General features: G+C 57.1%; 55 protein-coding genes, 1 tRNA gene, 1 other RNA gene and 4 pseudogenes (2 of these 61 only partly in view). 30 read left to right on the forward strand and 31 right to left on the reverse strand.

The genetic code is table 11. From position 1 onward, the window contains the following. The 3 genes in view from JK176_RS02465 to mraZ are tightly spaced (each overlapping or abutting the next) and all read right to left on the reverse strand, a layout consistent with a single transcriptional unit that may run on beyond the window. A protein-coding gene (locus tag JK176_RS02465; RefSeq protein ID WP_211586257.1) for a hypothetical protein crosses the window boundary here: on the reverse strand, nt 1-658 show its 5' portion. 140 nt of this gene lie to the left of the window's left edge; the window shows 658 of its 798 coding nt (coding positions 1-658); it begins with the start codon at nt 656-658; its stop codon lies off the left edge, out of view. After that, nucleotides 655-1,611, reverse strand: a complete 957-nt coding sequence (gene rsmH / locus JK176_RS02470; RefSeq protein WP_211586258.1) for a 16S rRNA (cytosine(1402)-N(4))-methyltransferase RsmH — start codon at nt 1,609-1,611, stop codon at nt 655-657. Before rsmH ends, JK176_RS02465 begins: the two co-directional genes overlap by 4 nt. Next, nucleotides 1,608-2,102 carry a division/cell wall cluster transcriptional repressor MraZ gene (mraZ, locus tag JK176_RS02475; RefSeq protein ID WP_211586259.1) on the reverse strand — a complete coding sequence of 165 codons (495 nt, stop codon included), beginning with the start codon at nt 2,100-2,102 and terminating at the stop codon, nt 1,608-1,610. Before mraZ ends, rsmH begins: the two co-directional genes overlap by 4 nt. Here mraZ and JK176_RS02480 point away from each other — a divergent pair. Then, the gene (locus JK176_RS02480; protein ID WP_167383443.1) at nt 2,101-2,253 is read left to right on the forward strand and encodes a hypothetical protein; all 153 of its coding nucleotides are present in this window, start codon (nt 2,101-2,103) and stop codon (nt 2,251-2,253) included. The genes mraZ and JK176_RS02480 overlap by 2 nt on opposite strands. A gap of 138 nt (nt 2,254-2,391) precedes the next feature. Here JK176_RS02480 and rnpB read toward each other — a convergent pair. Further along, an RNA gene (gene rnpB, locus JK176_RS02485) (RNase P RNA component class A) lies at nt 2,392-2,811 on the reverse strand. Nucleotides 2,812-2,886: 75 nt separating this feature from the next. Between rnpB and JK176_RS02490 the strand changes: the two genes are divergently transcribed. Further along, nucleotides 2,887-3,882, forward strand: coding sequence for an alpha/beta hydrolase (locus JK176_RS02490; protein ID WP_211586260.1), 996 nt, complete (start codon nt 2,887-2,889; stop codon nt 3,880-3,882). A gap of 23 nt (nt 3,883-3,905) precedes the next feature. Here the strand turns inward: JK176_RS02490 and JK176_RS02495 are convergent, their stop codons facing one another. Then, nucleotides 3,906-4,376, reverse strand: coding sequence for a hypothetical protein (locus tag JK176_RS02495; RefSeq protein ID WP_174694494.1), 471 nt, complete (start codon nt 4,374-4,376; stop codon nt 3,906-3,908). A 6-nt stretch (nt 4,377-4,382) separates the two neighbouring features. Further along, nucleotides 4,383-5,852, reverse strand: a complete 1,470-nt coding sequence (gene zwf, locus JK176_RS02500) for a glucose-6-phosphate dehydrogenase (RefSeq protein WP_211586261.1) — start codon at nt 5,850-5,852, stop codon at nt 4,383-4,385. 276 nt (nt 5,853-6,128) lie between these two features. On the opposite strand from zwf, the gene JK176_RS02505 reads away from it, so the two are divergent. Both JK176_RS02505 and JK176_RS02510 read left to right on the forward strand, forming a co-directional pair. Further along, nucleotides 6,129-6,395 (forward strand): DUF2312 domain-containing protein, encoded by a 267-nt coding sequence (locus JK176_RS02505; protein ID WP_099286501.1) that lies wholly within the window; start codon nt 6,129-6,131, stop codon nt 6,393-6,395. A gap of 54 nt (nt 6,396-6,449) precedes the next feature. Continuing rightward, nucleotides 6,450-7,064 carry a hypothetical protein gene (locus JK176_RS02510; protein WP_211586262.1) on the forward strand — a complete coding sequence of 205 codons (615 nt, stop codon included), beginning with the start codon at nt 6,450-6,452 and terminating at the stop codon, nt 7,062-7,064. A gap of 18 nt (nt 7,065-7,082) precedes the next feature. Here the strand turns inward: JK176_RS02510 and proB are convergent, their stop codons facing one another. The 4 genes from proB to rplU all read right to left on the reverse strand — a co-directional run bounded on the left by proB (nt 7,083) and on the right by rplU (nt 9,941). After that, entirely contained in the window at nt 7,083-8,219 is a 1,137-nt protein-coding gene (gene proB, locus JK176_RS02515; RefSeq protein WP_211586264.1) for a glutamate 5-kinase, read from the reverse strand. After that, nucleotides 8,216-9,226, reverse strand: a complete 1,011-nt coding sequence (gene obgE, locus JK176_RS02520) for a GTPase ObgE (protein WP_099286498.1) — start codon at nt 9,224-9,226, stop codon at nt 8,216-8,218. The genes proB and obgE overlap by 4 nt, the downstream gene beginning before the upstream one ends. Before the next feature lie 100 nt (nt 9,227-9,326). Beyond that, a complete protein-coding gene (rpmA, locus tag JK176_RS02525; protein ID WP_062027139.1) occupies nt 9,327-9,593 on the reverse strand; it encodes a 50S ribosomal protein L27 in 267 nt (88 codons plus the stop codon). A gap of 33 nt (nt 9,594-9,626) precedes the next feature. Next, nucleotides 9,627-9,941, reverse strand: a complete 315-nt coding sequence (rplU, locus tag JK176_RS02530; RefSeq protein ID WP_211586265.1) for a 50S ribosomal protein L21 — start codon at nt 9,939-9,941, stop codon at nt 9,627-9,629. Nucleotides 9,942-10,232: 291 nt separating this feature from the next. Between rplU and JK176_RS02535 the strand changes: the two genes are divergently transcribed. The 3 genes from JK176_RS02535 to JK176_RS15155 all read left to right on the forward strand — a co-directional run bounded on the left by JK176_RS02535 (nt 10,233) and on the right by JK176_RS15155 (nt 13,279). Next, a tRNA-Ser gene (locus JK176_RS02535) sits at nt 10,233-10,322 on the forward strand. Nucleotides 10,323-11,039: 717 nt separating this feature from the next. Further along, nucleotides 11,040-11,726: a hypothetical protein gene (locus JK176_RS02540; protein ID WP_211586266.1), complete on the forward strand. Its 687-nt coding sequence runs from the start codon at nt 11,040-11,042 to the stop codon at nt 11,724-11,726. A gap of 437 nt (nt 11,727-12,163) precedes the next feature. Further along, nucleotides 12,164-13,279, forward strand: a complete 1,116-nt coding sequence (locus JK176_RS15155) for a Shedu immune nuclease family protein (RefSeq protein ID WP_211586267.1) — start codon at nt 12,164-12,166, stop codon at nt 13,277-13,279. A 396-nt stretch (nt 13,280-13,675) separates the two neighbouring features. On the opposite strand, the pseudogene JK176_RS02550 reads toward JK176_RS15155, so the two are convergent. Next, nucleotides 13,676-14,469 (reverse strand): annotated as a pseudogene (locus JK176_RS02550) (IS5 family transposase). Between the two features lie 119 nt (nt 14,470-14,588). Between JK176_RS02550 and JK176_RS02555 the strand changes: the two are divergent. Further along, nucleotides 14,589-14,960 (forward strand): hypothetical protein, encoded by a 372-nt coding sequence (locus JK176_RS02555; protein ID WP_211586268.1) that lies wholly within the window; start codon nt 14,589-14,591, stop codon nt 14,958-14,960. A 61-nt stretch (nt 14,961-15,021) separates the two neighbouring features. Here JK176_RS02555 and JK176_RS02560 read toward each other — a convergent pair. Beyond that, nucleotides 15,022-15,174: pseudogene (locus tag JK176_RS02560) on the reverse strand (IS5/IS1182 family transposase); the annotation flags it as partial. 549 nt (nt 15,175-15,723) lie between these two features. Between JK176_RS02560 and JK176_RS02565 the strand changes: the two are divergent. After that, a complete protein-coding gene (locus tag JK176_RS02565) occupies nt 15,724-16,143 on the forward strand; it encodes a hypothetical protein (RefSeq protein WP_211586270.1) in 420 nt (139 codons plus the stop codon). Next, the gene (locus JK176_RS02570) at nt 16,131-17,348 is read left to right on the forward strand and encodes a hypothetical protein (RefSeq protein WP_211586271.1); all 1,218 of its coding nucleotides are present in this window, start codon (nt 16,131-16,133) and stop codon (nt 17,346-17,348) included. Before JK176_RS02565 ends, JK176_RS02570 begins: the two co-directional genes overlap by 13 nt. Before the next feature lie 79 nt (nt 17,349-17,427). Here JK176_RS02570 and JK176_RS02575 read toward each other — a convergent pair. The 3 genes and pseudogenes from JK176_RS02575 to JK176_RS02585 all read right to left on the reverse strand — a co-directional run bounded on the left by JK176_RS02575 (nt 17,428) and on the right by JK176_RS02585 (nt 19,688). Then, a pseudogene (locus JK176_RS02575) lies at nt 17,428-18,187 on the reverse strand (IS5 family transposase). A 319-nt stretch (nt 18,188-18,506) separates the two neighbouring features. Then, on the reverse strand, nt 18,507-19,355 hold the full coding sequence (locus tag JK176_RS02580) for an FkbM family methyltransferase (protein ID WP_211586272.1): 849 nt from the start codon (nt 19,353-19,355) through the stop codon (nt 18,507-18,509). A gap of 90 nt (nt 19,356-19,445) precedes the next feature. Further along, the gene (locus JK176_RS02585; RefSeq protein WP_007284186.1) at nt 19,446-19,688 is read right to left on the reverse strand and encodes a hypothetical protein; all 243 of its coding nucleotides are present in this window, start codon (nt 19,686-19,688) and stop codon (nt 19,446-19,448) included. A gap of 191 nt (nt 19,689-19,879) precedes the next feature. Here JK176_RS02585 and JK176_RS02590 point away from each other — a divergent pair, with 191 nt between their 5' ends. The 4 genes from JK176_RS02590 to JK176_RS02605 all read left to right on the forward strand — a co-directional run bounded on the left by JK176_RS02590 (nt 19,880) and on the right by JK176_RS02605 (nt 21,699). After that, nucleotides 19,880-20,518, forward strand: a complete 639-nt coding sequence (locus JK176_RS02590; RefSeq protein WP_211586273.1) for a LexA family transcriptional regulator — start codon at nt 19,880-19,882, stop codon at nt 20,516-20,518. Between the two features lie 214 nt (nt 20,519-20,732). Continuing rightward, nucleotides 20,733-20,909 carry a hypothetical protein gene (locus JK176_RS02595; protein ID WP_224777768.1) on the forward strand — a complete coding sequence of 59 codons (177 nt, stop codon included), beginning with the start codon at nt 20,733-20,735 and terminating at the stop codon, nt 20,907-20,909. Between the two features lie 6 nt (nt 20,910-20,915). Beyond that, nucleotides 20,916-21,212, forward strand: coding sequence for a hypothetical protein (locus JK176_RS02600; RefSeq protein ID WP_211586274.1), 297 nt, complete (start codon nt 20,916-20,918; stop codon nt 21,210-21,212). Between the two features lie 88 nt (nt 21,213-21,300). Then, the gene (locus tag JK176_RS02605) at nt 21,301-21,699 is read left to right on the forward strand and encodes an outer membrane protein assembly factor BamE (protein ID WP_211586275.1); all 399 of its coding nucleotides are present in this window, start codon (nt 21,301-21,303) and stop codon (nt 21,697-21,699) included. Between the two features lie 64 nt (nt 21,700-21,763). Here the strand turns inward: JK176_RS02605 and JK176_RS02610 are convergent, their stop codons facing one another. The 10 genes and pseudogenes from JK176_RS02610 to JK176_RS02655 all read right to left on the reverse strand — a co-directional run bounded on the left by JK176_RS02610 (nt 21,764) and on the right by JK176_RS02655 (nt 33,580). Next, nucleotides 21,764-22,426, reverse strand: coding sequence for a hypothetical protein (locus JK176_RS02610; RefSeq protein WP_211586276.1), 663 nt, complete (start codon nt 22,424-22,426; stop codon nt 21,764-21,766). Beyond that, entirely contained in the window at nt 22,423-23,070 is a 648-nt protein-coding gene (locus JK176_RS02615; RefSeq protein ID WP_211586278.1) for a hypothetical protein, read from the reverse strand. Before JK176_RS02615 ends, JK176_RS02610 begins: the two co-directional genes overlap by 4 nt. Nucleotides 23,071-23,142: 72 nt before the next feature. Further along, on the reverse strand, nt 23,143-23,733 hold the full coding sequence (locus JK176_RS02620) for a hypothetical protein (RefSeq protein ID WP_211586279.1): 591 nt from the start codon (nt 23,731-23,733) through the stop codon (nt 23,143-23,145). Continuing rightward, complete coding sequence (locus tag JK176_RS02625) at nt 23,730-23,936, reverse strand: hypothetical protein (RefSeq protein WP_211586280.1); 207 nt, start codon at nt 23,934-23,936, stop codon at nt 23,730-23,732. Before JK176_RS02625 ends, JK176_RS02620 begins: the two co-directional genes overlap by 4 nt. A gap of 712 nt (nt 23,937-24,648) precedes the next feature. Next, nucleotides 24,649-25,941, reverse strand: a pseudogene (locus JK176_RS02630) (tyrosine-type recombinase/integrase). 299 nt (nt 25,942-26,240) lie between these two features. After that, the gene (locus JK176_RS02635; protein WP_211586281.1) at nt 26,241-27,173 is read right to left on the reverse strand and encodes a TauD/TfdA family dioxygenase; all 933 of its coding nucleotides are present in this window, start codon (nt 27,171-27,173) and stop codon (nt 26,241-26,243) included. Then, nucleotides 27,170-28,468 (reverse strand): MFS transporter, encoded by a 1,299-nt coding sequence (locus tag JK176_RS02640; RefSeq protein WP_211586282.1) that lies wholly within the window; start codon nt 28,466-28,468, stop codon nt 27,170-27,172. The genes JK176_RS02635 and JK176_RS02640 overlap by 4 nt, the downstream gene beginning before the upstream one ends. A gap of 1 nt (nt 28,469) precedes the next feature. Then, nucleotides 28,470-30,932, reverse strand: coding sequence for a TonB-dependent receptor (locus JK176_RS02645; protein ID WP_211586283.1), 2,463 nt, complete (start codon nt 30,930-30,932; stop codon nt 28,470-28,472). Between the two features lie 51 nt (nt 30,933-30,983). Next, entirely contained in the window at nt 30,984-32,351 is a 1,368-nt protein-coding gene (locus JK176_RS02650) for an LLM class flavin-dependent oxidoreductase (protein ID WP_211586284.1), read from the reverse strand. After that, a complete protein-coding gene (locus JK176_RS02655; protein WP_211586286.1) occupies nt 32,351-33,580 on the reverse strand; it encodes an acyl-CoA dehydrogenase family protein in 1,230 nt (409 codons plus the stop codon). Before JK176_RS02655 ends, JK176_RS02650 begins: the two co-directional genes overlap by 1 nt. A 492-nt stretch (nt 33,581-34,072) precedes the next feature. On the opposite strand from JK176_RS02655, the gene glsA reads away from it, so the two are divergent. After that, nucleotides 34,073-35,143 carry a glutaminase A gene (gene glsA / locus JK176_RS02660; RefSeq protein ID WP_211586287.1) on the forward strand — a complete coding sequence of 357 codons (1,071 nt, stop codon included), beginning with the start codon at nt 34,073-34,075 and terminating at the stop codon, nt 35,141-35,143. Between the two features lie 47 nt (nt 35,144-35,190). Here the strand turns inward: glsA and JK176_RS02665 are convergent, their stop codons facing one another. After that, entirely contained in the window at nt 35,191-37,434 is a 2,244-nt protein-coding gene (locus tag JK176_RS02665; RefSeq protein WP_211586289.1) for an FUSC family protein, read from the reverse strand. A 27-nt stretch (nt 37,435-37,461) separates the two neighbouring features. Beyond that, nucleotides 37,462-38,727 carry a UdgX family uracil-DNA binding protein gene (locus JK176_RS02670; protein ID WP_211586291.1) on the reverse strand — a complete coding sequence of 422 codons (1,266 nt, stop codon included), beginning with the start codon at nt 38,725-38,727 and terminating at the stop codon, nt 37,462-37,464. 199 nt (nt 38,728-38,926) lie between these two features. Here JK176_RS02670 and JK176_RS02675 point away from each other — a divergent pair, with 199 nt between their 5' ends. The 3 genes from JK176_RS02675 to JK176_RS02685 are packed head-to-tail and all read left to right on the forward strand — an operon-like array spanning nt 38,927 to nt 40,728. Beyond that, a complete protein-coding gene (locus tag JK176_RS02675) occupies nt 38,927-39,394 on the forward strand; it encodes a MucR family transcriptional regulator (RefSeq protein WP_194262122.1) in 468 nt (155 codons plus the stop codon). Between the two features lie 43 nt (nt 39,395-39,437). Beyond that, nucleotides 39,438-40,382 carry a signal peptide peptidase SppA gene (sppA, locus tag JK176_RS02680; RefSeq protein WP_211586292.1) on the forward strand — a complete coding sequence of 315 codons (945 nt, stop codon included), beginning with the start codon at nt 39,438-39,440 and terminating at the stop codon, nt 40,380-40,382. Between the two features lie 40 nt (nt 40,383-40,422). Beyond that, the gene (locus JK176_RS02685; protein WP_211586293.1) at nt 40,423-40,728 is read left to right on the forward strand and encodes an integration host factor subunit beta; all 306 of its coding nucleotides are present in this window, start codon (nt 40,423-40,425) and stop codon (nt 40,726-40,728) included. Between the two features lie 448 nt (nt 40,729-41,176). Here the strand turns inward: JK176_RS02685 and JK176_RS02690 are convergent, their stop codons facing one another. Both JK176_RS02690 and trxB read right to left on the reverse strand, forming a co-directional pair. Beyond that, a complete protein-coding gene (locus JK176_RS02690; RefSeq protein WP_099286563.1) occupies nt 41,177-42,082 on the reverse strand; it encodes a LysR family transcriptional regulator in 906 nt (301 codons plus the stop codon). 118 nt (nt 42,083-42,200) lie between these two features. Then, nucleotides 42,201-43,175 carry a thioredoxin-disulfide reductase gene (trxB, locus tag JK176_RS02695; protein WP_211586294.1) on the reverse strand — a complete coding sequence of 325 codons (975 nt, stop codon included), beginning with the start codon at nt 43,173-43,175 and terminating at the stop codon, nt 42,201-42,203. Nucleotides 43,176-43,274: 99 nt separating this feature from the next. Between trxB and JK176_RS02700 the strand changes: the two genes are divergently transcribed. Genes JK176_RS02700 through JK176_RS02725 form a run of 6 tightly spaced genes read left to right on the forward strand, consistent with a single transcriptional unit; the run spans nt 43,275 to nt 50,345 of the window. Next, the gene (locus JK176_RS02700) at nt 43,275-43,757 is read left to right on the forward strand and encodes an Lrp/AsnC family transcriptional regulator (RefSeq protein ID WP_099286487.1); all 483 of its coding nucleotides are present in this window, start codon (nt 43,275-43,277) and stop codon (nt 43,755-43,757) included. A 12-nt stretch (nt 43,758-43,769) separates the two neighbouring features. Next, a complete protein-coding gene (locus JK176_RS02705; protein WP_211586295.1) occupies nt 43,770-44,876 on the forward strand; it encodes a glycosyltransferase family 2 protein in 1,107 nt (368 codons plus the stop codon). Nucleotides 44,877-44,880: 4 nt separating this feature from the next. After that, complete coding sequence (locus tag JK176_RS02710) at nt 44,881-46,281, forward strand: glycosyltransferase family 39 protein (RefSeq protein ID WP_349291892.1); 1,401 nt, start codon at nt 44,881-44,883, stop codon at nt 46,279-46,281. Nucleotides 46,282-46,331: 50 nt separating this feature from the next. Beyond that, a complete protein-coding gene (locus JK176_RS02715; protein WP_211586298.1) occupies nt 46,332-47,282 on the forward strand; it encodes a flagellar motor protein MotB in 951 nt (316 codons plus the stop codon). Between the two features lie 26 nt (nt 47,283-47,308). Next, nucleotides 47,309-48,175, forward strand: a complete 867-nt coding sequence (gene motA, locus JK176_RS02720; protein ID WP_062027286.1) for a flagellar motor stator protein MotA — start codon at nt 47,309-47,311, stop codon at nt 48,173-48,175. Between the two features lie 52 nt (nt 48,176-48,227). Beyond that, complete coding sequence (locus JK176_RS02725) at nt 48,228-50,345, forward strand: prolyl oligopeptidase family protein (RefSeq protein WP_211586299.1); 2,118 nt, start codon at nt 48,228-48,230, stop codon at nt 50,343-50,345. 116 nt (nt 50,346-50,461) lie between these two features. Here the strand turns inward: JK176_RS02725 and rpsU are convergent, their stop codons facing one another. Beyond that, complete coding sequence (gene rpsU / locus JK176_RS02730; protein ID WP_011251722.1) at nt 50,462-50,665, reverse strand: 30S ribosomal protein S21; 204 nt, start codon at nt 50,663-50,665, stop codon at nt 50,462-50,464. A gap of 201 nt (nt 50,666-50,866) precedes the next feature. On the opposite strand from rpsU, the gene def reads away from it, so the two are divergent. From def to JK176_RS02750, 4 genes are read left to right on the forward strand one after another with little or no spacing between them, the layout of a single operon-like run. Beyond that, nucleotides 50,867-51,379 carry a peptide deformylase gene (def, locus tag JK176_RS02735; protein ID WP_211586394.1) on the forward strand — a complete coding sequence of 171 codons (513 nt, stop codon included), beginning with the start codon at nt 50,867-50,869 and terminating at the stop codon, nt 51,377-51,379. After that, nucleotides 51,376-51,864, forward strand: a complete 489-nt coding sequence (locus JK176_RS02740; protein WP_194267780.1) for a MarR family winged helix-turn-helix transcriptional regulator — start codon at nt 51,376-51,378, stop codon at nt 51,862-51,864. Before def ends, JK176_RS02740 begins: the two co-directional genes overlap by 4 nt. Further along, nucleotides 51,861-52,559, forward strand: coding sequence for a response regulator (locus tag JK176_RS02745; RefSeq protein ID WP_194267779.1), 699 nt, complete (start codon nt 51,861-51,863; stop codon nt 52,557-52,559). Before JK176_RS02740 ends, JK176_RS02745 begins: the two co-directional genes overlap by 4 nt. Then, on the forward strand, nt 52,537-53,931 hold the full coding sequence (locus JK176_RS02750; protein ID WP_211586300.1) for an ATP-binding protein: 1,395 nt from the start codon (nt 52,537-52,539) through the stop codon (nt 53,929-53,931). The genes JK176_RS02745 and JK176_RS02750 overlap by 23 nt, the downstream gene beginning before the upstream one ends. A gap of 16 nt (nt 53,932-53,947) precedes the next feature. Here the strand turns inward: JK176_RS02750 and JK176_RS02755 are convergent, their stop codons facing one another. Beyond that, nucleotides 53,948-54,520: an outer membrane protein assembly factor BamE gene (locus JK176_RS02755; RefSeq protein WP_211586301.1), complete on the reverse strand. Its 573-nt coding sequence runs from the start codon at nt 54,518-54,520 to the stop codon at nt 53,948-53,950. A 107-nt stretch (nt 54,521-54,627) separates the two neighbouring features. Here JK176_RS02755 and JK176_RS02760 point away from each other — a divergent pair, with 107 nt between their 5' ends. Beyond that, nucleotides 54,628-55,209 (forward strand): DUF177 domain-containing protein, encoded by a 582-nt coding sequence (locus JK176_RS02760; RefSeq protein ID WP_211586302.1) that lies wholly within the window; start codon nt 54,628-54,630, stop codon nt 55,207-55,209. Between the two features lie 153 nt (nt 55,210-55,362). Further along, nucleotides 55,363-55,398 carry the 5' end (the start) of a 50S ribosomal protein L32 gene (gene rpmF / locus JK176_RS02765; RefSeq protein ID WP_062026921.1) on the forward strand. 177 nt of this gene lie beyond the right edge of the window, so 36 of the gene's 213 nt are visible here — the first part of the coding sequence; it begins with the start codon at nt 55,363-55,365; its stop codon lies beyond the right edge, outside the window.

The raw sequence follows: 55,398 nt of genomic DNA on the forward strand, positions 1-55,398 counted from the left end.
GCCAGGCGGCCACCATCAGCGGAGTAGGGTGGCTCTCACGATAGCTGATGAGATGCACGTTCGGCGCCGTGTCCGCATGGCTGTGAACGGACACTGTAGTCGGATGCGGAGCTGTAGACGCGAGTTGGACGTCCGCAGTATGGGCATGGGAAGAGTGTGCCGGAATCGCAGCAGGTTTGCCGACGACCGGGGCAGGATGATTTGCCATGGCTATGACCACAGGTCGGGGTGCTGGTGCACTCTGGGCAGGAGGCTGTGTATGCACAACAGGCTGCTGCGGGGCGGGCAGGGGCAGATGTGCGGCTTCTGCGGCCCTGTTGACGACTTCATGCAGTCCTTCGCGAGGATCTGCCGCCTGCGCTTTCGAGCCGGGGGCTGGAAGATGCGCTTCAAGAGACGTCATGCGGATGAACTGGTCCGGCTCCATCGGATGCAGTGCCGGGACGAAACGGGCGGCGAGCGTGTTGAGGCGGTCCGGCTGGTTCAGAAGGGCCCATTCCGTCCGCAGCATGGCGGTCTGGCTCCGCACACGCTGTGTGTCCTGCACGATTTTCGTGATCTGCTGGTCCAGAACCGTAGTCTCATGCTTCTTCGTATAGAGAAACAGGCCGGATCCTGCGGCAAGGACGGCACAGGCGACGGTGAAGGGCCGGATCATGAGGAGATTCCTGAGGCGGGATTACGGACCAGTGCACGCAGACGGGCGCTGCGCGCGCGCGGATTTTCCCGGGATTCCTCGTCCGTAGCGGAGAGGGGGCGGGAATGGAGGAGGGAAAAAGCCGGCGCGTTCTGGCGAAGCGGAGCCGGTTCGTAGCGGGAAGGATTTCCCGTCCGTCCTGCGAGAACAGCCATGGCACGTTTCGCCAGACGGTCTTCGAGGGAATGGAAGGTGACGACCACGAAAATACCGCCCGGCGCCAGAAGGCGCGGCGCTGCTTCCAGAGCCCGCTCCAGTTCGCCAAGCTCGTCGTTCACAGCAATCCGCAACCCCTGAAAGCTGCGAGTTGCGGGGTCGATATTGGCGCGGTCACGGGGAACGCAGCAGCGGATGATATGGGCAAGCTGGCCAGTCGTGGTGATCGGAGCTTCAGCACGGGCCGCCACAACGGCGCGTGCGATGCGGCGGGAGAGTTTTTCTTCGCCGTATCGGTAAAGAATGTCCGCAAGGTCCGCTTCCTTGAGGTCATTGACCAGATCGGCAGCGGAAGGGCCGTCCGAACCCATGCGCATGTCCAGTGGGCCATCGTTCCGGAATGAAAAGCCGCGCTCGGCCTGATCGATCTGAAAGGACGAGACGCCCAGATCCAGCACGATGCCGTCAAACGGGCCTTCTGCACCGACCAGAGCTTCCATGTCACCGAACGTGCCCTGATGCATCCGCAGCCGTCCGTTGGCCTGTACGGCCATGGCGTTTCCGCGTTCGATGGCTGCCGGATCACGGTCGATGCCGTCGAGGGTGCAGTCAGCAGCGTTCAGAATGGCACGGGCATAGCCGCCGCCGCCGAACGTACCGTCCAGATACCGGCCACCAGCGCGGGGTGCTAGGGCTTCGAGCACCTCGTGCAGCATGACCGGGACGTGGCCCGAGTGAACCAGAGTGATCGCGTTCATTCGGCTGCTCCCGCAGTGTTTGTAGCGGCGGGCGCGCTGATGGGGCGACGGCTCGTTGCAAGCGTTTTTGCACGGCTGCGGGCGGCCTGACGACGCTCTTCGGCAGCGGCGGGATGCCAGATCTGGAATGTCCGTCCCAACCCCATGAAAGAGACTTCATCCGTCAACGCTGCGTGGTTGCGCAGGGTTTCGGGAAGAATGATGCGGCCTTCCTTGTCGCTATCCAGCGGATAGGCATCCGCGTAGAGGCTGGCGGCCAGATCTTCGTGGTCTTCCGAAAACGGGTCGTATTCGTCAAGCGGAGTGGCAAGGGAGGCGAAAGCGCCAGCCGTCCAACCCTCAATGCATGGGTGGAGATGGGACGGGCGGAGAATAACCAGCGGGTCGCCCGGCTGGGCCTGAGATTTCAGAGCAGCACGGAAAGGTGCAGGAATAGAGACGCGTCCCTTGGCATCGAAACGGTTCTGATGCGTGCCGAGGAACATGCTCATGAACGATGTGCCTCCTTCCTGCATTCAGAAACCGGGTATTCGGCTGCTGATTATTTGGCTTGGTCTTTATTGGGATATCATGGGATTTCATGGGACGTCAAACACATATCGCCAAAAAACCGCAGAAAACTGCGGCATTTTCAAAAGTTGAAATGTGACAAAAATTTTTGCTGTTTGTTAGGGTTTATCAGGGATAATCGCGGAGGCGGATCTATACCTGCCGTTATTTGTTCTGTTTTTGTTCTTCTTTGGGGGAGGGGACAATTACTGGAAGAACAGATTTTCAGAGGGTGCCAGACGGCCTGTAAGCCGGGTTCTGTCCGCCCGAAAGCGGGACGATCATTCCTCTGGGACCTGCATTGCTGCAGGCCTCACGCAACCAACCCGAACGACGGGGCGAGAAGCCCCCGGCTTCCTTGCGGAAACCTGCCGTTCCTATTCGGTCTTGCTCCCGGTAGGGTTTACCGTGACCATCGCCGTTGCCGGAGATGCGGTGCGCTCTTGCCGCACCGTTTCGCCCTTACCCGCAACGTATTTTCCCCGCGATAAATCGCTGAAAAAACAGTCCGGCGGGCGGTCTGTTTTCTGTGGCACTGTCCCTAGGGTCGCCCCCGCCGGCAATTAACCGGTACCGTTTTCCCGTGGAGCCCGGACTTTCCTCCCTGTATGCGATCCTCATCGCACACACAGCGATCGTCCAGCCGTCTGGCGGGGCAGACACTGCTCCGGGACGCCTGCGGGGTCAAGGGCAGACTTTTACTGATGACCGGAGCATAAGGGATAAATGCGCCCGACCCTGACATTGCGGATCTTCCTGTTCTGGCTGGCCCGACAGAGCCGCAGACGTGGTGTTGCACCGCGAACAGTCGCTCTTGACGAAATTCCGCCCATCCCTGCCCCACAGCCTTCTGTGGACGTCCTGCGACAGATCCGCCGTGTGACGGGACGGCCAAGTTTTCCGGTCAGTCTTTCGTCGCTGCGGATCCGGCGGTGGCGTGAGATCCGTGTTCCCGGAGCGGAGGGAGAGCGGAATGCCCGTCTGTACCGGCCACGGGGGAAAGTCAGAGGTATTGTGTTGTTTCTTCACGGCGGTGGATTCGTGCATTGCGACCTCGTCTCGCACCATGGAATCTGCTGCCGCCTTGCAGCGTCTTCAGGGGCGATGGTGCTGTCGCTGGATTATCGTCTTGCGCCCGAGCACCGTTTCCCGGCTGCTCTGGATGACACCAAAGCCGCGCTGGAGTGGATTTTCGCGACTGTGCCGACTGATGTGCCTGTGGCTGTGGCGGGTGACAGTGCGGGGGGCAATCTTTCCGCCGCGCTCACGCAATGGGTGCGGGCGCGGGGATCACGCCCGCTCAGCGCCCAGCTTTTGTATTATCCCGCCCTGAGCGGTCCGTTTGTTCCACCGTCCCGTCAGTCTTATGCGGACGGGTACATGCTGAGTGTGGAGCTTCTGTACTGGTATTGCGGCCAGACGCTGGCGAGTCCGGAGCAGCTTTTCGATCCGGAATTTTCGCCATTGCTGGCTGACGATTTCGAGACTCTGCCACCCGCTATGATCGTCACTGCGGGGTTCGATCCACTCAGGGGCGAGGGCGAACTTTATGCCCGTCGCCTGAATGAGGCCGGGGTGCCGGTTGTGCTGAAAAACTTCCCGCGCATGATTCATGGTTTCCTGAACGGCTATGCGCTGTTCCGGGATGGGCGGCGGGCGTTGAGAGAAGGGGGACTGTTTCTGCGCGAGGCTTTTGCGCAGGAGAAAAACAGAGCGTCCTAGGGCGCTCCGTTTTTTAGAACACCTCAGAGAGGCAGATCGTGGAAGGAGCCGGGCGTTCCCGCATCGGTCTGTACCGTCCGGTCAGCCCGGTTGATCTTCAGGCTGAACAGTTTGTCGGCTGATGGCTTCTCGCCGGGGCAGCCATTACCGTGGCGTCCGAGAACGTCCATCGTCGGTGTATTGTCGGACGCGCTGCCGTTAACGACGAAGACGAGGCAGTTGCGTGGCAGATCCGTCAGATTGTCCTTCACCACTGCAAGACGGAGATGTTCCACCAGAGCGGTGTTATCGAACCAGCTCAGCTTGCTGAACGTGATCTTGTCATAAGACATGTCCAGCAGTCCGCTCCGGACTGCGATGAACATGAGCAGAAAAGCCGGGATGACCACCAGAAGCCGCCGCAGCAGAAGCTGTTTGAAGCTGCGGGGCTGGCGGCGTGTATTTTTGCCAGGCGCGCGGCCCAGACGGGGCGTTGCGCTTTTATCATCACTCAAATGTGGTCACTCCGAGGCTTCGTGCCAGGTGTCGCCATGCTCGGCAAGCAGACGGGTCGCCTGCTCCGGACCGTAGGAACCGGCGCTGTAGGTCTGCATGGGTACCTTATTATGCTTCCACGCATCAAGGACCGGTTCAGCCCAGCGCCACGCCGCTTCGACTTCGTCGCGACGGATGAAGAGGACCGGATCGCCCCGAACCGCGTCAAGCAGCAGCCGCTCGTAGGAGTCGGGGAAGGGCATGCCACCTTCCATGCGGATGGAGGTGTCCAGATCCGCCGTGTGGAGGTTGAACACGTCCAGCGCGGGGTTCTTGACGTTCAGGCGCAGTTCCACACCCTCATTGGGCTGGATACGCAGCACGAGGCGGTTGCTGGCGGGAGTGGCACCGAACATCGTGGTCGCAGCCGGGCGGAACGTCACGACGATTTCGCTGACCTTGCGGGCCGAACGCTTGGCCGTACGGATATAGAACGGTACGTTCTTCCAGCGGGGCGTATCCACCCAGGTCCGGACTGCGGCAAAGGTTTCCGTGGAGCTGGGGGTGCCCAGTTCTTCAAGATAGCCCGGAACATTCTCGCCGCCGATCACGCCAGCCGTGTACTGCGCACGCACGGTCTCGCTCGCTGCGCTAGCTTCGGTGATCGGGCGCAACGCATTCAGAACCGCCAGCTTGGCGTTGCGGACGGCATCGGCCTCAAGGGAATCCGGCGCTTCCATGGCGACCAGACACAGCACCTGAAGCAGATGGTTCTGGATCATGTCGCGCAGTGCGCCTGACGTGTCGTAATAGGCGGCGCGACCTTCAACGCCGACCGTCTCGGCAGCGGTGATCTGCACGCTCTCGATATGCTCTGCTGACCATGCCGCATTGATGAGCGGGTTGGCAAAACGCAGCGCAAGAACGTTCTGGACCGTCTCTTTCCCGAGATAGTGATCGATCCGGTAGATCTGCTTTTCCGGGAAATACTGGCCCACACCGTCATTGATGGCGGTTGCGGTCGCCATATCCGTTCCGATGGGCTTCTCAAGCACCACGCGCGAGTTGGCCGTGATCAGCCCATACCGGTGCAGATTTTCGCAGATGCTGCCGTAAAGCTGCGGCGCGGTTGCGAAATAAAAGACCCGTACCCGGTCAGGCTGCGCCTTGGCGAACAGGGACGTCAGGCTGTCCCATTGCTCGCTCTGGCGGCTGCTGTCGAGGGTCACATAGTCCAGACGGGCCAGAAAACGGTCCACCAGTCCGGGGCTCAGGACATCCGAAGGAAGGAAACGCTCGAGCGCCTCACGGGCACGCGCGACATAGGCCTCACGGCTCAGCTCTGTCCGGGCGGCTCCGATGATGCGGGCATCATCCGGAATCTGCCCCAGCCGGAGGCGGTTATAGAGCGCGGGCAGCAGCTTGCGCATCGTGAGATCGCCAGTGGCGCCGAAGATGACATAGTCGAAAGGTTCGACCTGCTGAAAATGTTCCATGGGAGACTCTCTGACCTCTCGAACCCGCAGACCGGGAAAAAAGGGTTAAGGTTCAGGCCGTTTCAGGCACCGTCTAGTTCCCTGTCGGGGGGCTTTCTGTCAAGGGATGAGCCGTGCACGACATCGGGAGAAAAGCTTCGTCATGTTCACGCGTTCATGAAACGTGCGCATAATTCCGTTGACCGTCCGACCCTCATCACGATAAGCCGCGCGGCGGATGCTGTGTTTGCGCAGCGTCGGCAAAACATAGCCCAGACGACATAAGGAAACCGGACCATGGATGCAGAAATCAAGAACGAAGGCGCTGCCACGGGCGGGATCGCTGCGGACCGTCTGCGCTCCATCATCGAGCGTGTCGAGCGTCTGGAAGAGGAGCGCAAGGCTCTGGCTGGCGATATCAAGGACATTTTTTCCGAAGCCAAATCGGCCGGATTTGACGTAAAAGTCATCAAGCAGATCATCCGTCTGCGCAAACAGGAGCCTGCGGAAATCGAGGAACAGGAAACCCTGCTCGACATTTACCGTCGCGCCCTTGGAATGTAATTCCGGCCGCCGGACAATCGAACACGCCACTTTCAGACGGGACCGGGCCTCCTCATGATGTCTGATTTTTCATGGCTGCCAGGCTGGGCCTTCGGGTGCCTGGTCGTGGTGGCCGCACTGTTTGGGCTGGCACTGTTGTGCATGCCGTTCGCTGTGTTCGGCACCAAGCCCCGGCTGCAGGATCTGGAGTTTCAGATCGCCGAGATGCGCGCTGAACTCCGGGCCCTGAACCTGCGCCTGGCTGTTTCGAGCCGTCCCGACAGTCCTTCTGCTGAACCAATGGCACAGGCCGTCACAGCATCTCAGGAGCGCATGACGCGGATAGATGAAGACTATCTGATGCCCGCACATACCCTGCGTCCTGATCTGCCGTCCTATGAGGATGGTCCTGGGCAGAGTGGCTCGGGGCAGGGCATTACGGGACGGGCAGACCCTGAGACCCTGCCGCGCCGGGGTTTTAAGGCGGCATCCACTCCAGCGAGAGACGACCTGCCTAGTGCGCCCGAGCGGGTCTGGTCGCGCGCGCCATGGGAGCAGGGCGCAACAGAGACTGCGCGCCAGCCTCTGAGTCGCGCCATTGACAAGAAGCAGTCCGCAAAAACAGTTGCGGAGAGTGACGCTTACCAGCCCCGTTCCGAACCCAAGCTGCGCTGGCCCCCAAGGGGCTGAACAGCAGGGCAGGGCGTGTCAGGGATGATCGAGAGCCAGATCATCCCGATGAATTAACGCATCCCGGCCGCGATATCCCAAAAGCTGTTCCATTTCACCGGAGCGGTGTCCGATCAGCTTCTGACTCTCATCCGAGTCATAGCCAATCAGGCCACGCCCGATCACATTGCCTTCAGCGTCGCGGATGGCGACAAGATCGCCGCGTCCGAACATGCCCTCAAGGCTGGTTACGCCTGCGGGAAGGAGGGAGGCGCCCTCCTGAAGAGCGCGGCATGCGCCTGCGTCAATTGTCAGTGAGCCTTTGGGGTGGAGGCTCCCGCCAATCCAGCGCTTGCGGGCTGAGCCTGCATCGGTCTGAGCCAGGAACCATGTGCAGAGGCCTCCATTTTGCAGTCTGCGCAGCGGATGGTGTTCCTGTCCGGCTGCGATGACCATGTTCGCACCGGCGCGCGTTGCAATCTTTGCAGCCAGAAGTTTTGTTCGCATTCCGCCTGACGAATAGCCGGGTGGCGGCTCGCCCCCCATGGCCATGATGTCGTCGCTCATCTGTTCGACCACGGGAATATGGCGTGCAGACGGGTCCTGTCGGGGGTCGGCCGTATAGAGTCCGTCAATATCGGACAGCAGTACCAGACAATCCGCACCCGTCATCTGGGCAACACGCGCGCCCAGACGATCATTGTCGCCGAAGCGGATTTCGCTGGTGGCGATGGCATCATTTTCATTGATGACCGGCACGCAGCCCAGATCGAGCAGTGTCTGGAGCGTGGCGCGGGCGTTGAGGTGGCGCTCACGGTTTTCCGTATCGTCCGGCGTCAGGAGAAGCTGTGCCGCGACCAGATTGTGGTCCGCCAGCGCTGCACTCCAGCCCTGTGCCAGTCCGATCTGCCCGACACTGGCCATCGCCTGTTTTTCGTCCAGACGTAGTTTGCGGGACGTAAGGCCAAGACGATGCCGGGCAAGAGAGATTGCGCCTGACGAGACCACAATAACCTCAGCGCCCTGCGCGCGCAGGTCAGAGATGTCGGCGCAAACACTCTGCAGCCATTGCTGGCGCAGGGTCGCGTTTGCTGAATCGACCAGAAGCGCGCTTCCGATCTTAATGACGATCCGGCGGGCCTGCGCCAGATGAGGAGCACAAGCCGCAGCGGTCATCCCTGCCGATCCTGTTTGGCGGCCGTGACACGATCCTGAAGCATCCGGAGCAGTTCGGGCAGGCCTTCCTGCGTCGCGCCAGACAGCATCAGTACTTCGGCTCCGGATGCCTTCGCCAGTGCCCGCTTTTTGGCGGAACGCTGCGTGGGCGTCAGGGAGTCGCATTTGTTCAGAACGATGATCTCGGGCTTGGCTGCAAGCTCCGGATCGTAGGCCTCAAGTTCTTTGCGGATCAGGCGCCAGTGCTTGACGACCTGACTTTCCGTCCCGTCGATCAGGTGCAGGAGCGTCGCGCAGCGCTCCACATGCCCCAGGAATCGGTCCCCAAGGCCCGCGCCTTCGCTGGCACCTTCGATCAGGCCGGGGATGTCGGCGATCACGAATTCTTCGGTGTTGTTCAGGCGAACTACGCCGAGCTGGGGGTGCAGGGTCGTGAACGGGTAATCGGCAATTTTGGGGCGTGCACGGGACGCGACGGAAAGAAGCGTGGATTTGCCCGCGTTTGGAAGGCCCACAAGGCCGATATCGGCAATCAGCTTGAGGCGCAGCCACACCCAGCGCTCTTCACCTGGCCAGCCTTTATCGGCCCGGCGTGGCGCACGGTTGGTGCTGCTTTTGAAGTGGGTATTGCCAAGGCCGCCATCACCGCCGCGGCACAGAAGGACTTCCTTACCCTCGGCGTCGAGATCGGCCAGCAGGGTTTCGCGATCCTCGTCGAAAATCTGCGTTCCAACCGGGACATTGATAGTAACATTTGCAGCGGCAGCACCAGTCCGGTTGGAACCTGCACCATTGCCGCCCTTACGGGCCTTGAAGTGCTGCGTGTAGCGGAAATCGATCAGGGTATTCAGGCCGGGGACCGCGCGGAAAAGGATATCGCCACCACGCCCACCATCACCGCCGTCCGGACCGCCATATTCGATGTATTTCTCGCGCCGGAATGCGATCACGCCGTCACCGCCGTCACCGGAACGCACATAGATCTTGGCCTGGTCGAGAAACTTCATCGTATTGTCCGAAAGAATAAGGTGAGGGGCGCTTTATACGCAAAAAGGCCGGTCCCGAACAGGACCGGCCCTTTCTGCTCGCGCTGGAACAGCGGGCTGCTTATTCAGCGGCTTCCGGCAGTGCCACGGAAACGTGGACGCGGCCTTCTGCGCGGCGCTGGAACTGCACATGGCCGTCCACCAGAGCGAACAACGTGTGGTCGCGACCGATGCCGACATTGGCGCCAGCCTTCATCTTCGTGCCGCGCTGACGGACGATGATGTTGCCTGCGATGACGCTTTCGCCACCGAATTTCTTCACACCCAGACGACGACCTGCACTGTCGCGTCCGTTACGGCTCGAGCCGCCTGCCTTTTTTTGTGCCATGACTGTTTGTCCTTACCTAAAGTGTCTGGCCAATCAGGCCGCGTTGATCGCGTTGATACGCAGGACGGTCACCGGCTGACGGTGTCCATTCTTGCGGCGGCTGTTCTGACGGCGACGCTTCTTGAAGATGATCACCTTCGGCAGACGATCCTGAGCGACGATGGTTGCCGTCACGGTTGCGCCAGCAACCAGCGGTGCGCCAACGGTCACGGTGCCTTCGCCGCCAACCATCAGGACGTCGGTGAAGGTGATGGTGCTGCCGGCTTCGGCTTCGAGCTTCTCGACCTTGAGGATGCTCTCGGGAGCAACGCGATACTGCTTACCGCCGGTGCGGATGACTGCGTACATTCTGGAAACTCTCTCTGTTCCGATCTCGTGGTCGCTGCTGCCGAGTGGTCCCGGTCTGGCGCGACCCAGTCGCTTTTTGTCGTTGGCTCCAAGGCGACCACTGCAATGCGGTCGTATGGAACAGCCGCGGTCGATACAGATATGAAGGCTTTCAGTCAATCAGAAACGACTAAAAAACCGCGCTGCAACCATATTTCTCGCAGGAAGGCGTTTCTACCCTCTTGCAATATCGGATAAAGCCCGTCATAAGCCCCTCCGTCGATCAGGTTCAGCGCAACAGCAGAGCCGTACGGAGAGGTGCCAGAGTGGTCGATCGGGGCGGTCTCGAAAACCGTTGTGCCTTCGCGGGTACCGTGGGTTCGAATCCCACCCTCTCCGCCAGATAAATCAAAAATTCCCAGATTTTTCAGAGAGTTATCTGATTTATCGAAATCCATCCCACCTTGGGTCCCATCTTAAAAAATGCGTCATCATGCGGCGCTCGGACGCGATATGCGTCGTCCTGTAAATTTATCGACGCGACCTGCTGACTGAAATCCTGTCCTTCCCAGAGGCATCAAGATAATCTGAGGCAGCAACCGAAGTAGCAATCCGCGAAACCTTGCTCAGAAATATCTTGAAATCGTCGCCCGTGTTCAGCTAACGTTCTCTTGTTGGTTGACACTAAAGTATAGAAGACTTCTTACAGGGGAAGTGCACTACCTGCTTCTGATCGAAGCAGCAATTTTGCAGAATCCTGAACGCCCAAAAAACCAAACGAACCACGGTGTCATCGTTAGTTCCGCAAGGGACATGTTTGGACGGGCGTATCATGGAATCTATATTGGCGAGTCGTCTTTCGGATGACTTTTTTATAAGCCGTCGCGAAGCCGCGACACGGCTCTGTGTCTCTCTCTCAACAATTGATCGGTATGTCGCCGCTGGGGTTCTGCAGCGCTACAAGATCGGACCGCGTCGGACGCTCTTTCGGCTACGCGACGTCGAGCATCTCGTCCGTCGCGACGATGTCGGCTTTCAGGCACCTGCGCCAGTGCGCTTGAGGCCGGATTTCTAGTCATCTCGCCCCTTTAGGGCCAGATCCCCGCAAATCCCGCTTCAATGCTGAAAGTCGCCCCGATGTTTGATGTCGTTGAAACAGAATTTTCTTGGGAAGCTCCCTGGAGCTCTCTTGAAGTCAAAAATGTTGCCCAGGATTTTTTCTACTGGCTTCTCACGAATGTCTTCAGAGGCCCCACGGATGGAACTTATACCGATCCTGATCACCCGCAGGCCAGTTGGTCACTGTTGGACATTTCCAAAGCCATCGAGCGCTCTTTGCCGCGTAATATCGGCGCAAGGTGGTCCCGCGTTTATTTTGAAAGCCCAAATTTCTCGGACAGAAAAATAGATGAAATCATAGAGAGGCTGACACTGCGACAGCCCCATTCGATAACTAGGGGCCCGCACTTTTGGGCACAGATAGATGCGCTCATGGAATTGCTGTTCGCCCGGACATCCTTCTGGTCTGATGCATTGACACTGGATGACCTTCTTCCGCAGCTGACATCAGGCCGAATGATCCAAGTTTATGACGAATACCGGAAGGCAGGTCTGCCACTCAATGTGATTGCAGAACACGTTCTCTTTTATAAAAGACCAATCCGATCCGATGAGCAGCGCGATGTTGCTCGCGCTTTGAGGGATCTTGGTTGGACACAGCATCGCACGGCTAAGGCCCGGCTTTGGATAGCGCCCCCTGATTTTCCATCGCGAGACCGAAACAAGCCCCGATGGCATCACAGGTGAAGCTCCTTTGAGGCGCAGTGGAGAGCAGCAAGCTGGCGGCCGCCGTAGAAGCAAATCTGACACCCCTAAGTTGTCAGGTATTTGGGGGGGGGGGGGAGAACGGAAGGTCTGGTTTGAAATGTAATAACATTGAAGCGGACATTTCTCACTCATGTTGCCCGAGTAAAAGGAGGCTCTTCCGCTATCTTGCTACCCCATTATGTCGCTATCCGGCACATACTGTTCTCCAAGCATAATGATGAACTAGAATTATCTGGCTCTGTAAGGCACTGGCAGCCTTCAGGCTATTTCACTATCATGATCGGAAAATACTATCGGAGTACGAGATGCTTAATTTCAGAATTACGAGCAAGTGTGTTACACTTGAGTATAAATCAGGTGTATTAAATAATAATAACTGGGCCTGGAGTGAACTATCCAAATCCGGATCTGTTACGGTGTCGAATACTTTTCATTTCCTTCTAGCCGATCTTATTACTTCCCCCACGCCAAAACAAAATTTCGACCTGTATACATATGAGTTCTCATTGGGAACTCTACACGGGACTTACATCATAATCCCCGGAAGAAAAATAAATATCAAACAGGATCTATGGATCGACCAAAGTATAAATCTAAAGAGATCGATTTTTACGGCAGAGCGTAATGTATCAATATTTGGTCGACTTTCGGGTCTTATTGATCATAATGGGCCCATCGTAATAGGAGGAATAAACACTAACGCCATTCCGCAAGATGTATTTGAAGAATTACTTAAAAAATTTCCCAATACCTATGAGCTCAATCGATATGCCGAAGCGCGAGTACACACAATTCTATCGCAATATCTGGACGGAATGAAGGATGCACAAGGGCGCTACGAGACATATCTCAATAAGAAGTCAGCACTCACACACACCACAAAGATTGACTTAGATGAAATAAAAAAGCTGGAGATTGAAAAGTATATATTAATTCGTGATCTGATAAGTGATGCTCTTTCTACCAAGCAAGACTGGCCTGAAGGAGATTGGCAGAAACTTATGTCATCTTTCTTGCTTCTCCTGTTTCCAAAATATATTAAAGTTCTAGAAAATGTGACTATTTACGACTACTATAGCAACCCTCCAAATAAAACTGATCGCTATCTTGACATCGCTCTTGTTGATTCCAATGGTAATCTTGATGTGATCGAGATAAAAAAACCTTTTGAAAACAAAATTCTTCGCAAAAGTCTTTATCGTAGTAACAGTATACCAACCTCTGAACTGAGTGGTAGCATAATGCAGGCAGAGAAATATCTTTTCCACCTATCAAAATGGGGTGTCAAAGGGGAAGAGATACTCACTAAAAAATACGCTCCGGAGCTTCCATCTGGTATGAAAATCAAAATATCCAATCCTAAGGCCATAATCATCGTTGGCCGCGACCAAATTAAGGGCAGCAATATGACTGGTAGTCAATTGCTAGATTTCGAGATAATTAAGCGGAAATATGCGAACATGATGGATATCATCACATATGATGATCTGCTACGCCGGCTCAATAACACCATTGCCGCGCTTGGAATGTAAATGATGCAAAGCTATGGGGCGAATTTATATTTACCCGTTATTATCAGTCTTTCACCAAAATAAGCGGCTTTCCTCGAACATAATCCGATTAATCTGACTCATATCCCGTAGTGACGAAGCAGGCATGCGACATGCCTGTGACAAACATCATCAATTGCGCCGCACACCGCGTCCCGGAGTGTGTCATGGGTTCGGGACGCTGCTCGTCTGATCCACGCCTTCATCTGGGCGAAGATGTTCTCGATAAGGTTGAAGTCGGGCCCAGAGGGCCAACAGCAGAGCCATCAGAATGGCGGCATAACGACAACCGGGTATAGCTTATTCAAACCCAAAAACTGTCCGAACAGACGGGACCACCTCTCTATATTCCATATTTCTGAGAGCCTGTTTGGAAAATCACGAGTGAACATTTCTGCGCATGAGATTGGCGCCCATGGCGACGAAGATCATGGTCTGTGACACGTCGACGCGGCGCTCGTAATCACGTACGAACCGCTGCTAGCGGGTCATCCAGCCGAAAGTCCTCTCGACCACCCAGCGTCGCGGCAGTACCTCGAAACCCTTTGTTCCGTCGCGGCGGCGGATGATCTCGACGATGAAATCCAGATAAATCGCCTTGTCCATCAACTTCAGGCGGTCATAGGCGCCATCAGCGAACAGATGCTTCACCCAAGGCCAACGCTTGTGGATCGCATCCAGGACCATCCGCCGCCGCGACTGTCGGAGATATCGGTCGGGGTCAGATTGACCATCAGGAGGCGCCCGTCCGTATCAACGGCAATGTGGCGCTTGCGTCCGACGATCTTCTTGCCTGCATCGTAATCCTTTTGTCTTTGCATGAGGCGCCTTGATGCTCTGGTGGTCGATCACCAGAGCTGTCGGACTGGCCTCGCGGTCTGCCTGCTCTCGGTCGAGCATCAGTTCAACGTCATGGATGGTCTGGAACAGGAACCGTCGCGCCAGTTCCCGAAGTGAATCGGCAGCCTGCGCCAACCGCACCCTGGACGAACAAGATAGCGCAACGCGTTGAACACCTCACGGAATTCGACCTCTCGTGGGCGGCCACGACGCCCAGGGCTTGGCGTCAATTGCGCGATCCGCTCCCATTCCTCGCCCGTCATGTCAGACGGGTAGCGTTTCGTCTTGCGGGTGATCCTGGCCATCCGGCCCCTCTGCTCTGGCGTCCACATCCAGAGCTTGAATCACATCAGACCGTTTTTCCAAACAGGCTCTGAAAGGAATTGCATTCCGTTCCATGTTCTATAATTGTCATAGATCAAGTATATTTTGAGTTTTCTAGGAGAAAAATATGAGCGATAATTCTAAAGTTTTACTCGCAAAAGCCCATGATGTTGTGGACTGCGCATTGACGAAATATGAGAATGGTCAGCCGATTCAACACTCAGAAGAAACAACGAAACGAATTAGTTATTTTATGGATGAACTCAAAAAAATACTAGATGAAAAAATATCAGATATTAATGAATCTGACGAGCCTACATTCAATCAAAAAATTAAGGATGCGTGTAGGGCTTTGAGTCCACAAATTGTCAAAATAAGAGTTCCATTTTTGGACAAATGGGTACCGCCTACGATTTTTGCACAAGTGTCTGATACGTCACGAGAGGAATATGCCACAGCTAAAATGGATTACGTTCGCAAAGTTTTTAACGCGCTATAATATTCATATAATGAAATAAATCCTGCTATCTAATTGATTGTGGGTTTCTCCAGAGCCTAAATCAGAAACCTGTTTGATTGATTTTCTGCAGCACCCTCCGGATATGGGCAATCATCAACCACGCGTGGGATAATAAGATTGTTGCCTCGACAGCCTTCGTGAGGCGACGGCAGCGTCCGATCCATGAGCGTTTCGGCAGGCCGACGAAGCTTTTACCAAAATGAGAACTATAGCAGGCATTAGGCGGCTATGGCGTAAGCATGATGCCCATCTTCATCGGGCCCGGCACGCTTGGCGACATTTGAACTTCGACTGAGCAGAATGCGTGCGCCAGTCCGCCCCCCCCCGCCTTTGCCGACAGAGCGGGGATGATTTATATCGGCTTCTGGGAAAACTCTCCCATCGCCTGTATGACCGAGATGAGGCGTAAGCGGACCTGCTGTTTTCGCCTACATCTAAGACATGCAGCTGCCCGGATCGCTCTCTGCATAGCGGACATGATAAGTGTATAGTCGTGCCGCCCACTTGTGCTTAGGGCATCGCAATCAAAACAGTAAACGTTTTCGACCGAAGTGGCGGTCGTGTCGGTTTTCGCACAATCTAGGCAATCTACCCCGTTATTTATGCCGAAGACTTGCATCTCTCATTTTCGAAATTTTTATCAATTAACGCGAAGACAAAATTTCACAGATATACTAAACTAAAAAAGATTGAATGGTGCCATCTGCCTTTAAATTATTGCGGTGTCTTTGGGGTTTGATTGATGACAATTTATAAAATTTGTTGGAACATTGGTGAGAAAGAAATCTCTACAAATTATAAACCCAAATCCGATCACCGCGACAATACGCACGGCAAGTCACAGTGGACAATCTCTCTTCCCGAGGAAGTAAAAATTTTCACTTTAGCGATGGGAAATAAATGGATTTCAGATAAATGGGGTTGGGGAATTTACACCAATGCAGGACAGGTCGCAGTTCTTGGTGTCGACAAAGATCATAAGACCACTCTTTTTCTCTCACGTTTTGATGAAAATGCAGGAGAATGGCATGGGTATCCGGTAAATTACAAGGAAAAGCAACAAAAACCACCGAGTATTATATTACTTGACTGGGTGGATCAAAATATCATCACGAAGGTGCAAATGCGTAGGATTGTGAGAAGCCAGCCATGCAGAATCTGAAACTAACCATTGAGGGTGAATGGTGGGATTCTCTCCTTTATAAGGGGCGCCTCCATCTTTTCGGTATGGATGGCTCGTTTCAGAGCTTTAATTGGGAAGAATTGATAAAGGATTTAGGATGCGAGATTGGGGTTGGTGCTCAAGATGCTTTCCGTTTTGCTTTCAGCGAAAGTAATGCTCTATATCGCGATGCATTGAATAAATCTAATTTAGGAGAGGCGTTTTCAAAACTTAAAATAAACGATTTTTCGATTTCAAAAAATCGTCTTCTTAAATATCTAGTCACACGTGGAAATTCTTGCTTTCCATTCCCCCATGCTACAAGTTCTTTTTATTATGATAGATTGATTATTGCTTCGCCTGAAGGTATTCACGGCGCATTGTATGACATTGGCAATGAGAAATTACTGAAACCTAGTCAACTCACCGATTTGCCATCTGATCAAGCCTCACCCTCACATTATGCTATTGCAATTGCTGGCGGCGAAGAAGGTTTATTTGAGATAGATCTTGGCCCCAATAAAGACGAGTGGCTTACCAAAAAAAAATTAACGACAGTATCCACACGAACGACAGAAGCATGTGACTGGATGTTTGGGAGTATTGTCGCGACTTCGATCGACAGTGGTAGCTACTTTGCACGTTATGAGCAGATGACGATCGAGGATCTACACGTGGTATCTAAAGGCAATCAGGATTCTAGAGAAAATGATAAAGTAACCACTGTCCGTAAGTTAAATAATATTGAAGATCTTGGTAAGTTACTCTCGCCTCGGAATGAAGGACGAAGAGAAACGAGCAAAAAATCCTTTATATGGGGTAGTCAAGACAAGTTTTATAGAGTCGAAGCCAACTCAATCACTGCTTATCGGTTTTTGAAAGACGGACGGATTATACGGGCTGGCACACCAATTCAAATATCACACACCGTTGATACCCTCGTGTCAGTACAAACCTCCTTGTTTGGCGTCGTTTTGGAATTTGATGACGGGCTTCTTGTCATGACGAGCGATGAGAAAATCTATGAAGTTCCAGGTGCGCCTGTCAACTGGCGCACTTTTCCACGTTCGAAGCGTTATGAGAATCATTTACATGTCATCAATGACGACGAAATATCGATCTACTCTTTCAACCAAGATTACGAGATAGATCAGTTTAGAAAGCGGATTGGTTCGCGTTATTACGAGGGTATTTCCGACAATTGAAGTTTGATGACTGGCGAAATTCAACGGAGGACAGCTCCAAGATTTATTTGTTGCATGTGCGCGTAGCCGTTAGGGTCTGTTAGGTCTTGAGATAATCTGCGGGTGCTGCGATGCAGATGATGGCCATGAAGGAAGCGGCGGTTCTCTTATCTTGTAGCAACCGCCCTCCATTCCTTAAGACGAGCCCAGAAGTTTTCGACGAGATGTCGGTGCCGATAGGCCCATTTGGGGCAGGCGACCGGAGCCTCGTTGCGTTTCGGCGGGATGACCGGGCGCGAGCCTCTGTCCCATAAAGCTTCTCGAAGCTGGTTCGAGGCGTATCCACGGTCGCAAACGACATAGCGTGAGGCGTGCGGCAATGCGTTAAGGAGCGCCATCGCTGACGGCAATTCATGTGTCTGACCTGGCGTCAGGGTAAACGATAGGGCTTTTCCGCGTCCGTCTACAGCGACACAGACCTTGATGCCAAAGCCTCCACGTGCGCAACCAAGTGCTTCACGCTGCCTCTGAGTTCCCCTTATTTAGCGGCTCCCGCCGCCTTGTGATGCGCCCGAATGTTTGCGCCGTCGAGAAAGACCATGCCGAGGGACGGGTCACCGTCTTTCAATCGCTCGAAAAGAGCCTGCCATACCCCGAGCTTTGTCCAGGGAAGGAGGAGCTGTGCTGCGGTCCACCATGGGCCGAGGTCCGACGGGGGCGGAGCGCCATTTCGATCCATTCTGGTGGCGCCAGAATATGGCCGAGATGGTCCGACGAAGGTCACGCGGCGGCATCTTGCCTTTCGGGCGAACGGCCTCGATCAGGGGCTCCCAGACTTGCCACGCATCATCGGAAATCACAGACTGCATCGTGCTCATCACACAAAGCTATGCACGGCCGCCAGTCTTTCAAGACCTAACAGGCCCTATTTTATCGAAGAATGGCTGGACACAATACGTGCTTACTCTGGACTGCTGGGACGCAGCAGCGGCAATTCGTGTACGAGTACTGTTTGATCAGCACCGAGTTATCGAACGTGACATTGTTTCGAGCGAAGCAGGGATGGTGACTGAACGCACCTATTACAAGGACATGAGCGGCGCTTTCAAGTAACAAGAGATAAAAGCAGACATTCCGCTTTCCCCCCAAAGCTGACAAACTTCTCCTCCCCAGCATCCCTCAAAACCTGGAGAGCAGGATATTCCCCCGGCTGCGGGAGCGGCGTTCATATCCACAGCGCCGCAGCACCGGAAAGATGTCCTGGGCCCACCGGCCATGCTCGGTGTCTTCCATGATGAGATGATCGGGCCACAACGTCGCCGGCGCCTCGCGGAAAAACGGCAGCAGCGCCCGGTCTTCATAGCCTTCGATATCGATCTTCAGCACATGCACGGCCGTCACATCACAGGCCTTCAGAATGTCCAGAAGCGGACGGATCCGCACCGCAGCACCGTGTCCCGCACCGATCCGACCTCCACCAAAATCCCCGTTCACCTGCAAGAGCTGACCAGAGCCCTCCTGATCGCCCACGGCGACACGCAAGAGATCCGCCCGCATCTCGTTCAGCCTCATATTGGTCGCCAGCCGCTCGAACAGGACCGGGTTCGGTTCAACGGCGATGACACGGGCTTCTCTCTGGGTCGCATAGAGCGAAAAGAACCCCATATTCGCACCGACATCCACAAACGTCCCACCCTTCGGCAGATGACGCCGCAGCCATTTCAGCTCGCGATGATTGTAGCACGCGCCACACACCGCCGATTTTGAATCTGTCTGGTTGTCCTGCGGGTAAAACCGTACTTTCAGCCCGAACAGGGTCGCATCGACAGGACCTGAGGCGCAGTCTCGTTTGAACCGTTCCATGAACGACCGTCGCAGACGGCTGTATCCCAAGGGCGTGTTGAAGAAGGCCTTCCGGATCTTCTTCTGCACGTCCGTCAGCGGATAGGCGCCAAAAGGAAGCGCCCGCGTAAGGCAGTGTCCGTCCAGCACGATGTGCTCAGAAGACGGGTCTGAGTGTTCTGACATAAGAGATGATGACCGTATGGAAGGGAGCAACGGGGCTTCGATGAAGCAAACGGCAGGGTCAGGACGCGCTGTGTCCGACGGACCGTTCCGTCACAGCTTCCCGACCTCGCGGCAAAGCTGTAGAAGACCGCCCATCCGCTGCTGCAGCACGGCGCCAAGCACCATCACGCCTTCCAGCAGACGCGCGCCTTCCGTATCCGCGCGAAGGCTCTCCAGCCGCCCTTTGAGCAGCGCATGCTCGATCTCGATCAGACGCAGCACGTCATGCAGGCCGGCATGCAGGTCCTCGAGACCGGCTGGACGGGGTGGTGGCAACAGTGGATCTTCAGGCATGACAATCCCTTGGACAAAAATGTCGGTTTCATGCGAGGATCTGACCATGACGAGTCACGGGCCACGCAACATTTCGATGTCAAGAGATACGGTTTTCCGATTTCCGTATCAAGCGGAATATCGTATTCATGCCTCATTTCCGAATGAGGACCTTCTGCGTGCCCCGACATTCCAGGCGAAAGCGTAAACTCATGGACGACCAGATCCGCCTGATGCGCGAGCGTGGCGAGCGCCTCCGCGAAGCGGCCCAGAGTATTGGCATCACCCATGCCGCCAAGGCGGCGGGCGTGCCGTATACGACCCTGAGGGACTACATGAATGGCGGGGAGATGAAATTCTCCGCCCTCGCATCCCTGGCCCGGGTCTGCGGCGTGTCTCTGGACTGGATCGCCTTTGGTACGGCTGGCGGCTCACCGTCCGGGGCGACAGCGGTCCAGACCACCTCGACCCGTCAGATCGTCGTGCCCTGGTATGATGCTCATGAAGACGGGTTGCGGATTGGCCGTGACTGGTTGCAGAGCGTCATTCCCCGGGACCTCACGTCCCTTTGCCTCATCAGCAATGCAGGGGATGCGATGGAGCCCACCCTGTCCTCAGGCGATCTAGTCATCGTAGACCGGAGCGTCACCACCGTGACGGGCAGCGCGCTCTATGCGCTAGAGAGCGCTGGCGCCGTCCTGATCCGTCGCCTTGATCCCAAACTCGGTGGCGGGGTCCGGGTGATTGCTGACAATCATCGCTACCCACCCCAGGATGTCGAGGCTGATCGCCTGGACTGCTTCAAACTGCTCGGCGAAGTGGTCTGGATCGGCGGCGTGCCTCATCCCTGAGGCGTTTGCGATATACGGGAACCTGTTTCTCGAAACAGGCGTATATTCGTATTGACGGTGCACGGGAAATCGTAGATCATCTGACTTGTTGAGTTCATCCTGTGTGCAGGGCTGTCCTGCCACACAGGAACTGCCAAGGAGCTGGCGATGATGTCTCTGTCCCGTTGTGTCTTCTGGTCTACCCCCTGTTCTTGCCTGTCAGGGGGCGTCTGACATGGTCGTTTCTCTCCTTCTTGTGCTGATCGTTCTTCTTCTGCTGGTGCTGGCGCTCGGATCGTCGGTCAGGCTGTTCGCATGGCTGAAGGCCCGCGACATTCTGCCGCCTGCGGCGCTGATGCTGGGTACGGCGCTGGTGATCCGGGTCGTCTTCCATGCCCACTGGGGGAGATAAGCGCTCATGACGTCTTCAACCGACGGCCTGTACAGCGAGGCGACCGAAGCAAAACGCGCGGCCCGTCTGGCCGCCTATCTCGAAGAATACGGTGCCGAGGAAGACGAGACGCGGGTTCTGCTGAGATACGTCTCTTGGTTCGGAGCGGGTGCCTGTCTTTTGTGCGGCATCGCGCTGGCTCTGCCCTGGCATCCGCTCATTGCGTTCATCTTAGGCATGAGTTGTTGGACGGCTCCGCGTGAACCGTTTCTCCGCAAACTGAAAGCCGCTGAAGACCGCCGCAGGCTTCGCGGGCTGGACTGAGACAGTCCGTTCGTTTTTCGGCAGGTCGCCCGCTTTTTTCCAATTGTCCCGTCATCGACTGTTTTGCAAAAACAGCAAAGGATCCCGCATGTCTGCACGTCTTCTCAGAACCCTTGCCGTCACGTTGTCTCTCAGCGGACTAATCGCCCTGACAGGCTGTGCCTCGGAAGGCAACGAAGCCCTCAAAAACGAGACCGGAGCGTCCATCGATCAGAAGATCCATGATGGCGTGACGACCAAAGAGCAGATCCGGGCCCTGTTCGGAGATCCGCGCGAAAGCACCTTTACCGACAGCGGTCATGAGCAGTGGCGCTATGCGTTCACCAATGCTTCGTCTGACGCCGCAAACTTCATACCGCTGTATGGCGACCTGCATCAGGGCACCCATGGCACGGAAAAGACCCTGACCGTGATCTTCAACGGCGACGTCGTCTGGCACCACACCATGAACGCCTCCGCCGTCAAGACCGGCAGCGGGCTGTTCTGAGGCTAAATAAAAGAAAGCCCCCTCTGCCGTTTCAAGCAGAGGGAGGCGTTCAAGGAAAAGGCTGTCAGGTCTCCTTTTCCTGGTCTGCTACGAAAACGCGGTCAGGCGTCATGTTGCACCAGCCGGACATTCCGCTCAGCGGTTCGTCCTCTGGTGGTGGCGGAACCGCCACGCTGGACATCGCAACCAGTCGATTCACTGGAAGTCTGGCCAGCAGGACATCCAGCAGGGTTTCGGCAGAGGCGAACCGGGCCAGCGCCCCGGAGCGGGTCATCAACGGAATGTTTTCCGGGACCAGCTCGATGGCGGATAGCTGCAGCCCGAAGTCAGCCACCCACGGGCAGAGTTGCCGAAGGCCTCTGTAAAGACACAGATTAAAAGGGGGCCGGTCGTGAGGTCCGCCCAGTATGCGCCTCAGAAAGCTCATGTGATAGCCTGCCAGAACCAGAGGCATCGGGCGTCCGACAGGCATCAGACTACGAAAGAGCCTGTCACTGATTGTCAGATGAGGACGGCCGTTCTCATCAAGACTTTCTTCGAGATGTCCCTGTCGGCAGGTGACCTCCGTGAGCCACGTCATTCCTGTGCCATCCTCGAAGAAGCCTTCGCGAAAACACAGGGTGATGGAGGCGCCGTGATACGGCACCTCCCACGCGGCTGGCGTGATGTCCACAAGATAGATCCGTCCCGCGGGCCAGCGCGGCAGCCGGATCGGACCAGGAGTCATGACCCGCCTCCCGCGCGCAGCTGTGCTACCAGGGCGAGGAAACGCTTCTGTAACTGCGCGGGCTCAAGCAGATCGTTGAGATACCAGATCTCGGGCGTAAGGCACTTCTGCCGGTAGACCTCCAGTCTTCGGTTAAACTGGGCCAGCAGATGCGCTTCCCAGTCATTGCGTGTCACCCGGTCTGCACCGCAGGCGCCCACGATCTCGATATGCATCACACGGGAGCCGTAACGGATGGCGAAATCGGAATAGAACCGCGGCTGCTGCAACGGGTCGAGGGCAATTTCCAGATCCAGCGCAACATCCCGCGGAACAATGGGTTTGATCGCCTCATAGGCAATCCGCTCCGGGGTTGAATTCAGCCGGGTTCCGTCAGAGGCAACGCGGCCATGGCTGGGCAGACACGGCCAGCGCTGCTCGACCCTGCGCAGGAGACCGGCCCAGACGCCGGGTCCTTCATCACCCAGTTGCATCAGATGTCGTCCCTCTGGCTGGAGGTAGCGGAACAGGCTCGAGGGTGGTTGTGCCTTCAGCCTGAAGCTGATGTCGCAATACAGATCGAGATCGTCATCCGTGGGCTCGAAGAAAGAGCGCGCGTGACGGGACACGGTCGCCGTAGCGACCGGGGTTTTTGTGAGAAGCATGAAGCCTCCAGATTTTTGGGAAGATGAAATGAGGGGACAGGCCGAAGCTGTCCGGCCTGTCGGTGCCAGATGTTACAGGGGATACGGGAGGTCGGCCTCGGGGCCTTGGCCGGTCCAGAGCGCTTCGATCATTCTTGCAGCTGCATGAATGCGGACGAGATCGGAAGCCGGATGGACGCCTGACCGGTCTTCCGCTGCAAACCGGGCCAGAAGTCTTTCCGTATCATCTCCAATCCCTGCCAACTCTGGCGCAAGCTGGTGAATCAGATCGGCAAGGGTCATGACCTGCGGCGTTTTCGTTGAGCAGGGACCAAGCCAGGTCATCTCTCGTTCCCCGATAAGCAGAACGATATTTGAAAGCAGGCCAGGAGAGAGAAAAGCGCCATCTTCAGTGTCCTCCGCTGCACCGACTGGTGACGGCATGGGCTGCTGCAGGATCTGGTCCCGCAGAGCCTGTCTGTGTGCCGGGTCCTGATCGGCCTCCTGACAGGGAAACCACAGACCCAACTGCTCAGCCACAGCAAAGGGCTCAGTCCGGGACAGAACAAGATCGTACAGACAGACGGCAGTCCCGGTCGGCCGGAGCGGAGCGTCCGGGCGATCGCGGGAGGAGACGAGACCCATCAGGCGGACAGCCAGGTCCGTGCACAGGAAGGACGTCATGTCCGGTCTCCTGCGTTCTCCGTCAGCGCCTTGTTCAGTGAGCGGACCGTCTGCGCCAGAACGATCAGCGTGCCCTCAAGCCGCGTGTCGCTGGTGAAGGCTCCGGGCTGTGCGATCACATCGCGCAGGGTGGGAAGAACGACGCCTGCCAGGACGGCGTGGGCGTCGAAAAGGGTGTCGAGTTCGGTGACTAATCTGGTCATTGCGAAAGGCTCCAGAAAGAAGGAAGCCCCAGAGAGAGAACGAGAGAGAAACCCCTCGCTCTGGTCGCCCGGCGACCATTCCAGCTCACGCCCCGCGTGAGCCCTCTGGGGTGAGGACCAGCCCGGTCCTCCCTCGCGAAGCCAAAAAAACGATAGAACCTCTCTGATCATTTCCCGTCCTAAGAGAGGGACAGAGGCCGAGTTCTGCACCGCCGCCCTCAGAGCGGCGCGACCCCGGAACGAGGGCGCGTGCAGGTCCGGATGACGCGTCACTGCGTGATGCGGACGCCCCCCTAAGGGCACGAAAATGAAACGGTTTTAAGGGACTGTTTTGAAAGGGTTTTTGGAGCTTTGCGCCAAAAACCCAGTATCGTGCCATTTTAAGCGATCTGGCAGTACGATTTCATGGCGCATTGCCATGGTTTGAGGTTCCTGATCGGGTATCGCTCTGATCCGCTCTCGGCGTGTGACGCTTGAATGACGTATCCTGGGTCCGCGCGATGACAAGATGACGCATGGATGACGCGTCACGGAGAGTGTTCGGGCCAGCATGACGCATGAATGACGCATGCGTGACGCGTCATCGGGCGTTTGAGGGGCCTTCAGGGCGATCAGCAGAATTCACGCATTTTGCCATAGACGCGGAGATGGGGTTCTGAAGGCGCTGGAACCATTTCCGACCCGGAAAGTTTTTCGGAAGTTTGAGACCCGGTCAGGCGTCTGAATCCCCGGTTTCAGAGTCTTTCCAGGTGAAGAGCGGGGCGCTGTCAGGATTGGGGCGCGAAGGCTTTGCGACCGCCTCACTGGATTGCCCGGCACAGAAGCGTTCCCAGGCATGCATCATCTCGGAACGCCTGTTGAAGAGATCCCCCCGGCGATAGGCCGCCTCGACCTTGTCACCGATGGCATGGGCCAAAGCCATTTCGGCGACCTCCCTCGGGAAGTCGGTTTCCTCGGCAGCCCAATCACGGAAGCTGGAACGCAAACCATGAATCGTCACATCCTTCGTGCCTGCGGCCTGATGGAGGGCCTTCGAGACGGCGACATCGCTTAGCGGTGATCCGACCCGGCCACCGGGAAACACGAAACTGTCCTCACCGGAACTGGATCTCAGAGTCTGGACTTTATATAGCAGGGCCATCGCTCCGTTCGTCAGGGGCACACGATGCTCCCGCCCGGCCTTCATCCGCTCGGCCGGGATGGTCCAGATCTTTTTCTTCAGATCGATCTCCGACCACAGGGCCTTGCGGACCTCGCCAGAACGGGTTGCGGTCAGGCAGACGAACCGTGCGGCCAGAGCTCCTACCCCATGCTCGGCGCCGAGCCGGCTGTAGACCGGCGGGAGGTCGCGATAGGGCAAGGCGGCATGATGCACCACCTTCGTGACTGCCGTGGGTTTGGGGAGGATGTTGGCCAGATGCCCCCGCCAGCGGGCCGGGTTCTCCCCCTCGCGCCAGTGATGACTCTGCGCATAGTCCAGAATGCGCTCCATCCGTCCACGCAGCCGTGTTGCGGTTTCGGTCGTGCTCTCCCAGATCGGTCGCAGGACGGCGAGCACGTCTTCGGTCTGCACGCTGCCAATCGGTCGCGAGCCGAGGATGGGATAAACATGACGCTCCAGAGAGCTGCGCCACATGGGCGCCGAGCGCAGATCTTTCCAGCCCGGCGCCTGTTCGGTGATGTACTACTCGGCAACCTGTGCGAAGGTGCGCTCCTGAACGGTTTCTCCCTTCTGCCGGGCTTTCTCTTCCAGGGGGTCGATCCCCTCCAGAAGCAGGCGCCGGTTCTCGGTCGCCCGGAGTCGGGCCTCGGCCAGAGAAATATCCCGGGCGGGACCGAGTCCCATCTCCCGTCTTTTACCGGTCTTTGGGCTTTTATAGCGAAAGGTCCAGGCCCGGGTGTCGCCCCGGACGGTGATCCATAGATTTCCGCCATCGCCGTGAACCCCGTCCTTGAGGGAGGCGACCTTGCGGGCATTCATCTGGTTCGGCGGAAGCTTGCTCATGGCTTTTCAGTCCCATCTTCCGTCCCACCTTACGGGATGGGTTTCAATGCGTCTATCTGCTTCTTCAGGATGGCATGAATTTCCGTAAAACCATGAAAAACAAGGGTTATTGCGCTGATCCGCCCTTTCATGACGCCCTACATCGGCGGACACCCTCTCCGCCAGATAAATCAAAAAATCCCATATTTTTCAGAGCGGTATCTGGTTTATCGAAATGCGTCCGACTGTGGACGCCATCTTAAAAATTAAGGCAACCACACATTAAAGTTGTCTGGTTTGGAAATGTCTTTGCTCATGTTTCAGTGATCGAGGTCTTGGCCGTCATCCGGACCTTTGAGCAGGCGGCTTTTTTCGCCCGCAATGCTGATGGGCGTGTCTCCGCGTACAGTGATCCGACGGAGGAGGCGGGGATGGGTGTCGAAGTCGGCTGTGGCATAATGCTGCGTGGCGCGGTTGTCCCAGATGGCGACATCACCGGGCTTCCAGTTCCAGCGGACAGTGTTGTCGATCTGCGTAATGTAAGACTGGAAGATTTCCAGTAACCGGTTGGCATGCTGGGTAGGAATTCCGCGGATTTCTTTGAAGAAATGACCCAGAACGAGTGTGCGTTCGCCGGTTTCCGGGTGAATGCGAACGACGGGGTGCTCTGTTTCATAAATTCTTGAAATGAAACGGGCGCGAAAATCGGCAATTTCCTCATGGCGAAGATCGTATTTGTAGAAATTGGTATCGTAATCGTTGCCATGAACGGCCCAGAGCGTATCGGCGAGCTGTTTGAGTGGGGCGGGCAGGTCGTCATAGGCCGTGGCCGTGTTGGCCCAGAGAGTGTTGCCACCATAAGGCGGGACCGTGATGGCGCGCAGAATGGAGGCTTTGGGGTAGGCGGGGACGAACGTGACATCCGTATGCCAGGAATCCGTGGAGCGGCCGTTGCGGGAGTTCAGCTCGAACGTATAGGGGGTGCCATCTGCGGCCGGGATGGTCGGATGGAGGATCGGGTCTCCGAAAACCCGGCTGAGTGTTTCGTGCTGGGCGTCATCTAGAAACTGATCGCGCAGAAAGATCACCTTGTGGCGCAGCAGGGTCTCCCGAAGAAACGCCTTGTGTTCTTCAGGCAAAGGCTCTCGGGCATTGATGCCATGAATGATGGCACCGATGCGGGACGTGACCTTTTCGGCATTGAGGGTGTCGGCGAAGGTGGGTTCGTTGGGGACAAGGCGGAGGGTCGTCATGAGGGAAGTCCTTCGGGCTGGGGGACTGCGGTGCTGTTGAGAGGGCGGTCGGGGTGTGTGTGGGGCGGGGGTGTGATGAAAAAAGTGAGGATTGCGCTGGCCAGAAAAAGCGCGGCGTAAATGAGGATAATGCCCTGCGTGCCGACAGCACCTTCAAAGGCATAGACGATGAAGGGGCCAATCCAGACGCTGCTGCCCGCGCCGAGGTTCAGCAGGGACATGGCGATGCCCTTGTGGTCCGGCAGAAGGGACGGCGTCAGGGCCGAGAGCGGTACATATCCGGCGAGTGTCATGCCGAAGACGGCAGCAGAGGCGTAGACTGCGAACAGGCTGCTCTGTGCGTAGAGCAGTGGAATCCAGTACAGCCCAACGCAGCTCAGCGCGCTGCCGATGCCGCCGAACCAGATGACAGTCTGGCGCCAGGAAATATAGTCGCTGGCAAAACCGATCAGCAGGTTGAAGACGATATTGCTGGCGAAGATGATTTCCAGAAACCGGATCCACACATCCTGCGACAGGCCCAGACGGCTGGTGAAGAAAAAGGGCATGAAGACGATCAGGCCATGTGTGGCGCTGGAATTGACTGCACGCACGATGCAGGCCAGTCCCACGCCCGGATTGTGACGGACCTGGCGGACTGTTTCGCGCAGGGTCGGGCCGATATCCTTCAGGCTCCCTTTCTGCGACCGGGGTGTGGCAGGTAGGGGCAGGATGGCGAGAACGCCTCCAGCGCCCACGCCGAGCAGGGCGATCCAGAGCGTAACGTACTGGCCGTATACCGGCAGCAGGAGTTGCGCCACGATGGAGCCGACCGTGGGCAGACCGCAGGTAAAGCAGAACCAGAACAGGCCGACGGCCCGTCCCAGACGGTCCTGCCGGACCGTAGTGACGAGCAGGGTCAGCAGCCCGTAGGAGAACAGCGGATAACCCGCTCCGCGCAGTCCGTAGGTCAGCAGAAGCAGGGCTGGAGAATGGGCAGGAATGGCAACGCCAAGGAACAGGATCTGCGGGAGGACCCAGAACAGCAAGCCTGCCGTCATGACCGTGCGGCTGCTGAAAATATCGCATAGCAGGCCCGAGAACCAGGCCGCCAGGGCAGCAGCCAGACCATAGGCCGTAAAAAGGAGGGCGACGAAGTGCTCCGTCTGGCCCGTCTGGACCAGAAACGGCGACAGATAGCCGACCTCGACACCATCTCCGATCATGAAAACCAGCAGCCCGGCATATTGCAGCGCGAAGCTCCGTGGCAGGCGACTGGCGGGCAGGAGTGAGGCGGTGGGAACCATCGTCTGCATCTCAGAAATCCGCATGAACCGCGCCAAAATACTGGCGTGGGGCACCAAGGACGACGGACTGGTAATCGCCAGCCATGGGATAGCCGTTCTGGCCCATGGTGGAGATGTATTTCACGTTCGTCAGGTTATAGACGTTGAAGTCCAGCGAGAGGTGCTGGACGAAACCTGTATGGGACAGGCGGTGGAGCTGTTTGCTCAGGTCGTAGCGGGCGCCGAAATTGATCAGCCAGTAGGACGGGACTTTGGTATCTCCCGTATAGCTGAGGTTACGTTTGCCGACATACTGGGCCTCGATATGAGCCTGAAGGTCATGCCAGGTGTAGGACAGATCGGCATGGTACATCAGGCGCGGATAAGCCACGACCTGCTGACCCTTGATGTTGTAGGTCACCCGCGATCCATTGATGGTCTGGGTGATGTTGTCATCATAAACAGCGTGATTGTAGCTGATGCTGTTGGTCAGGCTCAGCCCTTTGACGGGGGTGAGTGTGACGGCACCGTCCACGCCGCTCATCGTCACGCCGCCGACATTCTGGATCGTGGTGTAAGGCTGTGTGGTTGGGCCGGTAGAGATGCGTTGCAGGCGGTTGGAAAAGATCGTGTGGTAGCCGTAGAGCGAGCCGCTGATGAGACGGCCGGTGTAACGGTAGCCGCCAGCGAAGTTCCAGTCGGTTTCAGGTTGCAGGCTGCTTTTGGACGCCAGATAGGACGCCTGCGAGGTCGAGAACGGTGATGAGCCGCTGTTATAGCCCGAGACCGGATAGACCTTCACGTTCTCCGCAATATCGAAATAAAGCTGATGGCCGGGAGCAAAGCGCCATTCCCCGCTGAAATGCGGGAGGAAAGGTTTACTGGAGGTGAGAGAATCTCCGCCTGCAATCGCAGTGGTGCGGGTGTAGGTCTGCCAGTTGGCGAGGGCACCGACGCGGCTGGTATTCAGGACGGAACGGAAACCGGCATGCAGGGCGATGGTGTTCGTAACGTGATAGGTGTCCTGAAAATAGGCGACAAAGGTGTTGGTGTTGAAGACCTGTCGATAGCCATTCTGGAACGGGTTCTTGAGATTATCGAGACCATTGACCGGCGTTGCGGTGCCGTTGAGCACGTCTTCCAGCAGGGGTTCCTGATAGAGCGGCTTGCTGATGTCGAAATGGGTGTTTTCGTACCACAGTCCTGCATTCAGCACGTTATGCGCGATGCGGTAGGACAGGGATGTCGTGAAGCCGAAACGGTCCGTATCGGGCTGCGTGACCTGATCGATCAGCGGGGCGCCATTGGGCGACGCGATCAGCGGGCTTGCAACCGATCCACGCTGATAGGAACGATGTCCATAAGCGGTGCTTTGCCAGCGCAGACGGTCGGTTAAAGCGAGATCCGCCGAGACGCCGCCGATATAGGAATGCTGCATCTGCGCGCCCTCGTAATAGGACGCGGTGTAGGGGCTCTTGAGGTTGGCATAGGCAGCCGGAACCTGTCCGCCGGGCAGACCGCGCTGGGCCAGTGCCAGACGATAGGCTTTCTCATATCCTCCGGGTTGTCCGATGAAATTGTCGATCGCGTAGCCACCGTGGTTGAACATATCCAGGCTGTAGTCCTGGTAGTTCTGCATCTGAAGATCCGCGTAATCGAAGAAGGCCGTGATGCGGCTGTCCTGCCCGATGGGGTGCAGAACCTTTGCATTGACCTGCTGCATGAACTGATCCTGTCCGCCACGCCATTTGTTGGTGTCGTTACGGGCATAGGAGACATAAAAACGCGTCCCCTGCGGGTTCAGATCGCCGCTTTCGAGGCGCAGAAATGTCCGGTACATCGCATTGCTGCCAAAGGTCTGGTTCACGCTTGCGCCGCGCTTATGAGACGGGTCGCGGGAGATGAACTGCACCGTGCCACCCAGATTGGATGTGCTGGCGACGCTTTCCGAACCCGTGGAGGCCGAGACGTCCATTCGCTCGATATTTTCGGACGAAATGGCAGATGTCGGGCTGAGGCCGTTGACGTTACTGAACTGCTGGTCGCCCAGAGGGATGCCATCCAGCGTCATGCCGATCTGGCTTTGGTCGAAACCATGCATCAGGAACGAGTTCTGCCAGGTGTTCACGCCCTGCGGGTCACCGGAATTGAACAGCACGCCGGGCAGGCGCGTCAGGGCCTTAAGCGGGTTTGTGCCGGCGACATACTCGCGAATTGTGGCGGCGGAGACGGGGTTGGACACCCAGTTGGCCTGCCGATGCCCCTCAATACCGATGTTCTCGGCAGTGTTGGAGATCAGGGCGTGTGTTTTGGCGGACGCTTTGTGCGCCGACGCAGGTGTGGCGTGGCGGGGCTTCTCGCCGGGTTTGGCGACGGGTGCGTCTGTGGCAGCGAGTGCCGTGGTGCTGACCGAGAGAGTCAACAGGGCGATTAGAGAGACGGAGCTTCCGGACGTGCGGATGGTGTGACGATTGGAAAACGGAAAAGCAGGCATGAAAAAACACTCACAAGAAACAGGAAACGGGATTTTCAGATCTTGGGAGGATCAACAGCGCCAGGCTGGATGGTCGGCGGCGGGATGCGCGGAAGCGTTCTGAGGGAAGAGGCTTTCGCGCAGGGTTTTGCCGGGTTTGGGCCTGAGGCGACCCCGACGCTTCAGTTCCGGCAGGACGAGGCGAATGAAGTCGTTGTAACTGTCCGGATTGATGAGCTGGATCAGGTTCAGCCCGTCGGTTTCCGACTCTTCGAGCCAGCGTTCGATCTGGTCCGCGACGGTTGCAGGACTGCCGACGAAAGTTTTGGCCCGACCGAAGCCTTCTGCCGGACTCGTCGCTTCGGCGATGGTCCAGGACCGGCCGCTGATGGCGGGGTCGAACTGTTCAAGGACGGACTGGCTGGCCTCTGTCGGACGATAGGTCAAAACCTCGTCCGTCTGGTTCTTCGAGAAATCCACGCCCGTCATGGAGGAATAATGGATGAGCGATCCGGTCGCGTCGTAGAACGCCTTGTATTCGGTAAATTTGCGGATGGCCTCGTCTTCCGTTTCGCCCACCACGACAGCGGCCGCGCAGATGAAGCGCAGGCTTTCGGGATCGCGGCCCTCGCGCGCGGCTTCCTCACGGATGCGTCGGACGTTCTTTCGCGTTCCCTCTGCCCCGGCGCCGACGACGAAAATGACTTCCGCATGCCGGGCCGCGAAAGCGCCCCCGCGAGCGGAGGCACCAGCCTGAAGAAGGACGGGAACGCGCTGCGGGCTTGGTTCGGCGGTATGGCCATCCGGAACGCGATAATACCGGGCGTCATGACGGATGGGATGAACCTTTTCCGGGTCTGTATAGATCCATTCACCGGATGCCGTCTGGCCGCGGATGACGGCGTCTTCTTCCCAGGATTTCAGCCAGAGCTTGTAGACGATATCCATGAATTCGTCTGCGCGATCATAGCGTTCGTCATGTGGGATCTGGTGGTCCAGTCCTAGATTTCGGGCCGCGCTTTCCTGCTGGGACGTCACAATATTCCAGCCCAGACGTCCTTTGGTCAGATGATCGAGGGTCGTCAGTTTGCGGGCGAGCAGATAGGGATGCTCATAGGTCGTGGACAGCGTGATACCAAAACCAAGCGATGTGGTCGCCGCTGCCATTGCGGACACGAGTAAAAGCGGATCGATCAATGGGGACTGGATGCCGTGTTTCAGGGCAGAGTCGGGGCTGTTGCCATAAACGTCAATCTGGCCGAGAGCGTCCGCGATAAACAGGGCATCAAACCCGGCATCATCCAGCGTGCGGGCCAGTTCGGTCCAGTATGTGATGTCCTTATAGCGATATGTCTGGTCAGCGGGGTGGCGCCACAGTCCGTAATTCAGATGCGAAACCGTCGCCATCGTGAAACCGTTGAGGATGATGTGCTGCCCCATTACGCTACCCCCACGCGCCATTGGATCGGCGGCAGGGTGCCATTGACGGCGTAATCTCCGACAACACGCGTGCGATAGACGCGCGGGTTGTGATTGCCCAGCGTGCGAACATTGCGCCAGTGTCGATCCAGACCAGCCACGCGCAAGGTTGCACCACCGCTCAACGCATCGAACAAGGCGGTCGTAGCTTCCAGAACCAGTGGTAGGATACGGTCCTGAACCTGCCAGACTTCGAGTTCGGCGCGGGCGACTGTGAGGTCGAGTTCTGGAGCCGGACTGTCCGCGACGGCCTGTATGGCGCGGGCGGCGCGCTCAACGGCAGCGCTGGCGAGATAGGCGGCACTGAACACATGACCGACGATTTCGAGGATCTGTGGGTCTGCGGCGGGAAGATCTGCATTGCCGTGGCTGAAAGAGCGTTTGCGACGACGCACGGCATCTGCGACGTCCGTTGCCGCAGCGCGGGCAATACCAGCGACAGTCGCCAGATGATAAAGCTGAAAGAAAGCCTGCGAATGCGGAAAAGCCGTGTTGCCGTAGCGCAGGTCGGCTTCTTCAGTGTGAACATTGTGGAAATGTGCGGTGCCACTGGCCGTTAGGCGTTGTCCAATTCCATCCCAGTCATCCACGATTTCAAGGCCCGGATCGTGACGGGCGGCCAGCGTCTTGACGGTCTGGCCATCTTCGGTGGTGCCGGTAACAGTGAGCCAGTCGGCGTAGAGCGAGCCGGTCGTGAAAAATTTGGAACCGTTGATAACCCACTTTCCATCTGTTTGAGACAGGGTGGTGCTGAACAGATCGCGCTTGGAAGCCGGTCCTTCAGCAGCAGCGGCGCCTGCGGTTTGCCCTGCGCCAAGCCGGTCTAGCCATTTTGTGCGGTACGGTCCGGCAGCTTCAAACAGAAGATGTTCGACAAAACCAAAATGCGCCCTGAGCGCCTGTGCGACGTTTGAATCGGCTGCGGCCAGCGTAGTGATCAGAGCGAACAGGTCTTCAAGACTTGCTCCGGAACCGCCATGCGCAACGGGAACGCGAAGGGCTGTAAAGCCGCTCTCCTTAAGGAGACGGATTTGTTCGAAAGGCAGCTCGCGACTGAGTTCGGCCCGTAGCGCCTGTCTGCGGATCTGCTCGAAAACGGGAGCGAAGCGGTCGTGAAGCACAGTGGCTTCACGGGCGTCCTTCCCCCAGAGAAGGGAAAGATCAGGAAGCGGAGCGGAGATATATGTCATGATGTCTGCCTGTAGCGCCGGGGCCGAATAACGGGAGTGAAGGCAGGGGGAGGCCCCGCATCATCGGGGAACAGGGACAGAGCAGTGCGACAAACATATAACTAATATTTCTCGTTATTATTAGATAGCCAGAAATTATTGAGATGATTCTTTTGTTCCGTCAATAAAATAGTTATTTCAAGATTTAACTATTTAATAGTGTTATATAGAGGAGTGCCAGCAGATCGTATGGCCTCTGGCTTGAAACCCTCTGTGTGGTTCCAGCATATGCGTCTGAGTATGGATATTGAGCCGATAGATGGAAAATAAATACTAAAATACGGTAATAAATTACTCAAATATACCTGTATAAATAGCAAAATATCATCCTGATGTATGCAATCAGGATATTTAGAAATTTAAAAACCCGGAACTAAATTGCGCCACGATCATTCATAAAACGCAGGGTGGTTTTGCTACGCTGTCTCCATCGGAAGACATAGAAAAGCTATTATGATGACGAGAAAAAAATCTTTTCCGGGATATCTGAATACAGCAGCAATCGCTTCATATGTCGTTTTTTGTATAACGCAGGCTGCGCTCGCGCGCGATTTTTCTCAACAGGCTCCTGCATCAAATATTCAGCAGGTAGTCGATCGGGCCTATAATCACTATAAAACAATAACAGACGGATCTAATGCCTCGTATATTTCTTATTTAGCGAAGGCCAACACAAAACTTTACGGTATTGCAGTCGTCACGACAGACGGAAAAATTTTTGAAGCGGGAGATGCGGAGCATCTTTTCCCCGTTGAGTCGATCGCCAAGGTTTTTACTTTGGCTCATGTCCTGAAAGTGCAGGGAGCAAAAACCGTCCAAAACAAAATAGGCGTTAATGCTACCGGCCTTCCTTTTAATTCTGCTCTGGCGATCGAGCTTAATCATGACAAACTGACGGGCAGTCCTCCGCCCGGTAATCCTTTGGTGAATGCAGGCGCTATTGCCACGGCAAGTCTCGTTGACGGCAAATCACTCGAAGAAAAATGGAACATGCTTCTCAAGGAAGCTTCGGCTTTTGCGGGGCATTCATTGATGCTGAATAAAGACGTCTATGATTCTGAAATGGCGGATAATCAGCATAATCTGGCGATTGCGGTGCTGCTGAAAAGTTATAAATCGCTATACGCAGATCCAACTGAAACCATCGATCTGTATACTCGTGAATGTTCCTATGATGTTACAGCAAAAGATCTTGCTGTGATGGGGGCGACGCTGGCAAATGGTGGCACCAATCCGCTCACCCATCAGGCGGTTACCGATGCTGAAACAAGCGCGCGCGTTTTAGCCGTTATGGCGACCGCTGGCCTTTATAATACGTCTGGTGAGTGGCTTTATAATGTTGGGCTGCCTGCGAAAAGCGGTGTTGGCGGTGGCATTGTTGCGGTTGTGCCCGGGAAAATGGCAATTGCGGTTTACTCGTCACCACTTGATGCTGCGGGAAACAGTGTCCGCGGACAGCTGGCTATTCAGTCTATCGCGCAGGATCTCGGAGTAAATATTTTCAAGATCCAGATGCAAAAATAGCGTCGAGGCGGGGGCATTTGCAGCCCTGTCTCTCTTTGGAAAACTGCTCAGCTCTGTCCGGAGTTGAGCAGTCGGCTGTTTCTTTCGCCCCGGAAGGGTTTGCTGGCATCAAGGAAATCTTCGTTCGTCCGCATGGTATGGGCGATCACGACCAGATAGGTGATGGCGCGTGTGAGCTCAAGGCGCGTTACCAGGTCCGTTTCCTGGGCATCGAGAACGCGGAGCCGTCGTACGGCGGCTTCTGCGATGCGGGCGGCTTTGTCGTGTCTGTGGGTTGATTCTTCAACATAATGCAGAACAAGCAGGATTGGCCGTCTTGCGCTTTCGGGCAGATACTCGCGATCCAGCAAGGCGCGTAGACGGATGACATTTAGCCCAAGAGTCAATGTGGCCAGCGTTCCGAGGATGCAGGCTTCGATCAGCGGGGCAGGGGTTGGTCCTGCATGACGGATCAGGCGGGCAAAGCGGTCCGTATTGCGTCCGATCCACACGCTGATCCGCGGTGTGAAGCCCGGATGGGCCAAGTGTTGCAGCTCGCCCAGCATGACGCGGCGGAGGCGGAGGCGCTCGGCATCGCTGCTGAAGGGGAGGACGCTTCGGAAAACGATTACGCTGACGGCGACCGCAAGAACAGTCGCCATGTTGCCATTATAAAAGGTAAGTTCGTTCATGACATGATGGTTTTCCAGACCAAGCATGGCCGGAAGCAGAAGCCCGTAGGCTGCTGAGCCGCCCGCAGTGGCCGGGTTACCCTTGGCCAGTCCGCCCAGAAACATGGCGGGCCCCAGAAAAAGGGTCAGGGTCTCGAATGTCGTGACTTTCGGCATCAGAACGAAGACCAGAAACCAAGCGACGATATAGGCTGCCACGGCGCCTTTGAGGAATTCCGTGGTGCCAAGAACGGGATTTTCTTTGGTGGCAAAAAGCCCGCATACCAGTGTTGTAATGGCGATGAAGCCAAGGCCGTTCGGCCAGGCCGTCACTTCGTAAATATAGGCGGTGATCAGGACCGCGCAGGCTCCACGCAGACCGTTATGCACGGCTTCACGCGTGTCGCGATGGGTTTCAAGCTGGAAGTGGAAGTGATCGCCTTTGATGCGGTGCGTGCTGGCTTCGTATTCCTTGATAGCCTGTTCCAGATCGCCCAGAAGCTCACCCAGCGAGACGAAAAGCACGCGCTCGTCCAGTCTGTCGTCCAGCGTCTCCGGGCTGGCGTCGATCGCATCAAAGGGTTCATGCCCGGGGATCGGCTCAAGATCAGGACGAATGTCGGTTTCGCGATGCGGTGCAGCGTACAGGCGGCAGACATCCCGAAAATGCTGTAAATCCGCAAGGAGGGCAGGGACGGAATTCTGGTCGGGCAGGCGCTGTGGAAACTGCTTCAGAAAAGCCAGGATTTCGTCTGCGGTTTTGGTAAAGGCGGGGTGGTTATGGTTGAGTACCTGAAGGCGCATGGCCATTCCGAACCCGCGTGACAGAAGGGCTGAGACAGCCGCGAGGGCCGCGCGTGCATGATCGCCTTCATGGCCGTGCGGTCCCATTTCGACTTCGGCAAATTCGATCTGGTCATTGATGGTGAGGATCGTACCGAACTGACGCCGGGCCGCGTTCAGCGCGCCGCGTTCTTCGCCCAGAAGGCTGCACAATGTTGTCGTAACGAGAACCAGCGCCGATTCAAGTTTCTGTCTGAGTTGCGCACGGGCATGTCGTTCCTGACTGGTGGCAAAAATCAGCCCCATGAAGGCTTCACACAATACACCGAGCACGATGTAGGTGCCGCGCGACATCGCGACCATGAAGATGTTGTCGGGATTGGACGCCGCGCCCATGCAGATGATGGAGCAGGTATATCCTGCAAGAACAAGGGCATAGGAGCGGAAGTTGCTAACGAATGTTGCAAAACCGCTGCACAGGCCGATCCATAATGCGATCATGGGAAAAAACAGCCATGGCGCCTGCGGGGCAAGCGCCATGATGGTGATGGCGGCAACGCCGCCACTGATGGTGCCGACGATACGCCATTTGGCCTTGGACTGGCTTTCACCCCGGCTGGTCTGCGCGACGGCCCAGACGGTCATGGCGGCCCATGCCGGGTCGTCCAGTTCCATCCAGAAGGCAATCCCGATCGCCAGACAGGCCGCAATGGTGTTGCGCAGGGCAAACGTGACGGATGAAGCGCTGGGAGCGTACAGCCACGAGAGAAAAGGACGTGCCCGCGGCCGCAGCGGTGCAGGCCGTGTGGTCGTATTATCCGGAGTCGGTTGTCCCGAGGAGATGGTGCTGCCACTCATTGCCCGGGTTTCTTAGCCCTAACGGCATTATCCGGCGAGAGTGGAAATCGCCATTCTGAGATCGTTTACGAATTTTGTATATTCGCGTGCCTTCGACTCCTCATCGGGCAGGCGCAGTAGATAAGACGGATGTACGGTTACCAGACCGATACTGCCGTCTTCGAGAGGAATAGGCCTCGAGCGCTCGCGCGACACTGTAACCGAGCGTCCCAGAACAGCACTGGCCGCTGTAACGCCCAGCATGACCGTCACTTCGGGAGACAGAACCCTGCGCTCTGTTGCAAGCCACGGTGTGCAGGCGTTGATTTCAGGTGTATCGGGTTTTTGATGGATACGGCGATGTCCTTTTGGAATGAATTTGAAATGCTTGACGGCATTGGTGATCCACATCTCTGCACGACTGCCGCCGGCCTCTCGCAGAGCAAGGTCAAACAGTTGTCCTGCTGGTCCAACAAAGGGGCGTCCGTGAAGATCTTCCTGATCTCCGGGCTGCTCGCCAATGAAGATGATTCGGGCTTTGGGGTTACCTTCTCCGGAAACGGTTCGCGTCGCGGGCTTGCACAATTCGCACATCTGGCAGTCGATCGCCTGAGCGCGCAGGCTGGCGAGTGAAGCAGAAGATTCAATCTTTCCGGGGGTAGGATGGAGTCGTACCGGCGCAATTCCGTCCCAGTAGGCGTTTCCGCGGCCAGCGGTAGCGAGCTCGCGTGCAGTTTCGATCACCTCTGATGGCGGCAGTGCATTATCTGTGAAACCTGGTCCAAAACGATATTCCCGACCATCCCAGAGCAGTGTTCGATCAGGCGCCATCACGATCCACGGTGTGGGTCGTAGGTTTGACAGTGCGTCTGCCTGACTGTCGATCAGGGCCGCAGTATGAGAGGTATGCAGGATCTGCCATTCCGGATTGCTGGCGTCGGGCATCTGGCAGCGCAGGTCGAGTGCTTTTTTCCGAGTTTCCATAGCGATGCTGCGGAGGCGCTCGGCCAATTCATCTGGCACCGGCATACCGTCGCGTAAAGTCTGAAGCGTGAGGTATAACAGGTGTAGCCTGTCAGGGGCATCGGAAACGAAAACAGCGGGAAAAATCGCGGCAAGAGCGCGAGGAAGACTGGCGGTCGACGGGGCTGTAGGAAGAGTCCGCGTGGCAGAGGTGCCGTAAAGGGACGGTGGGGCTTCCACGATCCATTGTATTGATTCGGTCGAAACTTTGTCATGAAGCAGTTTGCGCGCCCATGCACGCCAGCCGGAAAAATCACTTGTTGTTGAAAGCGTGACGGTTTCACGGATCATGTCGTCATTCCAGTTGTCAGGCGCAACACAGGATACATTTGTAAGCGCATAGAGTTATTTTTGTTTGCGGGTTATTTTGATATGGTGATAATCATGGGTGGGAAAAGGAATACGTCAAATATTTCCATGCCGCATTTACCTGACCCTTTACAGGCGTTAAGGAACTGAAAATTCATTCGAATGGATAGGATGAGATATTATGTCTGAAAGCACTTCCAATACAGGACTCTTAGAGCTTACGGCCAGAATCGTTGCTGCCCAGGCGTCTCGCGGAACTCTCGAAGCTGAAGCCCTGCCAGCCCTGATCCGTCAGGTTTATGACGCGCTGTCAAAGGCTGGCGTTCCCGAAGAGGCGCCGCAGCCCGAGCGTCCGCAGCCTGCTGTCCCCGTCAAGCGCTCCGTTTTTCCTGATTACATCATCTGTCTTGAAGACGGCAAAAAGCTGAAGATGCTCAAACGCCATCTTCAGAGCGCCTATGACATGACGCCGGAACAGTACCGTGAGCGCTGGGGTCTGCCGGCGGATTATCCTCTGGTGGCTCCGAACTACGCCCAGCGTCGTTCTGCTCTGGCGCGTGAGATCGGTCTGGGTCGGAAGATCAGTGCGGCAAGCGGAGAGGGCAAAAAAGAGTCTACCCGCGCCCGTCGCACCAAGAAAGAAGACTGATTTTCTTTGACCGCGTCCGGAAAGCAGGAGCAGAATTCCCGTTATGAGTGCTGAATTGAATCTTTTTCTGACACGTCAGTTAAAGCATCGGCAATTACTCTTCTGGCGGGTGGGAGCGCTCGTTGCGTTCTGCGGCGCGGTTGTCATTTCCATGATGGGCCATCGTGGGTCTGTTGGGCCGAATTTCAGCCACAGACCGCATATCGTCCGTCTTGCCATCAACGGCGTCGTGCAGAACGACGTTTCACAGATCGTCCGTGCTCTGAAACAGGCCCAGACGGCACCGGATGTAACCGGGCTCCTTCTGGTTGTGGACAGTCCGGGTGGAGGCGTTACAGGCGGCGAAAGGCTTCATGATGCAGTCAAGCGCTTCGCCGCGGTCAAGCCGGTTTCTGTTTCAATGGGAGATATGGGAGCATCTGCGGCCTATATGCTCTCTGTACCGGCGCAGCATATTGTTGCCTTGCCTTCAACGCTGACCGGATCAATCGGGGTTATTTTTCAGCGTCCTGATGTTTCGGTCGGGCTTGGGCGTCTGGGAATCGGCGTGGATGCCATTACATCCGGTGCCATGAAAGACCAGACCGACCCGACCAGTGCTCTGACTCCTGAAGGACGTCAGATGCTTCAGGGCATCGTCAACGATCTGTTTGCTCAATTCGTGTCGATGGTTGCGGATGGCCGCCATCTGACGGAAGAAAAAGTCCGGAGCATGGCCGATGGGCGTGCCTATACGGGGCGGCAGGCCATTGCACTCGGGCTTGTCGATGAACTCGGGGACGAAGATGCGGCGCGTCTGTGGCTCAGAAAACGGTTGAATATCGGGACGTTGTCCTATCCGGTTGTGCCGTTGATGCCAGAACGCTCCAGACGCTGGTATGAATGGCCCGGCAAGAAGGCGCTTCTGACAGGGTTGCTGGGAGGAAGTTTCTCCAGCGCTCTCGACCGTGAAGGCCTTGACGGAGCCGTTGCGATTTTGCAACTCTGATGGCCTGTTTCAGAAGGCGGAGTCAGGTGGAACAACTGTCATGACTCGATCCGAACTTATCGCCGAACTGGCGGAAGCATATCCGCATCTTCTTACCCGCGATATAGAGCGCATTGTTCACGCGGTCTTTGATGAGATCGGTTCTGCACTTTCGCGTGGAGATCGTGTGGAACTGCGCGGTTTTGGGGCATTTCTCCCCCGTGAACGCGCGGCCCGGACAGGGCGCAATCCCCGGACGGGCGATATCGTGCCTGTTGAGGAAAAGAGCGTTCCGTTCTTCAAAGTGGGCAAGGAACTCCGGGAGCGCGTTAACCAGCGCCTGTCATCATCAAAATCCGGGGACTGACACTATTGTGTCCAAGGCGCATCAGCGGCGCTGCAAGATGATAGCTGTGTCTGGTCAACGCTGGTTCAGCAGATCGTTTTTGCGATATCATGAGCGCATGAAGCCTGTTCCGCATTTTCTGGTGATTTCTGTCTGGGTGATGGGCTTGTCTTCTGGGGCTTTGCTTGCGATCCCCTCGACAGCATGGGCTCATGATTTCCCGAAATCGGTCGGGAGCTCTCTGGCTCGGCATGGCAAAAAGGCTCACTCACCGCAGGCAGCAGCCTGTTACCGAATGGCATCAGGTGTTATCGTGCTTGAGCAGATGCCCAATAATGCGCATCGCCTCGGACGGGGCAGTGGATTTGCGCCGATTGGGGAAGCGGTCTTCCGATCCAGCAATCGGCCTCATGCCTGTCCCTCGACGCATGGTCGCAGAGGGTAGGAGGCGTAAAAGCCTCCCAGTTTCTTATCCCTGTTCCTGCCCTTTGAGGTTGCTGATTTCGGAAAGAAGAAAGTCCCGGAAGACCGCGATCCGCTTTGATGTCCGCAATTCTTCAGGGTAGACGAAATAGGCTTCCACTAAGGGCACCTGCTGGTTCGGCAATATCCTGACAAGATCAGGATAGCCTGCTGCAGCATAAAGGGGCAGGGAGCCGATGCCCGTTCCGGCTGCAATCGCATTCGCGACCGCCGAGATATTGTTGATGGCCAGACGACGGCTGCCTTGGCGTGCAACACCTTCCTGACGCAGAAGATCCAGCAACCAGTTCACATTTGGCAGTGGCAGGTGCCAGCCTGCAAAGCTGATGATCTGATGATTGGCCAGATCTTCGATAGAGTGTGGTGTGCCATGGCGCTCAAGATAGGCGGCGCTTGCATAAATCGGCATGGGGAAATTGGCGAGATGACGCTGCACCAGATCGGGCTGTGTGGGCGGGTGTAGTCGGATGGCGACGTCTGCCTCACGCATGCCCAGATCCAGATCTGCATCTTCAAGCAGAAGTGTGACTTCGATATCGGGATGCAGTTCCAGAAAACGGTTCAGACGTGGGGAGAGCCATGAGAGGCCGAAGCCCGTTGTCGTGGTAATCTTGATCTTTCCTGCGGCCCGCTCCTTGCTTTCGCTCAGGAAAGCCTGGGTCAGAGCCAGTTTGGAGAAGACCTCCCGGACCGTACGGTTCAGGACATCGCCCTGTTCCGTCAGGATCAGCCCGCGCGCATGCCGATGGAACAGCGGCACGCGCAGGACGTCTTCAAGCGCGGAAATCTGCCGGGAAACTGCCGACTGGCTCAGCCCCAGCCGGTCACCGGCATGGGTAAAGGAACCAGCTTCCGCCACGGCATGAAAAATCCGCAGCTTGTCCCAGTCCATCTGGTTTTCTCCCCGTTCGCCAAGGCGACGGTCCTCGTCCTTTTTACCCATACGTCCCGGCGTTATCCGTCAAGATATGTCGTTGAAAGGACGAAATTGTCTGAAGCACGCGCGAGGGTCAAGTTTTTGTCATGGCAGGTATGCCAGAAAGATATCGTTCGGCTTCGAGAGCGGCCATGCAGCCTGTTCCGGCTGCTGTGACGGCCTGTCGGAAAATACGATCCTGAATGTCGCCTGCCGCAAACACGCCCTTGACGGATGTTTCGGTCCCGCCGCTTTCCGTCAGGATATATCCGTCATTGTCACAGGCGACTTCATGCAGGAAAGGTCCGGTATTCGGCGTATGGCCGATGGCGACGAAAACCCCGTCGACATTCAGTTTGGACGGCGCGCCTGTCTGGGTATCTTTCAGTGCGATCCCGCAAACCACTTCCGGCTCGCCTGAGCCCAGAACCTCTTCGACAGCCTTGTTCCAATGAACTTCGATCTTCGGGTTAGAGAACAGACGCTCCTGAAGGATACGCTCGGCTCTCAGGCTGTCCCGACGATGGATCAGATGAACCTTGTCCGCGTGGTGCGTCAGATACAACGCTTCCTCGACTGCCGTATTGCCGCCACCGATCACGGCCACCGTCTTGCCGCGATAGAAAAAGCCGTCACAGGTCGCGCAGGCAGAGACGCCGCCGCGCTGGAGACGCTTTTCCGATTCGAGGCCGAGCCACCGGGCCTGTGCGCCCGTAGCGATCACGACCGTGCGGGCACGGAACTCGTCTCCCGAATCTCCGACTAGTCGGAAATATCCATCCGGCCCAGGGCCTTTCTTCAGGTCGGCCTGAACGATCAGGTCATAGATCAGGCGCGTTCCGACATGCTCGGCCTGCGCCCGCATCTGCTCCATCAGCCAGGGGCCCTGAACAGGAGTCGCAAAGCCGGGATAGTTTTCAACATCCGTCGTGATGGTCAACTGGCCGCCGGGCTGCATTCCGGTCACGAGAATCGGCTTAAGACTTGCGCGAGCCGCGTAGATTGCTGCCGTGTAGCCAGCAGGGCCAGCGCCCACAACCAGCAGATCCGTATGATGGATTTCGGGCATGATTGGTCCTCAAATGATATCAGGCCTCTTCATATAGGGACTTCGGACGCATGTGCCATCTTTGCGGATCATGTCGGCTGACATATACGTCAGATTGAAATGAACGCTTCTTCGCACTCCGCACCGATTGAACTGGACGCCATCGACCGGCAGATCATTGCCGAACTCCAGGCCGATGGACGCATGACCAACGTGGAACTTGCCCGTCGTACCGGCATTTCCGCGCCTCCCTGCCTGAGGCGGGTCCGACGGCTTGAGGAGCTGGGAATCGTCAAGGGATATCACGCCGAAGTGGATGCTGCCCTGCTGGGGTGGTCCCTGAATTTCTACGCCCTGATTGGCCTCGACAGCCAAAAGGGGAGTGTTCTTGAGGCTTTCGAAGCTCAGGTCGGTGCATGGCCCGAAACGCGCGAATGTCACATGATCCGGGGCGGGGGAGATTTTCTCGTCCGTCTGGTCGCCCGTGATGCCGCCCATCAGAATGCCCTGACACGCCTGCTGACCGACAGTCCGCATGTCGTTCGCGTCCAGACGCTCCAGACCATCCATACGAGCCGCGATCTTGCCGGCGTGCCGATCTGACCGGCTGACCCCATGAGCGCTTCCCGGTTGCTGTCTCTTCCGGCCGAACTGAGCGTCATTGTTCCCTGCTACAACGAAGTGTCCAATGTGGCGCCGATGGTTGCAGCCCTTGACGCGGTGCTTGAGGGCACGGCGTGGGAAGTCATTTTCGTTGATGACAATTCACCGGATGGAACGGCCGATGAGGTTTCCCGCCTTGCGCGGCTGGACCCACGGGTCCGGCTGGTGCGCCGCGTGGGCCGTCGAGGGCTGTCTTCTGCCGTAATCGAAGGTATTCTGTCGTCCAGCGCTCCTCTGGTTGCGGTGATGGACGGCGATCTGCAACACGATGAATCCGTTTTGCGGACCATGCTTGTTGAATTACAGAATGGTGCCGAACTGGTCGTGGCCAGCCGCCATGTCGAGGGTGGCGATAGTGGTGGACTGGCCGGTCGTTGGAGGCATCTGCTTTCGGATGCGGGCATCCGGGCTGCACAGGCCGTCATGCCGCATCCATTGAGCGATCCGATGAGCGGCTTTTTCGCCATTCGTCGGGATCTTTTTGAATCCCTGTTGCCGCGCCTGTCCGGGACAGGCTTCAAGATTTTGCTTGATCTGGTGATGTCCGCTCCCAAAACTGTCCGGATTGTCGAGGTGCCATTCGTCTTCCGCCCGCGCCTTGCAGGCGAGAGCAAGCTTGATGTCGTGGTACTGCTTCAGTTTGCGACCATGGTGCTCGATAAGCTGACCCATGGCTGGCTGCCGACCCGTTTCATGGCCTTCGCGCTGGTCGGGCTTATTGGTGTGGTCGTGAATGTCAGCGTTCTGGATCTGGCAGGCGCATGCGGCCTGAGTTTTTCCTGGGCACAACTCGCCGGAACCGCTGTCGCTATTCTGACGAATTTTCTGCTGAACAACCGCTTCACCTACCATGATCGTCGCCTCAAGGGTCACAAGCTCTGGCGAGGGTTGGCCGTTTTCATCGCGGTCTGTTCGTTGGGGGCCATCGCCAATATCGGCATTGCCCGGATGATGCTGGACAGTGCGGGTCATGGTCACTGGGACCGCTCGTCTGCGGCGGGGGCCGTCGTTGGTGTGGTCTGGAACTATGCGGTGTCTTCCACGCTGGTCTGGCGCTGAGACCGTGGGTGACAATACGCGAAATATCCGGCTCTTCTGGGGGCTTCTTGCGGGCCTGACGATTATCCGTCTGTATCTTGCCGCCAGTGTGCCACTAACGCCGGATGAAGCGTATTACTGGGTCTGGTCGCGCAATCTTCAGCCCGGCTATCTGGACCATCCGTTCATGGTGGCCCTGTGGATCCGTGTTGGAACGTGGATCGTCGGGGATACGACGCTGGGTGTCCGTCTGCTGGGTCCCCTGTCTGTTCTGCCGGGAAGCTGGGCGCTGTATCATGCGGCGCGGCGGCTGTTATCGGGGTCTCCATGGCCGCAATCGGGGCTCAGGGCCGCGCTGTTGCTGAATGCTACCCTGATGCTCGGTCTGGGTGCTGCGACGATGACGCCCGATACGCCGCTGCTGTTCTTCATTACGCTGTTTCTCTACACGCTCAGTCGCGCGATCGATCCCGAACTGACCGCGCGCGCGGCTCTTCCGTGGTGGATCGGATCAGGCCTTCTGCTGGGACTGGCGTTTGATTCAAAATATACCGCCGTCCTGATCGGTCTTGGGCTGGGCGGAGCGGTTCTCACGACGAAACGCCTGCGCCAGCAGCCCGGTCCCTGGCTGGCTCTTCCGGGGCTGTTTGTGGCGATGTCGCCTGTTATTGTGTGGAATGCGGGACATCACTGGGCCAGCTTTATCAGGCAGGGAGGCCGAACGGGCGACTGGCATCCTGCGCGGGCGCTTCAATTCATGGGCGAACTGATCGGCGGACAGATCGGACTTGCCACGCCGCTCGTCTTTGTTCTGTTTGTGGTCGGGCTTTGGGTGTGTGTCAGACGTAACCAGCTTCTGGCATGGCTGGCTCTGGTGCCGACGGCCGTGTTTGTCGCCCATGCTTTCGGAGACCGCGTGCAGCCAAATTGGCCTGCCGTCATCTATCCGGTGCTTGCTATCGCCGCACTTGAAGCCGGATGGCGCATCCGCTGGCCTGTGATCAGTGGGCTGGTCATCACCATGATCGTTTGCATTCAGGCAATATTTTCGCCGCTTCATCTCGTCCCGCATCGCGACCCGGTGTTGCGTCTGACCGGAGGATGGGATGAATTTGCCCGCAAGGTTGCCTTACAGGCAAAGGCGCAGGGCGCGACGGCTCTGGCTGCCGAAGATTATGGTCTGGCCTCCCGTCTGGCATTTACGCAGAATATTCTTCCCGTTATCGGAACGGATCCGCGGTGGCATCTTTTCCGCCTTCCAGCCACAGCGAGGGCGAAAACGGTCGTGATTGAAGAGCAGAGGCATGGCGGGGAAGGGCAGAAAGCCGCGACCTCCTGCCGCGAAGTTCGGGGTCAGGCTATCCGCTGTTACATTCTGCATGAGCCGGATTTTGTCACAGGCGTGCGGCTGCCGGAGCGTTCTTAAACCTCTCCTTAAGAACTTGCCTGTCATACTGAGACCACTCAGGAGGCGGGATGTCCAACCAGAACGGCAAAGCAGCACGAAAGATCATCATCAAACGTTTTGACGTTGTTGAAGGTGGTCATCACGGCGGGGCATGGAAAATCGCCTACGCCGATTTCGTAACGGCCATGATGGCGTTCTTTCTGGTCATGTGGCTCATTAACGCCACGACGGAAGAGCAGCGAAAGGGTATCGCCAACTTCTTCAATCCGATGGCGGTCTGGAAAGATATGCCGCCACCCGTGGATAATGTCCTGCCTGCGGCTCCCGAGCCTGTTTCCCTGGAAACAAAAGCCGTCGCCCTGAAACCGGGCAAGGACCAGTACGGAAAACCGGTGCAGGGCGGGGTTTCGGGCGCACAAACGGCCAGAGATCAGAGCACGTCCAGCCCTCATACGGCTCAGATCGTCGTTCTTCATGACAATCAGATCCAGCCCGGCGAACCGCCTGTTACGTCTTCACCCCAGAATGCAGACCAGAAGGCCGAACAAACGGCTAGAATGGCTGCGGCCCAGAAAATTCAGGCCCTGATCAGTAATGCGCCGGAACTGGCCGATGTCCGCTCGCAGGTCTCTGTTTCCGCGGGCGATGATGGCCTTCATATCCAGATCGCAGATTCCGACCATCAACCGATGTTCGCTTTGGGCAAGTCTACTCCTGATGCCCATGCAGTTCAGTTGATCAAGGCGATCGTGCCCTACCTCGAAAAACTGCACGGCAAGCTCTCCATCGCCGGTTACACGGACGCAGCACCCTACCGTCCCGGACAGATGAGCAACTGGAGCCTGTCGAGTGCAAGAGCGGTCGCCGTGCGGGATCTGGTGGTTCAGAACGGCTTTCCCGATGGACGCCTGAAATCCGTCAGCGGATATGCCGATCGGAACCTGTTTGACCCCACCCAGCCTCTCAATCCCCGGAACCGTCGCATCGTTCTGGTGCTGTCGCCCGATATTTCTCAATAAATTCAGGTCAGTCAGGAAGTTTTCGGATGTTCATCATTATCGGTCTGGTTGTTGTTCTGGGCTGTGTTTTCGGATCGTTCGTGGCATCCGGCGGGGCCATTGGCCCTCTCGTTTCATCAATGCCTTTCGAGCTTCTGACCATTCTGGGGGCTGCCGTCGGAACCTTTCTGATGGCCAATTCCATAGCGGCCGTGAAACACCTGCCGGGTGGCCTGAAGAAGGCTATGAAGGGTTCGCAGTATGTCCGTTCGGACTATGTCGACCTTTTGAGTCTGTTGTTCCATATCTCGAAGCTGGCCTCTTCCAAAGGGTTCATGGCGCTTGAATCCCATATCGAAGACCCGCAGGGCAGTACGGTGTTCGGTGCTTTCCCGAAAATCCGGGACAATTCCCATGTTTGTTCGTTCATCTGCGATTACCTGCGTATGGCGGGTATGAACGCCACCGATCCGTATCAGATGGATGAGGTGATGGGGAATGAACTCAAGAAAAACATGCGGGAGGAAATGCACCTTTCCCATGCCCTTCAGTCCATTGCCGATGCGCTGCCCGCACTTGGGATCGTGGCGGCCGTTCTGGGTGTGATCAAGACCATGGCGTCCATCAGCAAGCCTCCAATCATTCTGGGTGAAATGATTGCAGGCGCTCTGGTCGGAACATTCCTTGGTATTCTTCTGGCTTATGGAATTGTCGCGCCAATCGCCAGTCGGCTAGGGGGCGTAGTAGAGGAAGAATCCTCTTATCTTGATCTCGTGCGATCCGTGATTGTGGCGCATCTTCAGGGCAATGCGCCTCAGGTCAGTGTCGAAATCGGCCGCAAAAGCATCCCGTCCGATCTGATGCCGAGCTTTCAGGAAGTGGAAGAAGCAGTCAGCGCAGCAGCTGTGGCCTGATTGTCCGGATGTCTTTACGATGCCGATATTGTCGGTATCGTAAAGGCGTTCCATGTCTCCTGTTCTTGCGAGAGCACTTTGTCTGTCTCTCTCCATCCTGCCTCTGGCAGCCTATGCGGGCTCATCTTCTCTTCCGTCGCCTGCTGAACTGAGTCAGACAGACGGCGCCAAAGCGTTGGAATGGGTGCGGGCACAGAACGCCCATACAGAGGCGACGCTCACTTCTGATCCCCGCTACAAGCCTCTCTATCAGAAAATCCTGACGGCCCAGCAGTCCCCCGCACGTCTTGCGCTTCCGACGCAGCAGGGCGGAGAAATCTGGAACTTCTGGCAGGATGAGCGTCATACACGCGGGATATGGCGCAGCACGTCCACCTCCTCCTTCCAGTCCGGCCATCCGCAATGGAAAACGCGTTTCGACCTTGATGCTCTGGCGCGCAATGAACATGCCAACTGGGTCATGGAAGGCCTGGATTGTCTCAGCCCGCAGGACCGGTTCTGTCTCATGTCGCTCTCACAGGCGGGGGAAGATGCCCATGTGGTCCGGGAATACGACACGCAGACAGATACTTTTGTAAAAGACGGCTTTGATCTTCCGTCCGGAAAGCAGACGGCCATCTGGGTTGATGCCAATACACTTCTGGTCTCGCGGGACTGGGGGACGGGCAATGCCGGGCTGACGCATTCGGGCTACCCCTATTCGGTTCGGCTTTTACATCGTGGGCAGAAGTTGGATCAGGCCGTCGAAGTCTATCGCGGTCAGATCACGGATATGGATGTGGCACCGGAGCGCCTGCGTGATGAAAAAGGCCACGAACTCTTTCTGATTAGCCGTCATCGGGATTTTTTCCACACGGAAGTCAGTCTGTTCAATCCTGCAACGCAGACGCTGACCCGGCTGCCTCTGCCAGAAAAATATGACAGCCTATCCTATCTGGATGGCCAACTGGTTCTGCATCTCTTGCAGGACTGGACGGTATCCGGTCAGACATTTCACGCCGATAGCATTGTCGCGCTGGACCTGAAAAATTCTGCCGCGCCTCAGCTCATCCTGTCGCCGACATCCCGTCAGACGGTCGGGGATGGTATGGGTGATGCTCTGGCAGTGACAAAAGAGGGTCTGGTGGTTGTTCTGTATGACAACGTCCAGCCTGTCCTGAAGCTCTTTCGCCGGGGCGCGACTGGAGCATGGACCTCGCGGTCCATTGATCTCCCAAAGAACATGGCTGCAGAAATCGTTTCGTCAGATCCTGGCTTGTCGCAGGCCTATCTTCAGCTTGAAGGCTTCATTCAGGCGCCACAGATCTGGAGCCTGAATACGGCAACTCAGACCGCGCAGCCTCTGTATCGCCAGCCCGATCTGTTCGATGCGTCCAATCTGGTTGTCGAGCAGATGTCGGCGACCAGTACGGATGGGACGGCCATTCCCTATTTCATTGTGCATGCCAAAGACTGGCAGAAAGACGGTGCCCGTCCGACGCTGATGACGGCCTATGGTGGTTTTGGGTTGTCCTACCTGCCGGTCTATCATCCCGATCTCGGGATTACATGGTTTGACCGAGGTGGCGTGTACGTCATGGCCAATATCCGTGGCGGCGGAGAATTCGGGCCTGCATGGCATGATGTTGCTCGCCGGGAAGGACGGCAGAAGGCTTATGACGACTTTGCTGCTGTTGCGCGGGATCTGACGGCGCGCCATATCACATCGCCACGGCATCTGGGGCTGCGGGGGCGGTCCAATGGTGGTCTGCTGGCGGGTGTGGAGTTCACCCAGCATCCGGAGCTGTGGAATGCCGCCATCATCGGCGTGCCGCTTCTGGACATGATGAATTACGAGCAGATGGCAGCAGGAGCGTCCTGGGCCGCCGAGTATGGCAGCGTCTCGGAGCCAGGGCCGCGCGCGTTCTGGGAGAAGATGTCGCCTTTGCAGAACCTGAAGGCGGGCGTTTCCTATCCGGAGCCGTTTATTTTTACGTCAACGCGCGATGATCGCGTCGGGCCAATTCATGCGCGTCGTTTCGCGGCACGGCTGGAAAGTCTGAAACAGCCCTTCCTGTATTATGAGGACGTGGAAGGCGGCCATGCGGGTACAGTCAATGCGGCGGAAGTTGCGCATGAGCGGGCTCTGGAAGCCATCTATCTCAGTCACCGCCTGATGGACGCGCAGTAAGCTGTGCGTCTCCCCTGTCCGCAGATGGCGGGCAGGGGAGCAGGAGAATTTTAGGCACAAAAAAAGCCGCCTTCCCGAAGGAGGCGGCTTTTTTTCCGTTCGGAGGACGGGAAGACTTAGAAGCCTTCACGCTCCAGACGCTTACGCTCCATCTTGCGAGCGCGACGAACAGCTTCAGCTGCTTCGCGGGCGCGCTTTTCGGAGGGCTTTTCGAAGTGGCGACGCAGCTTCATTTCACGAAACACGCCTTCGCGCTGCATCTTCTTCTTGAGCGCCTTAAGCGCCTGGTCAACATTGTTGTCACGAACGAGAACCTGCACGGTGCCGTCAACTCCTTATGGGCCCGCTCTTCAGCGCCACCCGTGATATGGCAATCCAACTAAGGATGGTGCCCTTAACACATCTTTTGCGGGGAACGCAATTCATTCGGCCATGCTTGAATGGATTCTTCGCAAAGCGCACTCTGCGGCCTGCATGTGCGTTCCACCCGATGCAACGCCTGTCTGAAGAAAGAGGATTTCATGGCCCTGCTCAAGATCGCCCGGATGGGCAACCCCGTCCTGCATCAGGTGGCACGGGCCGTTTCCGACCCGAAAGCCCCGGAAATCCAGTCTCTTATCGCAGACATGATGGAAACGATGGCCGATGCGCGCGGGGCGGGGCTGGCAGCGCCTCAGGTCCATCAGCCGCTGCGGATGTTCGTCTATCACGTTCCTGCAAGCCGTGTGGCGACTCCCGAGGAGGCATTGCTGCCCCGCGTTCTCATCAATCCCAAAATCACGCCTCTGGGTGAAGAGATGATGACTTGCACCGAAGGGTGCCTGTCGATTCCGGGGCTGCGGGCTGATGTGCCGCGCTATGCAGCGGTGCGCTATTCGGGGCTGGATCAGGATGGTGTCTTGGTCGAAGGCGAGGCGACGGGGTTTCATGCTAATGTTCTGCAACATGAAAACGACCATCTGAACGGCATTCTCTATCCGCAGCGCATCATTGACTTCGATCGCTTCGGATATGTGGAGGAAACCCTTCGGTGACGGCCAGAACCATGGACATCCCGTCATCCGCGACGGCCCATCTTTATCTGCGGGAAGACCGGATCCGGCAGTCCTATGAGGCCATGATGCTGGCTTGGCGGACCCTGAATGCCGATTGTGAAAGTCTTCTGCGCGAGAAAGGGCTGGGGCCAGCGCATCACCGCATTCTTTTCCTGGCTGCCGCACACCCGGGGATTACCCCGGGCGCGCTTTTGAACAGTCTTGGCATTACCAAACAGTCTCTGGGTCGCGCTCTGGGGGATCTTCGGGATCGCAAACTGCTCGTACAGGAAGAAGACCGTCATGACCGTCGCAGACGTCCCCTGCGTCTGACAGAAGCCGGTGAAGCTCTTGAACGCGAACTGTTCCTTATGATCCGCGAAGTGATGACCCGAGCCTATCGTGAAGCGGGCATGACGGCTGTGGAAGGGTTCCGCCGGGTCCTTGCGCCCCTCCAGACACCAGCCGGGAATCCTGTCCCATGAGTGACGAGCATATTCTGGTCGTTGATGATGATCCGCGCCTTTTGCGGCTACTTCAGCGTTACCTGTCCGAGAACGGTTATCGGGTGAGCACGGCCCTGGATGCTCTGGCGGCCCGCGACGTTCTGCAACGGATTCAGCCCGATGCACTCGTTCTCGACGTGACCATGCCAGGCGAGGACGGTCTGTCCCTGACCAACAGCCTGCGCAAGGAGGGTCTGTCACTTCCCATTCTGCTCCTGACGGCGCGGGGGGAGCCTGCGGACCGGATCGGGGGGCTTGAAGCCGGTGCGGACGACTATCTGGGTAAGCCTTTTGAACCGCGTGAGCTTCTGCTCCGTCTGCGGGCCCATCTTCGACGTGTTGTGCCTGCGTTGCCTGTGGTGGACGAAGTTCCCGACATCCTGCGGCTGGGAGAGCTGGAATTCGATGTCAAACGCGGGCTCCTCAGTGGCCCTCAGGGGGCCGTTCATCTGACGGGAGGAGAATCCGCGCTTCTGGGCGTTCTCACCAGTCAGCCGGGAACGGTTCTGTCGCGTGAAGCCATCGCCAAGGCGCTGGAAATGGACGAGATCGGCGAACGTGCGGTCGATGTTCAAGTCACGCGTCTGCGTCGTCGGATTGAGGTCGATCCCAAGGAACCCCGTTTCCTTCATACCGTGCGGGGCAAGGGTTATGTTCTCAAACCGGGACGCTGATCCAACGGTTGAGCGGGACGAGTCCTGGCAGAAGCTGGACCGCCCGTTAAGGCGTATTCTGCCGCGCTCCCTCATGGGGCGGTCGATGCTGATCGTGCTCATTCCGCTACTGGTGACGCAGGCGATCGCGCTGGGCCTGTTTTACGGAACCTATCTGAACGTCGTCTCTCGCCGCCTGTCAGACGGCGTGACGGGCGAGATTTCGCTAGTCGTGGCCATGATCGAGCACGCCTCATCCCCAGCGGAACAGGAGCTCATCCTGCAGGATGCGTCCTCGCGGACCCAACTGGGCTTCTCATTCCATCCTGCTGAAAAACTCTCCCGCTACGGCACCAATCATGTGCTTGGCCCAATGGATGACGATTTTGCCCGCTCGATCCGGCAGAACCTTGGCCAAGCCTATGATGTGGACTGGTCTGAAGCGCCCCAGACAGTCCGCGCCTCAATCCAGCTTCCGCAGGGTGTGATGGTGGTCATGGTGCCGGTCAAGCGCCTGAATATCGGGCCGATCTGGCTTTTCGTGGTCTGGGCCGTCAGCAGTTCCATTCTCCTGTTCCTGATCGCCGGGCTGTTCATGCGCAATCAGGTGCGCGCCATCCGCCGTCTGGGGCAGGCTGCCGAACTGTTCGGGATGGGAAGGGATGCTGGGCCGATCCGCCCTCAGGGCGCGCGGGAGGTGCGACAGGCTGCTGTTGCGTTCAATCGCATGCAGGCGAGGGTGAACCGCTTTGTGGCGCAACGTACGGCTGTTCTCGCCGGTGTTTCGCACGATCTGCGAACGCCCCTGACCCGACTGCGCCTGACAGTTGCCATGATCCCGACCTTCGGCCCGATCCGCGCAGAGAGCCTCAAGCCGGATCTAGCGGATATGGTCACGGATATCGAGGATATGGAACGTCTGATCGGCAGCTATCTGTCATTTGCGCGAGGAGAAGGGGCCGAGGAGCCCGTCCTGACCGACCTGAGAGGCATGCTGGATGATGTCGCGGCTGCCACGCTGCGTGCGGGAGGACAGGTTCTGGGCGTTGAAGGTCGGGAAGGCGTTGAGGCTGTGGTACGGCCTGACGCATTGCGCCGCGTTTTGACGAATCTGGCAGAAAATGCCCGCCGTCATGGCGGAGCGATGCGGTTCTCCCTGCGCGAAGGAGAGCGGAATATCGAAATTTCTGTGGAGGATAACGGGCCGGGCCTGTCCGCCAGCCGCCGGGCCGCCATTTCGGAACTGAATGGCACGAGTGTCAGTCAGGACGGACAAAGCGGAGGTCTGGGTTTGACAATTGTGCGGGACATCATTCACGCCCATGGCGGGTCCATCCGTTTGACGGACAGTCCGTTGGGAGGTTTGGGCGTTCTGCTCAACCTCCCGAAGTAATTAGGTTTCCAGAAACTTAGGGCAGCGAGTTGCCAGCGCCACCATTGCCGGTGCCCTGACCGCCCATCGGTCCGGTGCTTCCGCCGAACTGGCTGCTCATGCCGCTCATCGGGTTGTAGCGGCCGACATTGCCCAGCAGTTCCTGCAGGATGGACGAACTGGTGCCTGGCGTGGGCGTTTTTGCGCCCACCATACCGACATACATCGCGTTCTTCTTGTTGAGTGTGTCTACCTTGCGCAGGACGCCGCCATTATCGAAATTCAGCACCACGACTTCCTGCTTTTTAACGCTCGGGAAGGTCAGTGGCGTTGGGGACGTGATCATCGAGACGTAGATCCAGGTATTGTCGTCGAAGGTCGCGTGCGCCGTCGGTGAGCCCAGCAGATCGAGAACATCCGTGCGGGTGCTTGTTCCGGGTATGAGCTGTGCGTAATCGGTCTTTTCGATCAGGGAGCCGCGGGGCTCGGGAATCGGTGAAAAGAACGAGCATCCGCCGAGCAGCAGCGGAACACATGCCACTCCCGCCTGTGCGAAACGGCGAAGGACGCGTGTTCTGCTTTGGGGCGTCGGGGAAGATGCGTTATTCATGGATCCGGAAACTATCCTGTGCAAGAGAACCGCTCCACTGAGCGCGTGCCCGAATGGCGCCTGCATGTCAACGATTTCCCCCATAATCCGGGGGCTGGAGTGCCTGAATGTTCCATTCTCCTGAATTTTCCCGACGTATCCTCTTCAACCGGCTGGGATCGGGACTGGACGAGACGATCGAGGCAACGCCCGCAGAGCGGGCAGCCCTCGCGGCCCGTCTGGGTATCCCCGAGATTGAAACCCTGACCTGCCGTTTCCGTCTGACGCCATCGACCAATCGAAGCGTTCTGGCGGAAGGGTATCTTGCCGCAAAGCTTACGCAGGTCTGCGTTATCACCTCGGAACCCTTCAAGGATGTTCTGGCCGAAACCTTCTTTTTAAAATTCATCCCCGCGGAAGAGATGCCGGAAGATGAGTTCGATATCGATTCCATTGATCTGGACGGTCCGGACGAGGTTCCGCATGACGGAAAGGCCCTTGATATCGGCGAGGCTGCAGCGGAGCAGCTTGCCCTGATGCTGGACCCCTATCCTCGTAAACCCGGCGTCGGTCTGGAAAATGCGGTTGACGTGGCGCCCGCAGAAGGGGAAGAAGGGGCAGAGTTGTCTGGCGAAGGACCGGATGGTTCACGCCGTCCCAATCCGTTTTCAGCACTTTCCGCGCTGAAGAACGGGGACAGGAAAGAATAAAATCCCACGTCTGACTTGCGGGTTTCTTCTGGCTCTGCTAGAGCCGCCCGCCTGAACTCGACGTAAATACGAGACGACGAACAACAGGGCACCGGATGCCGCGGGGAGCGGAGCAGGGGTGCCGACACAGAAGCAGAAAGAGGCATAAAAGCCATGGCCGTCCCTAAAAGAAAGACTACGCCGTCCCGT

This window comes from Gluconobacter sp. Dm-73 (assembly GCF_018256215.1).
GTDB classification, from domain to species: domain Bacteria; phylum Pseudomonadota; class Alphaproteobacteria; order Acetobacterales; family Acetobacteraceae; genus Gluconobacter; species Gluconobacter cadivus.

Bases quoted from the DNA above. Each gene is read 5' to 3' on its own strand.
- rsmH (WP_211586258.1), bottom strand. From the start codon at position 1,611: ATGAACGCGATCACTCTGGTTCACTCGGGCCACGTCCCGGTCATGCTG.
- JK176_RS02480 (WP_167383443.1), top strand. From the start codon at position 2,101: ATGAACGATGTGCCTCCTTCCTGCATTCAGAAACCGGGTATTCGGCTG.
- mraZ (WP_211586259.1), bottom strand. From the start codon at position 2,102: ATGAGCATGTTCCTCGGCACGCATCAGAACCGTTTCGATGCCAAGGGA.
- JK176_RS02490 (WP_211586260.1), top strand. From the start codon at position 2,887: ATGCGCCCGACCCTGACATTGCGGATCTTCCTGTTCTGGCTGGCCCGA.
- zwf (WP_211586261.1), bottom strand. From the start codon at position 5,852: ATGGAACATTTTCAGCAGGTCGAACCTTTCGACTATGTCATCTTCGGC.
- JK176_RS02505 (WP_099286501.1), top strand. From the start codon at position 6,129: ATGGATGCAGAAATCAAGAACGAAGGCGCTGCCACGGGCGGGATCGCT.
- JK176_RS02510 (WP_211586262.1), top strand. From the start codon at position 6,450: ATGATGTCTGATTTTTCATGGCTGCCAGGCTGGGCCTTCGGGTGCCTG.
- proB (WP_211586264.1), bottom strand. From the start codon at position 8,219: ATGACCGCTGCGGCTTGTGCTCCTCATCTGGCGCAGGCCCGCCGGATC.
- obgE (WP_099286498.1), bottom strand. From the start codon at position 9,226: ATGAAGTTTCTCGACCAGGCCAAGATCTATGTGCGTTCCGGTGACGGC.
- rpmA (WP_062027139.1), bottom strand. From the start codon at position 9,593: ATGGCACAAAAAAAGGCAGGCGGCTCGAGCCGTAACGGACGCGACAGT.
- rplU (WP_211586265.1), bottom strand. From the start codon at position 9,941: ATGTACGCAGTCATCCGCACCGGCGGTAAGCAGTATCGCGTTGCTCCC.
- JK176_RS02540 (WP_211586266.1), top strand. From the start codon at position 11,040: ATGCTGAAAGTCGCCCCGATGTTTGATGTCGTTGAAACAGAATTTTCT.
- JK176_RS02555 (WP_211586268.1), top strand. From the start codon at position 14,589: ATGAGCGATAATTCTAAAGTTTTACTCGCAAAAGCCCATGATGTTGTG.
- JK176_RS02565 (WP_211586270.1), top strand. From the start codon at position 15,724: ATGACAATTTATAAAATTTGTTGGAACATTGGTGAGAAAGAAATCTCT.
- JK176_RS02570 (WP_211586271.1), top strand. From the start codon at position 16,131: ATGCAGAATCTGAAACTAACCATTGAGGGTGAATGGTGGGATTCTCTC.
- JK176_RS02580 (WP_211586272.1), bottom strand. From the start codon at position 19,355: ATGTCAGAACACTCAGACCCGTCTTCTGAGCACATCGTGCTGGACGGA.
- JK176_RS02585 (WP_007284186.1), bottom strand. From the start codon at position 19,688: ATGCCTGAAGATCCACTGTTGCCACCACCCCGTCCAGCCGGTCTCGAG.
- JK176_RS02590 (WP_211586273.1), top strand. From the start codon at position 19,880: ATGGACGACCAGATCCGCCTGATGCGCGAGCGTGGCGAGCGCCTCCGC.
- JK176_RS02595 (WP_224777768.1), top strand. From the start codon at position 20,733: ATGGTCGTTTCTCTCCTTCTTGTGCTGATCGTTCTTCTTCTGCTGGTG.
- JK176_RS02600 (WP_211586274.1), top strand. From the start codon at position 20,916: ATGACGTCTTCAACCGACGGCCTGTACAGCGAGGCGACCGAAGCAAAA.
- JK176_RS02605 (WP_211586275.1), top strand. From the start codon at position 21,301: ATGTCTGCACGTCTTCTCAGAACCCTTGCCGTCACGTTGTCTCTCAGC.
- JK176_RS02610 (WP_211586276.1), bottom strand. From the start codon at position 22,426: ATGACTCCTGGTCCGATCCGGCTGCCGCGCTGGCCCGCGGGACGGATC.
- JK176_RS02615 (WP_211586278.1), bottom strand. From the start codon at position 23,070: ATGCTTCTCACAAAAACCCCGGTCGCTACGGCGACCGTGTCCCGTCAC.
- JK176_RS02620 (WP_211586279.1), bottom strand. From the start codon at position 23,733: ATGACGTCCTTCCTGTGCACGGACCTGGCTGTCCGCCTGATGGGTCTC.
- JK176_RS02625 (WP_211586280.1), bottom strand. From the start codon at position 23,936: ATGACCAGATTAGTCACCGAACTCGACACCCTTTTCGACGCCCACGCC.
- JK176_RS02635 (WP_211586281.1), bottom strand. From the start codon at position 27,173: ATGACGACCCTCCGCCTTGTCCCCAACGAACCCACCTTCGCCGACACC.
- JK176_RS02640 (WP_211586282.1), bottom strand. From the start codon at position 28,468: ATGCAGACGATGGTTCCCACCGCCTCACTCCTGCCCGCCAGTCGCCTG.
- JK176_RS02645 (WP_211586283.1), bottom strand. From the start codon at position 30,932: ATGCCTGCTTTTCCGTTTTCCAATCGTCACACCATCCGCACGTCCGGA.
- JK176_RS02650 (WP_211586284.1), bottom strand. From the start codon at position 32,351: ATGGGGCAGCACATCATCCTCAACGGTTTCACGATGGCGACGGTTTCG.
- JK176_RS02655 (WP_211586286.1), bottom strand. From the start codon at position 33,580: ATGACATATATCTCCGCTCCGCTTCCTGATCTTTCCCTTCTCTGGGGG.
- glsA (WP_211586287.1), top strand. From the start codon at position 34,073: ATGATGACGAGAAAAAAATCTTTTCCGGGATATCTGAATACAGCAGCA.
- JK176_RS02665 (WP_211586289.1), bottom strand. From the start codon at position 37,434: ATGAGTGGCAGCACCATCTCCTCGGGACAACCGACTCCGGATAATACG.
- JK176_RS02670 (WP_211586291.1), bottom strand. From the start codon at position 38,727: ATGATCCGTGAAACCGTCACGCTTTCAACAACAAGTGATTTTTCCGGC.
- JK176_RS02675 (WP_194262122.1), top strand. From the start codon at position 38,927: ATGTCTGAAAGCACTTCCAATACAGGACTCTTAGAGCTTACGGCCAGA.
- sppA (WP_211586292.1), top strand. From the start codon at position 39,438: ATGAGTGCTGAATTGAATCTTTTTCTGACACGTCAGTTAAAGCATCGG.
- JK176_RS02685 (WP_211586293.1), top strand. From the start codon at position 40,423: ATGACTCGATCCGAACTTATCGCCGAACTGGCGGAAGCATATCCGCAT.
- JK176_RS02690 (WP_099286563.1), bottom strand. From the start codon at position 42,082: ATGGACTGGGACAAGCTGCGGATTTTTCATGCCGTGGCGGAAGCTGGT.
- trxB (WP_211586294.1), bottom strand. From the start codon at position 43,175: ATGCCCGAAATCCATCATACGGATCTGCTGGTTGTGGGCGCTGGCCCT.
- JK176_RS02700 (WP_099286487.1), top strand. From the start codon at position 43,275: ATGAACGCTTCTTCGCACTCCGCACCGATTGAACTGGACGCCATCGAC.
- JK176_RS02705 (WP_211586295.1), top strand. From the start codon at position 43,770: ATGAGCGCTTCCCGGTTGCTGTCTCTTCCGGCCGAACTGAGCGTCATT.
- JK176_RS02715 (WP_211586298.1), top strand. From the start codon at position 46,332: ATGTCCAACCAGAACGGCAAAGCAGCACGAAAGATCATCATCAAACGT.
- motA (WP_062027286.1), top strand. From the start codon at position 47,309: ATGTTCATCATTATCGGTCTGGTTGTTGTTCTGGGCTGTGTTTTCGGA.
- JK176_RS02725 (WP_211586299.1), top strand. From the start codon at position 48,228: ATGTCTCCTGTTCTTGCGAGAGCACTTTGTCTGTCTCTCTCCATCCTG.
- def (WP_211586394.1), top strand. From the start codon at position 50,867: ATGGCCCTGCTCAAGATCGCCCGGATGGGCAACCCCGTCCTGCATCAG.
- JK176_RS02745 (WP_194267779.1), top strand. From the start codon at position 51,861: ATGAGTGACGAGCATATTCTGGTCGTTGATGATGATCCGCGCCTTTTG.
- JK176_RS02750 (WP_211586300.1), top strand. From the start codon at position 52,537: ATGTTCTCAAACCGGGACGCTGATCCAACGGTTGAGCGGGACGAGTCC.
- JK176_RS02755 (WP_211586301.1), bottom strand. From the start codon at position 54,520: ATGAATAACGCATCTTCCCCGACGCCCCAAAGCAGAACACGCGTCCTT.
- JK176_RS02760 (WP_211586302.1), top strand. From the start codon at position 54,628: ATGTTCCATTCTCCTGAATTTTCCCGACGTATCCTCTTCAACCGGCTG.